57 protein-coding genes and 1 pseudogene (1 of these 58 running past the window's edge) are annotated in these 56,868 nt (G+C 74.6%); 14 read left to right on the top strand and 44 right to left on the bottom strand.

Translation table 11 applies throughout. From position 1 onward, the window contains the following. Positions 1–138 precede the first annotated feature (138 nt). The 7 genes from F1641_RS03110 to F1641_RS03080 form a co-directional block, all read right to left on the bottom strand. Positions 139–540 carry a hypothetical protein gene (locus F1641_RS03110; RefSeq protein ID WP_194902968.1) on the bottom strand — a complete coding sequence of 134 codons (402 nt, stop codon included), beginning with the start codon at positions 538–540 and terminating at the stop codon, positions 139–141. Between the two features lie 422 nt (positions 541–962). Next, positions 963–1,865, bottom strand: coding sequence for a nucleoside hydrolase (locus F1641_RS03105; protein ID WP_194902967.1), 903 nt, complete (start codon positions 1,863–1,865; stop codon positions 963–965). A 26-nt stretch (positions 1,866–1,891) separates the two neighbouring features. After that, positions 1,892–2,932: a nucleoside hydrolase gene (locus F1641_RS03100; protein WP_206690413.1), complete on the bottom strand. Its 1,041-nt coding sequence runs from the start codon at positions 2,930–2,932 to the stop codon at positions 1,892–1,894. A gap of 28 nt (positions 2,933–2,960) precedes the next feature. Further along, positions 2,961–3,869: a carbohydrate ABC transporter permease gene (locus F1641_RS03095; RefSeq protein WP_194902966.1), complete on the bottom strand. Its 909-nt coding sequence runs from the start codon at positions 3,867–3,869 to the stop codon at positions 2,961–2,963. Beyond that, positions 3,869–4,798 (bottom strand): carbohydrate ABC transporter permease, encoded by a 930-nt coding sequence (locus tag F1641_RS03090; protein ID WP_194902965.1) that lies wholly within the window; start codon positions 4,796–4,798, stop codon positions 3,869–3,871. Before F1641_RS03090 ends, F1641_RS03095 begins: the two co-directional genes overlap by 1 nt. A gap of 84 nt (positions 4,799–4,882) precedes the next feature. Further along, on the bottom strand, positions 4,883–5,992 hold the full coding sequence (locus F1641_RS03085; RefSeq protein WP_206690412.1) for an ABC transporter substrate-binding protein: 1,110 nt from the start codon (positions 5,990–5,992) through the stop codon (positions 4,883–4,885). A 376-nt stretch (positions 5,993–6,368) separates the two neighbouring features. After that, positions 6,369–7,097, bottom strand: coding sequence for a FadR/GntR family transcriptional regulator (locus tag F1641_RS03080; protein WP_194902963.1), 729 nt, complete (start codon positions 7,095–7,097; stop codon positions 6,369–6,371). A 157-nt stretch (positions 7,098–7,254) separates the two neighbouring features. Between F1641_RS03080 and F1641_RS03075 the strand changes: the two genes are divergently transcribed. The 7 genes from F1641_RS03075 (at position 7,255) to F1641_RS03045 (ending at position 14,969) form a co-directional block, all read left to right on the top strand. Beyond that, complete coding sequence (locus F1641_RS03075; RefSeq protein WP_194902962.1) at positions 7,255–7,725, top strand: ribose-5-phosphate isomerase; 471 nt, start codon at positions 7,255–7,257, stop codon at positions 7,723–7,725. Then, positions 7,725–8,504 carry a triose-phosphate isomerase family protein gene (locus F1641_RS03070; protein ID WP_194902961.1) on the top strand — a complete coding sequence of 260 codons (780 nt, stop codon included), beginning with the start codon at positions 7,725–7,727 and terminating at the stop codon, positions 8,502–8,504. Before F1641_RS03075 ends, F1641_RS03070 begins: the two co-directional genes overlap by 1 nt. Then, positions 8,501–9,343 carry a sugar phosphate isomerase/epimerase gene (locus tag F1641_RS03065; protein ID WP_194902960.1) on the top strand — a complete coding sequence of 281 codons (843 nt, stop codon included), beginning with the start codon at positions 8,501–8,503 and terminating at the stop codon, positions 9,341–9,343. Before F1641_RS03070 ends, F1641_RS03065 begins: the two co-directional genes overlap by 4 nt. 95 nt (positions 9,344–9,438) lie before the next feature. After that, positions 9,439–10,329, top strand: a complete 891-nt coding sequence (locus F1641_RS03060) for a phosphogluconate dehydrogenase C-terminal domain-containing protein (protein ID WP_194902959.1) — start codon at positions 9,439–9,441, stop codon at positions 10,327–10,329. A 3-nt stretch (positions 10,330–10,332) separates the two neighbouring features. Beyond that, positions 10,333–11,118 (top strand): SDR family NAD(P)-dependent oxidoreductase, encoded by a 786-nt coding sequence (locus tag F1641_RS03055; RefSeq protein WP_194902958.1) that lies wholly within the window; start codon positions 10,333–10,335, stop codon positions 11,116–11,118. 47 nt (positions 11,119–11,165) lie between these two features. Continuing rightward, on the top strand, positions 11,166–13,082 hold the full coding sequence (locus F1641_RS03050; RefSeq protein WP_194902957.1) for a hypothetical protein: 1,917 nt from the start codon (positions 11,166–11,168) through the stop codon (positions 13,080–13,082). 138 nt (positions 13,083–13,220) lie between these two features. Next, positions 13,221–14,969 carry a dihydroxyacetone kinase family protein gene (locus F1641_RS03045; RefSeq protein ID WP_194902956.1) on the top strand — a complete coding sequence of 583 codons (1,749 nt, stop codon included), beginning with the start codon at positions 13,221–13,223 and terminating at the stop codon, positions 14,967–14,969. A 70-nt stretch (positions 14,970–15,039) separates the two neighbouring features. Here F1641_RS03045 and F1641_RS03040 read toward each other — a convergent pair whose 3' ends face one another. From F1641_RS03040 to F1641_RS03025, 4 genes are all read right to left on the bottom strand, one after another. Then, on the bottom strand, positions 15,040–15,288 hold the full coding sequence (locus F1641_RS03040) for a hypothetical protein (protein WP_194902955.1): 249 nt from the start codon (positions 15,286–15,288) through the stop codon (positions 15,040–15,042). Positions 15,289–15,540: 252 nt separating this feature from the next. Next, positions 15,541–16,158 carry a hypothetical protein gene (locus tag F1641_RS03035; RefSeq protein ID WP_194902954.1) on the bottom strand — a complete coding sequence of 206 codons (618 nt, stop codon included), beginning with the start codon at positions 16,156–16,158 and terminating at the stop codon, positions 15,541–15,543. Between the two features lies 1 nt (position 16,159). Then, positions 16,160–16,900, bottom strand: coding sequence for a hypothetical protein (locus F1641_RS03030; RefSeq protein ID WP_194902953.1), 741 nt, complete (start codon positions 16,898–16,900; stop codon positions 16,160–16,162). A 111-nt stretch (positions 16,901–17,011) separates the two neighbouring features. Further along, positions 17,012–17,812, bottom strand: a complete 801-nt coding sequence (locus F1641_RS03025) for an SDR family oxidoreductase (protein ID WP_194902952.1) — start codon at positions 17,810–17,812, stop codon at positions 17,012–17,014. A gap of 110 nt (positions 17,813–17,922) precedes the next feature. Between F1641_RS03025 and F1641_RS03020 the strand changes: the two genes are divergently transcribed. Next, on the top strand, positions 17,923–18,432 hold the full coding sequence (locus tag F1641_RS03020) for a MarR family winged helix-turn-helix transcriptional regulator (RefSeq protein ID WP_206690411.1): 510 nt from the start codon (positions 17,923–17,925) through the stop codon (positions 18,430–18,432). Between the two features lie 15 nt (positions 18,433–18,447). Here the strand turns inward: F1641_RS03020 and F1641_RS03015 are convergent, their stop codons facing one another. Beyond that, positions 18,448–19,155, bottom strand: a complete 708-nt coding sequence (locus F1641_RS03015; RefSeq protein WP_194902951.1) for an alpha/beta hydrolase — start codon at positions 19,153–19,155, stop codon at positions 18,448–18,450. A gap of 103 nt (positions 19,156–19,258) precedes the next feature. Here F1641_RS03015 and F1641_RS03010 point away from each other — a divergent pair, with 103 nt between their 5' ends. Continuing rightward, positions 19,259–19,831: a TetR/AcrR family transcriptional regulator gene (locus tag F1641_RS03010; RefSeq protein ID WP_194902950.1), complete on the top strand. Its 573-nt coding sequence runs from the start codon at positions 19,259–19,261 to the stop codon at positions 19,829–19,831. 34 nt (positions 19,832–19,865) lie between these two features. Here the strand turns inward: F1641_RS03010 and F1641_RS03005 are convergent, their stop codons facing one another. Then, complete coding sequence (locus F1641_RS03005) at positions 19,866–20,732, bottom strand: oxidoreductase (protein ID WP_194902949.1); 867 nt, start codon at positions 20,730–20,732, stop codon at positions 19,866–19,868. Between the two features lie 80 nt (positions 20,733–20,812). Then, positions 20,813–21,877 (bottom strand): ATP-binding protein, encoded by a 1,065-nt coding sequence (locus F1641_RS03000; protein WP_194902948.1) that lies wholly within the window; start codon positions 21,875–21,877, stop codon positions 20,813–20,815. Between the two features lie 203 nt (positions 21,878–22,080). Between F1641_RS03000 and F1641_RS02995 the strand changes: the two genes are divergently transcribed. Next, positions 22,081–23,364, top strand: a complete 1,284-nt coding sequence (locus F1641_RS02995) for a PP2C family protein-serine/threonine phosphatase (RefSeq protein ID WP_194902947.1) — start codon at positions 22,081–22,083, stop codon at positions 23,362–23,364. Positions 23,365–23,388: 24 nt separating this feature from the next. Here the strand turns inward: F1641_RS02995 and F1641_RS22390 are convergent, their stop codons facing one another. The 9 genes from F1641_RS22390 to F1641_RS02950 all read right to left on the bottom strand — a co-directional run bounded on the left by F1641_RS22390 (position 23,389) and on the right by F1641_RS02950 (position 31,584). Continuing rightward, entirely contained in the window at positions 23,389–24,960 is a 1,572-nt protein-coding gene (locus F1641_RS22390; RefSeq protein WP_309225341.1) for a GAF domain-containing protein, read from the bottom strand. A gap of 189 nt (positions 24,961–25,149) precedes the next feature. After that, a complete protein-coding gene (locus F1641_RS02985) occupies positions 25,150–25,674 on the bottom strand; it encodes a hypothetical protein (protein WP_194902945.1) in 525 nt (174 codons plus the stop codon). Positions 25,675–25,718: 44 nt separating this feature from the next. Next, on the bottom strand, positions 25,719–27,041 hold the full coding sequence (locus F1641_RS02980; protein ID WP_194902944.1) for a DUF58 domain-containing protein: 1,323 nt from the start codon (positions 27,039–27,041) through the stop codon (positions 25,719–25,721). Next, positions 27,038–28,045: a MoxR family ATPase gene (locus F1641_RS02975; RefSeq protein ID WP_206690410.1), complete on the bottom strand. Its 1,008-nt coding sequence runs from the start codon at positions 28,043–28,045 to the stop codon at positions 27,038–27,040. Before F1641_RS02975 ends, F1641_RS02980 begins: the two co-directional genes overlap by 4 nt. Beyond that, a complete protein-coding gene (locus tag F1641_RS02970) occupies positions 28,042–28,650 on the bottom strand; it encodes a hypothetical protein (RefSeq protein ID WP_194902943.1) in 609 nt (202 codons plus the stop codon). The genes F1641_RS02975 and F1641_RS02970 overlap by 4 nt, the downstream gene beginning before the upstream one ends. Then, the gene (locus F1641_RS02965; RefSeq protein ID WP_194902942.1) at positions 28,640–29,365 is read right to left on the bottom strand and encodes a DUF4129 domain-containing protein; all 726 of its coding nucleotides are present in this window, start codon (positions 29,363–29,365) and stop codon (positions 28,640–28,642) included. Before F1641_RS02965 ends, F1641_RS02970 begins: the two co-directional genes overlap by 11 nt. Before the next feature lie 134 nt (positions 29,366–29,499). Then, positions 29,500–30,060 (bottom strand): dihydrofolate reductase, encoded by a 561-nt coding sequence (locus tag F1641_RS02960; RefSeq protein WP_309225340.1) that lies wholly within the window; start codon positions 30,058–30,060, stop codon positions 29,500–29,502. Beyond that, on the bottom strand, positions 30,057–30,884 hold the full coding sequence (locus F1641_RS02955; protein ID WP_375541454.1) for a thymidylate synthase: 828 nt from the start codon (positions 30,882–30,884) through the stop codon (positions 30,057–30,059). The genes F1641_RS02960 and F1641_RS02955 overlap by 4 nt, the downstream gene beginning before the upstream one ends. Beyond that, positions 30,877–31,584: an HAD-IA family hydrolase gene (locus F1641_RS02950; RefSeq protein ID WP_309225339.1), complete on the bottom strand. Its 708-nt coding sequence runs from the start codon at positions 31,582–31,584 to the stop codon at positions 30,877–30,879. Before F1641_RS02950 ends, F1641_RS02955 begins: the two co-directional genes overlap by 8 nt. 54 nt (positions 31,585–31,638) lie before the next feature. On the opposite strand from F1641_RS02950, the gene F1641_RS02945 reads away from it, so the two are divergent. Beyond that, positions 31,639–32,928, top strand: a complete 1,290-nt coding sequence (locus tag F1641_RS02945) for a heparan-alpha-glucosaminide N-acetyltransferase domain-containing protein (RefSeq protein ID WP_194902941.1) — start codon at positions 31,639–31,641, stop codon at positions 32,926–32,928. Here the strand turns inward: F1641_RS02945 and F1641_RS02940 are convergent. Then, positions 32,918–33,664, bottom strand: a complete 747-nt coding sequence (locus F1641_RS02940) for a hypothetical protein (RefSeq protein ID WP_194902940.1) — start codon at positions 33,662–33,664, stop codon at positions 32,918–32,920. The genes F1641_RS02945 and F1641_RS02940 overlap by 11 nt on opposite strands. Then, on the bottom strand, positions 33,654–34,187 hold the full coding sequence (locus tag F1641_RS02935) for a sigma-70 family RNA polymerase sigma factor (protein WP_194902939.1): 534 nt from the start codon (positions 34,185–34,187) through the stop codon (positions 33,654–33,656). Before F1641_RS02935 ends, F1641_RS02940 begins: the two co-directional genes overlap by 11 nt. Positions 34,188–34,360: 173 nt before the next feature. Between F1641_RS02935 and F1641_RS02930 the strand changes: the two genes are divergently transcribed. Continuing rightward, entirely contained in the window at positions 34,361–35,230 is an 870-nt protein-coding gene (locus F1641_RS02930) for a DUF4394 domain-containing protein (protein ID WP_194902938.1), read from the top strand. Between the two features lie 198 nt (positions 35,231–35,428). Here the strand turns inward: F1641_RS02930 and F1641_RS02925 are convergent, their stop codons facing one another. From F1641_RS02925 to F1641_RS02900, 6 genes and pseudogenes are all read right to left on the bottom strand, one after another. Then, complete coding sequence (locus tag F1641_RS02925) at positions 35,429–35,830, bottom strand: hypothetical protein (protein ID WP_375541458.1); 402 nt, start codon at positions 35,828–35,830, stop codon at positions 35,429–35,431. A 62-nt stretch (positions 35,831–35,892) separates the two neighbouring features. Beyond that, a pseudogene (gene dapB, locus F1641_RS23660) lies at positions 35,893–36,605 on the bottom strand (4-hydroxy-tetrahydrodipicolinate reductase). Between the two features lie 62 nt (positions 36,606–36,667). Further along, a complete protein-coding gene (locus tag F1641_RS02915; protein ID WP_194902936.1) occupies positions 36,668–38,059 on the bottom strand; it encodes a pitrilysin family protein in 1,392 nt (463 codons plus the stop codon). Positions 38,060–38,074: 15 nt separating this feature from the next. After that, positions 38,075–40,300, bottom strand: a complete 2,226-nt coding sequence (locus F1641_RS02910; RefSeq protein ID WP_194902935.1) for a polyribonucleotide nucleotidyltransferase — start codon at positions 40,298–40,300, stop codon at positions 38,075–38,077. A 283-nt stretch (positions 40,301–40,583) separates the two neighbouring features. After that, positions 40,584–40,853: a 30S ribosomal protein S15 gene (rpsO, locus tag F1641_RS02905; RefSeq protein ID WP_194902934.1), complete on the bottom strand. Its 270-nt coding sequence runs from the start codon at positions 40,851–40,853 to the stop codon at positions 40,584–40,586. A 150-nt stretch (positions 40,854–41,003) separates the two neighbouring features. Continuing rightward, positions 41,004–42,056: a bifunctional riboflavin kinase/FAD synthetase gene (locus F1641_RS02900; protein WP_309225338.1), complete on the bottom strand. Its 1,053-nt coding sequence runs from the start codon at positions 42,054–42,056 to the stop codon at positions 41,004–41,006. Between the two features lie 38 nt (positions 42,057–42,094). Here F1641_RS02900 and F1641_RS02895 point away from each other — a divergent pair, with 38 nt between their 5' ends. Further along, a complete protein-coding gene (locus F1641_RS02895) occupies positions 42,095–42,280 on the top strand; it encodes a hypothetical protein (protein ID WP_194902933.1) in 186 nt (61 codons plus the stop codon). Between the two features lie 94 nt (positions 42,281–42,374). On the opposite strand, the gene F1641_RS02890 is transcribed toward F1641_RS02895, so the two are convergent. The 10 genes from F1641_RS02890 to rimP all read right to left on the bottom strand — a co-directional run bounded on the left by F1641_RS02890 (position 42,375) and on the right by rimP (position 52,690). Further along, positions 42,375–42,770: a DUF779 domain-containing protein gene (locus tag F1641_RS02890; RefSeq protein WP_194902932.1), complete on the bottom strand. Its 396-nt coding sequence runs from the start codon at positions 42,768–42,770 to the stop codon at positions 42,375–42,377. Further along, a complete protein-coding gene (adh, locus tag F1641_RS02885; RefSeq protein ID WP_194903332.1) occupies positions 42,770–44,287 on the bottom strand; it encodes an aldehyde dehydrogenase in 1,518 nt (505 codons plus the stop codon). The genes F1641_RS02890 and adh overlap by 1 nt, the downstream gene beginning before the upstream one ends. Before the next feature lie 131 nt (positions 44,288–44,418). Further along, positions 44,419–45,627: a transcriptional regulator gene (locus tag F1641_RS02880; protein ID WP_194902931.1), complete on the bottom strand. Its 1,209-nt coding sequence runs from the start codon at positions 45,625–45,627 to the stop codon at positions 44,419–44,421. Positions 45,628–45,675: 48 nt separating this feature from the next. Continuing rightward, positions 45,676–46,644 (bottom strand): tRNA pseudouridine(55) synthase TruB, encoded by a 969-nt coding sequence (truB, locus tag F1641_RS02875; RefSeq protein WP_309225336.1) that lies wholly within the window; start codon positions 46,642–46,644, stop codon positions 45,676–45,678. A 93-nt stretch (positions 46,645–46,737) separates the two neighbouring features. Continuing rightward, positions 46,738–47,205, bottom strand: coding sequence for a 30S ribosome-binding factor RbfA (gene rbfA / locus F1641_RS02870; RefSeq protein ID WP_194902930.1), 468 nt, complete (start codon positions 47,203–47,205; stop codon positions 46,738–46,740). A gap of 43 nt (positions 47,206–47,248) precedes the next feature. Continuing rightward, entirely contained in the window at positions 47,249–47,539 is a 291-nt protein-coding gene (locus tag F1641_RS02865) for a DUF503 domain-containing protein (RefSeq protein ID WP_194902929.1), read from the bottom strand. 107 nt (positions 47,540–47,646) lie between these two features. After that, positions 47,647–50,595 (bottom strand): translation initiation factor IF-2, encoded by a 2,949-nt coding sequence (infB, locus tag F1641_RS22825; RefSeq protein WP_194902928.1) that lies wholly within the window; start codon positions 50,593–50,595, stop codon positions 47,647–47,649. A 43-nt stretch (positions 50,596–50,638) separates the two neighbouring features. Then, on the bottom strand, positions 50,639–51,073 hold the full coding sequence (locus F1641_RS02855; protein WP_194903330.1) for a YlxR family protein: 435 nt from the start codon (positions 51,071–51,073) through the stop codon (positions 50,639–50,641). 1 nt (position 51,074) lies between these two features. Continuing rightward, positions 51,075–52,139 (bottom strand): transcription termination factor NusA, encoded by a 1,065-nt coding sequence (nusA, locus tag F1641_RS02850; protein WP_194902927.1) that lies wholly within the window; start codon positions 52,137–52,139, stop codon positions 51,075–51,077. Beyond that, positions 52,139–52,690 carry a ribosome maturation factor RimP gene (gene rimP, locus F1641_RS02845; RefSeq protein WP_194902926.1) on the bottom strand — a complete coding sequence of 184 codons (552 nt, stop codon included), beginning with the start codon at positions 52,688–52,690 and terminating at the stop codon, positions 52,139–52,141. The genes nusA and rimP overlap by 1 nt, the downstream gene beginning before the upstream one ends. Before the next feature lie 151 nt (positions 52,691–52,841). On the opposite strand from rimP, the gene F1641_RS22820 reads away from it, so the two are divergent. Then, on the top strand, positions 52,842–53,945 hold the full coding sequence (locus F1641_RS22820) for a DUF4439 domain-containing protein (protein WP_194902925.1): 1,104 nt from the start codon (positions 52,842–52,844) through the stop codon (positions 53,943–53,945). A 16-nt stretch (positions 53,946–53,961) separates the two neighbouring features. On the opposite strand, the gene F1641_RS02835 is transcribed toward F1641_RS22820, so the two are convergent. The 3 genes from F1641_RS02835 to F1641_RS02825 form a co-directional block, all read right to left on the bottom strand. Next, on the bottom strand, positions 53,962–54,741 hold the full coding sequence (locus tag F1641_RS02835; RefSeq protein ID WP_194903329.1) for a TSUP family transporter: 780 nt from the start codon (positions 54,739–54,741) through the stop codon (positions 53,962–53,964). An 18-nt stretch (positions 54,742–54,759) separates the two neighbouring features. Further along, the gene (locus F1641_RS02830) at positions 54,760–56,544 is read right to left on the bottom strand and encodes a proline--tRNA ligase (protein ID WP_194902924.1); all 1,785 of its coding nucleotides are present in this window, start codon (positions 56,542–56,544) and stop codon (positions 54,760–54,762) included. Positions 56,545–56,616: 72 nt separating this feature from the next. Next, on the bottom strand, positions 56,617–56,868 hold the end of the coding sequence (locus F1641_RS02825) for a hypothetical protein (protein WP_194902923.1). 639 nt of this gene lie beyond the right edge of the window; the window shows 252 of its 891 coding nt (coding positions 640–891); its start codon lies off the right edge, out of view; the stop codon is at positions 56,617–56,619.

Below are 56,868 nucleotides of genomic sequence, written 5' to 3'. Positions count from 1 at the left end.
GCCACCTTGAGCGTTGCCCAGAAGCTGTCTGCGGTGTGGGACGTCCTGCAGCGCGTGGAGGGTGAAGGGTGGGGCATGAAGTCGGAGCCAGGCAGGGGCGGACTCATCTGACAAGCCCCGCCCTCGCGAAGGGAAGGGCTAGTCAAGGAGCCCCAGCCCTTCGGCAAATGGGCTGGCTAGCTGCACCCACCCAGCAAGGCCCACCCCGTACAGCTCCTGCGTGTGCTCACCGACGTCATCAGGCGTCCAGCCCCAGGACGACTCGATGCGGAAGGGCCAAGATCTAGTCCACCGGATCTGCTGCGGGCCGCTCCTCTGGCCCGGGGAGTCGTTGATGATGCCGACGAGATCATCCCGACTCACGTCAGCCCGGACCTGCGGGAACACGGGGGCGTACGGCCACGCCTTCCAGGCATGACGGAGGGCGAACTCAAGGTCCCCCTTGGACGGGTTGAACTCTTGGATGCCGAGGGCGAGCAGCCCCGCCCCTAGCCCTTCCCCCACCACGGCGCGCTGCACGGTCTTGGACATCGTCGTCATGGCGGCCAGCATGGATCGCCGGACTGACAGCGCGAAGCGGCGCCAGACGCTGACCGGTCGGGGATCCCCTGTGACGCAGGAGCGAGGCTGACCGTCCGTTGCACGCCCATCGGCGGGCAACCGATCGTGCAACCGCTTCATGGCCGACCCAGTTCACGCCGATGTGACCGCTGAGACGGCGCGAAGCGAACCCCTCGAACGCCACTCGGTCCGCACCTGGTCCGCAAAAAGTTCAAAAGCGACCGTCACCACTCAACGCTTGCCAACGGCAAACGTGCAGTTCAGAGGCACTTTCGGCCAGATTGGCCCTGCTCAGAACTGAGCACCACTTGTTCCGCCGCAAGTCAGGCTGGACATCGCCGAGAAGGTCGCGCTGGCGAGGTCTGCTCAGAGGATCGCTAGCCCAGTGATCATGTCAGCACTCAGTCGTGGCGCAGGGCGCCCTCGCGCCCGAACAGGCGGATCTTGGCGAACATGTCCTCCAGCAGGTACCGCACGTCCACGGTCTCGAAGACGCGGACGGGGTGCCCGGAGCCCGGCAGGTAGCCACCCTCGACGCCGAAGCTCGGCGCGGGCACGGTGCGGAAGACCCCGCCGCGGGGGTTCAGCACCAGGGAGATGGCCGGGGAGTCACCCAAGGAGCGCGACTCAGTGGGCTCACCGTGGTGGGCGGCGTTCCACTCGACCATCTGGTCGATGAGGTAGTCGGCCAGCTCGCTGCTTCCCCCGATCCGCTCGCGCAGCTCGGCGTACCCGACGGACACCATCGAGTAGATGCTCGCGGGCACCTGCCAGATCGTGATCCCGGAGCCGAACACGACGTTCGCCGCGGTGATGTCGTTGCGGAGGTTGAACTCGGGGTGGGGGTAGTTCCAGTCGACGCCGTACCCCATGCCCCCGATCCACACCACGACGACGTCGCGGTCGACGATCTCGGGGTCGAGGAGGATCGCCGAGGCCATGTCGGTCAGCGGCCCGAGGAAGGTGACGAACAGCGGGTCGCCCTCCGAGGCGAGCTTGCTCTCCTCGACGATGAGGCGCGCCCCGGGTGAGTCCGCCGGCGTCGTCGCGTCGACCAGTGCCCGCGGGGCGCCGTCGGCGACCGTCACGCTGCCGGTGAGGTCCATCAGCCGCAGGAGGAGGTCGACCTCCTCACGGGACTCCTCCATGCTGCGGTCGCTGCGCTCCGCGCCGAAGTGCGCGGGCACGATGCCGCGCACGTCGAGGGTCGGTGAGAGCAGCGCGTGGACGATCGCGTACTGGTCGTCCGCCTCGTTCTTCGCGTCGGTGTTCACGATGATGCGGCGGCGGGTGGGGGCGTTCACGGCGGGTCCTCGTTCCGGTCTGGGGATCAGTGCTGGGCCGCGGCGCGCTGCCAGCGCGCGAAGGCGGCGATCTTGCCGAACATGTCCTCGAACATCAGGCGGACGTCGACCTGCGTGTACACGCGGATGGTGCGGCCCGTCTCGCGCAGGTGGGTCTCGCCGCGCTCGTCGACCACGGGTGCGGCGCGCAGCACGTAGGCGCTGGACGCGGGGTCGGGCTGGAAGTGCGACTGGAGAGCTGTGAAGAGGACGAGCGGGGAGTCACCAAGGGCGTAGGTCTCCGGGTACCCGCCGGTGTGGCCCAGCGCGAAGCGGTTGACCAGGCGCAGCGCGTCGTAGAGGAGTCTTCCGACCGGGCCGTGCGGGAGCACGCGCTCGCGCAGCTCGATGTCCGAGACGAGGCACTGGCGGTAGACGTCGCGAGGCACCTGCCACAGCGGGAGGGTCGAGTCGTTGAACACCACCCGGGCGGCATTGATGTCGATCTTCAGGTTGTACTCGGGGCTCTCGACGCCTGGCGGGGGCAGCGCGACGCCGGCGTGCTCGGGCCCGCCGATCCAGACCAGCACCATGCGGTCGGCGATCGCGGGCTCGATCAGGTAGGCCGAGGCGACGTCGGTGAGACCCCCGCCCGCGCAGTAGTACAGCGGGCGGTCGTCGTCACGCATCGCCTCGGCGATGATCGCCCGGGCTGCCGGAGAGTCCTGCGGGGTGGCGGTGTCGACGAGGGCGTCGTCGGCGCCGAGCACCACGCGGCTGCCGCCGTCGACGGTGTCGTCGGAAGCGTCGAGCCCCATGACGTCGAGCACCTCGTGCACTCGCGCCAGGGCGTTCGCGGCGCTGCCCGGTCCGGGGTCGAAGGGGTCACCGGGGGCGAGGTGGGAGGCCACGACGAGCCGCACGTCCACCGCGGGTGAGAGCAGGTGGTGCACCAGCTGGTACAGGTCGTCGGGGTCGCCGGAGAAGTCGTTGTCGGCGATGACCCTGACCCGCGGCGGGGCCAGAGGGGGCTCGCCGGGCAGCCAGCGGTGGTCACCGATCGTCCAGGTGGCGCGGGTCGACGTCATGGGTCCGGGCTCCAGGGAGGTGAGGGGTTCAGCCCTTGACGGCACCGGAGAACGCCCCGGCGACGAAGTAGCGCTGGAAGAGCAGGTAGACGATGAGCACGGGGACGGCCGACATGATGATGAAGGCGTTCAGCGGCCCGTACTCGGTGGCTCGCTGGCCACTGAAGCTCAGCACGGCCAGCGGCACCGTCCAGTTGTCCTGGCTCTGCAGCAGCGTCGCGGCGATGGCGTACTCGTTCCACGTCGCCACGAAGTCCAGGATGAACAGCGCGGCGAGGGCCGGCTTGGCCAGCGGCAGGCAGATCTGCCAGAAGATGCGGAAGGTCGATGCACCGTCCAGGCGTGCGGACTCCTCCAGCTCGTCCGGGATGGCGCGGAAGAAGCCGTAGAGCATGAAGATCTGGTACGGAACGCCGAAGGCGAGGTAGGGCAGCATCAGCCCCAGCTTGGTGTCGAGCAGGTCGAGGCTCAGCATCGTGGTGAAGAGCGGGCCGAGCCCCACCTGGATCGGAACCATGGAGCCGGCGACGAGCACGGCGAGCACCAGCTTGGAGAAGCGGAAGCGCAGCCGTGCCAGGGCGTAGGCGGCTGCCGCAGCCAGGAGCAGGCCGATGGGCACCTTGATGATGGCCACGACCAGGCTGTTGGCGCCCGTGACCCACAGGTCGCCGGTCTCCACGGCGTCGGCGTAGTTGACCCACTGCCACACGCTCGGCAGGTGCCACGTCGGGGCGGTGTTGACGTCGGCGTTCGTCTTCACCGAGGTGAGGAACATGAAGACGAAGGGCAGCGCCCAGATGAGCGCCGAGATGGCGAGGGAGATCCACAGGCCGATGCCGACGTAGTCGCGACGCGGCCTGTTGGCAGGGGGCGCCGGCACGGCGGCGACCTGACCGCCGCTGGCGGAGGGGTTCGCGAGGATGGTGGCGCCGCTCATCAGTGCTCCTCAGCCTTCAGGGTGCGGACCAGGTAGGGGACGACCAGGCACAGCGAGACCACCAGCAGCACGGTGGCGACCGCCCCGCCCTGGCCGAAGTCGTGGTTGGTGATGGACTGCTGGTAGGACCACAGCGCGAGCACCTGCGTGCTCTGCGCGGGGCCGCCGCCGGTCATGCCGACGACGAGGTCGTAGACCTTCAGGGAGTTGATGATCGTCAGGATGGTGACGACCGCAGTCGTCGGGCGCAGCGCGGGGACCGTCACGGCCTTGAAGACCTGCCAGCGGTTCGCGCCGTCGACCCGAGCCGCGTCGACGAGCTCGGCGGGCACCTGCTGCAGGCCGGCGAGGAAGAGCACGAGGCTGAAGCCGACGCCCTGCCAGACGCTGGCGACGAAGACCGAGTAGAGGGCGATCTGCGGGTTGCCCAGCCACTCCTGCTGCAGCGAAGCCAGGCCGACGGCCTCGAGGAGCTGGTTCAAGGACCCGACGTTGGGGTTGTAGATCCAGCGCCACATCGCGGCCACGGTGATGGAGGCGAAGACGGCCGGGATGTAGAAGACCGAACGGAAGAGGTTGCGTCCGACCATCCGTCGGTTCAGGGCCAGAGCCAGCAGCAGCCCCAGGAGCATGGGGATGAGCAGGGACAGCACGACCCAGATGACGGAGTTCGTCAGCGCCCTGTAGAAGACGGGGTCGTTGGTGAAGGTGCGCACGTAGTTGTCCAGGCCGACGAAGACGGGCTCGTCGTTGCGGAATCCCGTCCACTCGAAGAAGGACAACCGCACCGCGTCCACCATCGGGTAGACCAGGAACCCCAGGTACAGGACCACTGCGGGGAGCAGGTAGGGCAGGGCCTGCAGGAGGCGCCGATCGGACCGGCGACGCGGTGGCGCCTGCTGAGCAGGCGGGTGGTGGACGGCGGTCATGGCACCTCTCCCGAGGACTGAGGTCATGCGGTCGGACGTCTCGCGAGGACCCCGGACGCCTCAGCGCCCGGGGTCCTCAGCGGTTCAGGCGTTGGAGTCGACGAAGGCCTGGAACTCCGCGCCGGCATCGGCCGGAGCCAGCCCACCGGTCAGGACCGAGTTCATGACGCGCCAGTACTCCGTGGTCTGGTCCAGCGTCAGGTTCTGGTCGTTGTTGAGGTAGAAGCCGCTGGCGGCGTCGTACAGGGGAGGCCACAGCTCGTGCAGGGGGTTGCCGGTGGCGGTGGGCACCTCGGTGTTGACCGAGATGGGCGAGAACGCCCCGACGACCTTGTTCTGCTCCTCGGTGGAGGTGACGAAGTCCAGGAACTTCGCCGCGTCCTCGGGCTTGTCGCTGGCGGCGTTGATGTAGAAGCCCTCACCGAAGCCGTACAGGCGCTCGGTGCCGGTGGGGAACTTGAAGACCCCGATGTTCGCCGGGTCCATGCCGTTGTCGACGGTGAGGGAGTCGAACCAGGTGCCCTCGTAGGCCATCGCGGCGTCACCGGTGTAGAAGAGCTGCTGCGCCTCGGCGTCCGCGACGCCCTGGAAGCCGTCGTTGAAGTACTCGTCGCCCCAGGTCTTGAGCTGGGTGAAGGACTCGTCCACGCACGGGGTGTCCCAGCTGGTCTCGGTGGTGACGAGCTGGTCGAAGGTGTCCGAGCCGCAGTTGGTCTCGATGAGGGAGTCCAGCAGGCGCATGACGTGCCAGTTGACGGTGCCGCCGAAGGTGATCGGGGTGATCCCGGCCGCGGCCAGCTTGGCCGCCGCGGCCTCGAACTCCTCGTACGTCGTGGGCTCAGCGGTGATGCCGGCCTGGGCGAAGAGTTCCTTGTTGTAGTAGATGGCCTCGGCCTGCTGGGTGAAGGGCACGCCGTGGTAGCCGCCGTAGCGGGTGATGTTGCTCAGGGTCGCCTCGCCGAAGCGGTCGGCCCAGCCGTACTGCTCGTACTCGGCGGTGAGGTCCTTGCTCAGACCCGCCTCGACGAGCTCGCCTCCGAGCCCGGGGCCCTCCCAGTACCAGTAGATGTCGGGACCGGCGTCGGTACCGGCGACCTGGCGCAGCGCGTCCTTGTGGGCGTCGGTGGAGCGCTCCTCGATGTTGACCGTGACCCCCTCGTTGGCGGCCTCGAAGTCGCTGACGAGGGTGTCCATGGCCTCCTTCTGGGCCCCCTCCAAGGTGAGCATCCAAACGGTCAGCTCGTCATCACCGCCACCTCCGGCGCTGCCGCCGCAAGCCGCCAGGGTTCCGATCACGCCGGCCGCGGCCACTGCAGCGAGCATCCTCTTCGCGCGCAAGTCTGCCTCCGTGGAGATCTGTGCGGTGCGGACCGCCGTGGTCCGCCCCCGTGCTGCACCGCTGCGGCTTCGATGCCGTCGGCGACTCGGTCGTCATGACCAGTGCTGCAACTATGGCCAACCGGTTGACCAATTGCAAGCCCCTCGTCGACGCCGGGAGGACTCGATCGGGTCACGGCGGAACGGAAGGGTGCCCGTCTAGCGCTGGATCGACCCCAGTGGCGACACCGGGTCACCCAGCGCTGAGTCGTCGTGTCGCGGTGGCCATGTGGACCGCCATGGCGGCAGCGGCCGCGTTCTCGTCGCCCGCTCGGACCGCCTCGTGGATGGCTTCGTGCTCCTCGCAGGCGGTGCGCGCCGCCTCCTCGGTGCTCACCGCGCGGTCGGCGTAGACCTGCAGCAGCGAGCGGACCACCGAGAGCAGGTCCATGACGAGGTCGTTCCCGGCGGTCTCGGCGAGGGCGTCGTGGAAGTCGCGGTCGGCCTTGGCGAAGGCGCGTAGGTCCTGCTCACCACGCCGCATGCGCACCAGCGCCGCCTCCTGACGCGCCAGGCCCGCCTGACCTCCGCGACCTGCGGCGAGGCGAGCGCTGTAGATCTCCAGGCCGGCGCGCAGCTCGAGGAGCTCGCTCGTGCTCTGGCGCCCGATGAGGAGGCCCCAGCGCAACGTCTGCGGCAGGAGCTCGCTGGCCGTTCCCCGCAGGTACGTGCCTGACCCGGGGCGCACGTCGACGATGCCGAGGATCTCTAGGGCCGCCAGGGCCTCGCGGACCGCCGAGCGCCCGACGCCGAGCGTGGTGGCCAGCTGGCGCTCCGGAGGCAGGCGGGTGCCCGGCTGCACGGAGCCGCCGAGGAACAGGTCGAGCAGCCGACGGGCCACCTCCGAGGCCGGCGTGCCAGAGGGGACGGCCCCCAGGGAGGCGGAGATGATGGCCGACTGGTCGTCGCTGAAGGCGGGCACGAGGCGACCCTAGGACCGACACCGGCTTCGGTGCTGGCGGTCGCCATCTCCCCTCAGTCTTGCAATTGGTCAACCGGTTTGCCAAAGTAGTTGCGGAGCCCGAGATGGCCCAGCGGCCCGCACCGAAGCGTGGACCGCAGACGACCGGAGGAGACCCGTGGCTGACGCCCTGCGCCTGGTCATCGGCAGCGATGACGCCGGCTTCGACTACAAGGAGGCCCTGAAGGCTGATCTGGCCACCCACCCCCTGGTCGCCTCCGTGGTCGACGTCGGCGTGGACGCTGAGGGCCACGCCCCCTACCCCACCGTGGCCATCGAGGCCGCCCAGCGCGTCGCCGACGGCCAGGCCGACCGGGCCCTGCTGTTCTGCGGCACCGGCCTGGGGGTGGCCATCGCGGCCAACAAGGTCACCGGCATCCGCGCCGTCACCGCCCACGACAGCTTCTCGGTCGAGCGCAGCGTGCTGTCCAACGACGCCCAGGTCCTCACCATGGGCCAGCGCGTCATCGGCCTGGAGCTGGCCCGCCGCCTCGTCCGGGAATGGCTGACCTACCGCTTCGACACCTCCTCCGCCTCCGCGGAGAAGGTCGCCGAGATCAGCCGCTACGAACAGCGGACGCCCGCCTGATGTCCGCTCCCCCGGCGGTCGGGATGAGCCTGAAGATGTACTTCAGCCATGCCCGCGCCCAGGCGTGGTTCACCGCCGTCGCCGAGGGCCTGCGCACCCGAGCGGCTGTCATGGACGGCGCCGTGGAGGTCTTCGTGGTGCCCACCTACCTGCAGATCCCCGCAGCCCTGGCGATCTTCGCCGGCACTCCGGTGCGCATCGGTGCTCAGGACCTGGCCACGGAGGACTCAGGGCCCTACACCGGCGAGGTCAGCGCCGCCGAGCTCGCCGAGGTCGGAGTCAGCCTGGCCGAGGTCGGCCACGCCGAGCGGCGTCGTCTGTTCGGGGAGGACGACGTGGTCGTGGCTGCCAAGACCGCCGCGGCACTGCGCAACGGGGTCCGCCCGCTGCTCTGCATCGGTGAGCGGCAACACCCTGCGGCCGAGGTGGCTGATCAGGCCGCCGAGGCCACCGCGGCCCAGCTGCTCTCGGCGCTGCAGGACGCTCCCGCCGGCCCTCTGACCCTCGCCTACGAGCCGGTCTGGGCGATCGGCGCCCCGCAGCCGGCTCCTCTGGAGCACGTGAGCACCGTCGCGCGTCACCTGACCCAGGTGCTCGCCGGCATGCCCGAGCGCGCCGGGTCCTCCGTCATCTACGGCGGCTCGGCCGGCCCCGGCCTGCTCACCGACCTGGGCAGCACCGTCGACGGGATCTTCCTGGGCCGCTTCGCCCACGACCCCGCCGCCTTCCTCGCCGTGGTCGACGAGGCAGCCGTGCTGGCCGAGCGGGTGGCCGCATGATCGGCCTGAGCAGCTACAGCTTCTTCTGGGAGCACTCCGAGCGCGCCGTCGAGCCGCTGACGCTGCGCGGCGCCTTCGAGGCGACCGCTGCGATGGGCGTGGGGCTGTTCCAGATCTGCGACCACGCCCCGCTGGAAGCCATGAGCGAGCGCGGGCTCGCTGAGGCCGCCGCCGCCGCCTGCGACCTCGGGCTCGTCATCCAGGTCGGCACCAAGGGCCTGGCGCCGGACCACCTGCGCCGCTACCTGCACCTGGCCGAAGTCTTCGATGCGCGACTGGTGCGCAGCATGCTCACCAGCACGAGCTCCTCCCCCACCCTGGTCCAGGCCGGTGCCTGGCTGGAGGAGGTGCTGCCCGCCTTCGAGGCCGCAGACGTGACCTTGGCGGTGGAGACCTACGAGCAGGTCGCCACCGCTGACCTGGTCGACCTGGTCACCGCCGCCGGCAGCGACCACCTCGGGATCTGCCTGGACCCCGCCAACGTCGTCGCTCGCCTGGAGCACCCGCGCGCGTGCGTCGAGACCGCCGCGCCGCACGTGGTCAACGTGCACGTCAAGGACTTCGCCTTCGCCCGCCAGGACGGCTGGGTCGGGTTCACCTACTCCGGGGCCCGCATGGGCACCGGACTGCACGACTACGACCACCTGCTCGCCACCGTGCGACCCCGCCAGCGCGGGATCGACGAGGTGGTCGAGCACTGGCTGCCCTGGCAGGGCGACGCCGTGACCACGGTGCGCACCGAGCGGGAGTGGACCCGAGCGACCGTCGAGCACCTGCGCACCAGCGGCGCCGACGCCGACAGCACTGCATCCCCGACACCTCTGTCCGCACCCGCCTGACCTGCTGCCTCCCGAGAGCCAGCTCGCCCCAGCCGTGACCAGCACACGCCAGTCCAGTCCTCCCTGCACCGCCTGACACCCTCTGAGAGGTACCGATGACCACGACCGTCAACGCCCCCGCGACGCAGCAGTCCGCCACCTCCGCGACCATCGCCGTCGTCGGCGCCGGCGGCAAGATGGGCATGCGCGTCTCCAACAACCTCGTCAAGACCGACCATCGCGTCTTCTACGTGGAGAACTCCCCCGCCGGCCAGCAGCGCTCCCGCGAGGCCGGCCGCGAGCTCACCGATGCCGCCACCGCCGTCGCCCAGGCCGACATCGTCGTGCTCGCGGTCCCCGACCTCGCGCTCGGCGCGGTCACCGCCGACCTGGTCCCCCAGATGAAGCCCGGCGGCATCGTCCTCACCCTCGACCCCGCCGCCGCCTACGCCGGGCTCCTCACCACCCGCGACGACGTCGTGCAGGCCGTGGCCCACCCCTGCCACCCCTCGATCTTCCTGCAGCGGACCACGCCGGAGGAGTACGCCGACACCTTCGGCGGGATCGCCGCCCCCCAGGACGCCGTCGCCGCGGTGGAGTCCGACGACCCCGCCGTCGTCGCGATCGTCGAGGCCACCGTGCGCGCCATCTACGCCCCCGTCATCGACGTGCACTTCGTGACCATCAAGCAGCTGGCCCAGCTCGAGCCGACCCTGGTCGAGACCGTCGCCTGCATGATCGGCGCGCTGCTGAAGGAGGCCCTGGACGAGGCGGTCAACACCATGGGCGTGCCCGAGGCCGCGGCCCGCAGCATGCTGCTCGGGCACACGCAGGTGGCGCTCGCCAACGGCCTGCGCGGGGACAACCCCTTCTCCGACGCCTGCCTGATCGCGATGGACTACGGCAAGGAGAGCATCGTCAAGGACGACTGGAAGAAGATCTTCCGCGACGACGAGCTCGACGCCAACCTGGCCCGCATGCTCCACCTCGACCACATCGAGCGCTGAGCGGTGAGCACCTCCTCCCCTCCCTCCTCACGGCGCCTGGCGGGCAAGACGACCCTGGTCACCGGCGCTGCCACCGGTATCGGTCAGGCCGTCGCCAAGCGGTTCGCCGCCGAAGGCGCCCGGGTCGTCATCGCCGACCGAGACGCGGCAGCCGCTGAACGCGCGACCACGCAGATCGGCCCCTCGGCGCGCGCCGCGGTCATGGACATCTCCGACGAGCCCTCGGTCGAGGCCGCCTTCGCCGAGCTCACCGAGGCAGGCTGGTCCCCCGACGTCGTCGTCGCCAACGCCGGCATCCAGCTCTTCGGGCAGGACGCCAAGGCCGGCGACCTCGACCTGGAGGTCTGGCGCCGCACGATCGACGTCAACCTCACCGGGACCTTCCTGACGGTGAAGCACGCGGTGCGCTCGATGCTGGCGGCCACCCCCACCGGCGGGTCGATCATCCTCACCGGCAGCCCCACCGGGCTGAACGGCGAGGGCGCTGACTTCACCGCCTACAGCGCCTCCAAGGCCGGCATCCACGGGCTGACCCGCACGGTGGCCGCTGCCTACGCCGGCAGCGGGATCCGTGTGAACACCGTGGTGCCCGCCTACACCGAGACGTCGCTGGTGAGCACCATCAGCGACGACCCGGAGGCACGCGCCTCGATCATCGGGCGCATCCCGCTCGGCCGCGCGGGCGCCCCGCGCGACGTCGAGGGCGTCATGGTCTTCCTCGCCAGCGACGACGCGGAGTTCGCCACCGGCGCGCTGTTCGCCGTCGACGGCGGCATGACCACCCTCTGACCAGTCCAGCACCGGTCCCCACCAGGTAGAGCGAGCAGGAGCAGGGCGTGGTCGAGGCGACGGGCACCGACGTGGCGTGGCGGGAGCCCGGCACGAGCCACCAGCAGGGTGAGTGGTCCTGGCAGCTGCGCGGCGACGAGATCGCCGACATCAGCTACCAGGGCCAGCACCTGCTGCGCAGCGTGCGCGCCGTCAGCCGCGACGAGGACTGGGGCACCCGCGACCTGCGCCTGGGCGCGGTGCGGCCCAGTCCGACCGGTGTGCAGATGAAGGTCACCGTCCACGACGAGGAGGGGTCTGCGCTGTTGGTGGGGACGGTCACCGTCGAGGCGGTCCACGCCCGGCTGACCATCACGGCCGCGCTGCAGGCGCAGGCCGAGGTGTGGACCAACCGAACCGGGCTGGTGGTGCTTCACCCGCCCCACCTGGCCGGGTCCGCCCTCGGAGTGACCCACCCAGACGGGGACGTGGAGACCACGGCGTTCCCGCGGGCCATCAGCCCCCACCAGCCGGCGCTGGAGATCGCAGGACTGACCTGGACCGACGGTCCGCCTGATGAGCAGGTCGACGTCGACGTCCGCTTCACCGGTGACGTCTTCGAGATGGAGGACCAGCGCAACTGGACCGACGCCTCGTTCAAGACCTACAGCCGGCCCCTGTCGCTGCCCTTCCCCTACCGGGTCGCGGTAGGGGAAGCGGTGCACCAGCAGGTGCAGGTCAGCGTGCGGGCCCCGGCCAGGACCACGGGGGCCAGCACCGCCGCTGGCACAGAGGCCACCGCCTGGGTCCCCGCCGCTGCGGCGACGGCCGCCACGAGCGGTGCGGACCGAGCCCGCCGCCAGCGCGACACCCTCCGCCTGGGCGCGGCCGGTGCCTTCCCCGCCATCGCCCTGGGGGCCGCTACCGCCCCGGACCCCTCCCCCGCCGACACCCTCGCCGTCGCCGACGCAGCCCCGGTCGGGTCGGCGGTGCTGGTGGAGCTGGAGCTGGGCACCCCCTGGTGGCGGGCTGCGCTGGCCCGACCCCTCGGCATCCGGGTCCCGCTCGACGTCCGCGTGGTGCTGGACCACGCAGACGGCCAGCACCTGGCAGCGCTGGACGCGCTCACCCGCGAGCTGGCCGCACTGCAGGACGGTCAGGTGGTGCGCATCGCCGCCTTCGACGAGACCACCCACGTCACTGGCGGGCCGACTGCCGCGGTCCTGCGGGCCGCGCTGAGCGGTGCGGGCCTGCAGGTTCCCGTGGTGGGCGGTGCTCGCTCGCACTTCACCGAGCTCAACCGCGAGCAGGCGCACCTGGCGGCCGGCCTTGACGGCATCGTCTTCGCCGCCACCCCGCTGTTCCACGCGACCGGCACCGAGCAGCTCATCGAGTCCCTGGCGGTGCAGCGCACCGTCGCCGAGCAGGCAGTGGTCATCTCTGGCGGTCTGCCGGTGCACGTCGGGCCGGTGACGCTGCGGCCGCGGTTCAACAACGTCGCGACGACCAGCACCTCCAGCTCCGCCACACCTGCCGCGGACGCGGGTGACGCCGACGGAGCCCCCACCGGCCTGCCCGAGGGGTACGGCGCCCACCAGCACGGGCGGGACGACGCCCGCCAGAGCGCCCCGCAGCTGGCCGCCTGGACCATCGCCTCAGCGGCGGCGCTGGCCGTACCCGGCGTGACGAGCCTGACGTACTTCGAGCAGTGGGGACCCCGCGGGATCCGCACCGCGGACGGCGCGGAGCTCCCGGTCGCCGCAGCGCTGCGCGCCCTGGCCGGTCTGACCGGTGGTGAGCGGCTGGTCGGTGCCAGCCCCGACGGGCTGGTGTGGGCCATCGGAGCCACCAGCAGGCGAGCGACCACCGTGCTGGCCGCCAACCTCGACACCCGAGCGCGGCGCCTGGAGGTCGAGACCCCGCGCGGGGCACTCATCACGGGCCTGGAGGCCGGGGACTGGTCCAGCAGCGCCCTGACCGGGTGAGCCGCTCCTCGGCCCACCTGCCCCTCTCACACCACCAGCTCTGCCGGTCTCACCTGCAGTCCCCACCGCGCCGCCGCGGCACCCGGACCGACCCCTCCGACCAGAGCCCACGATGCACCTGACGACCAGGAGACCCTCATGGCCCGCCTGACCAACGATCCCTCCCACTTCGCCGATGAGGTCACCGAGGGCTTCGTCGCCGCCCACGCAGACCGGGTGCGCCGCGTGCCCGGCGGCGTGGTGCGCACCCAGCCGCTGGCGCGGGGCAGGGTCGCGGTGGTCATCGGCGGTGGCTCGGGGCACTACCCGGCCTTCGCCGGCCTGGTCGGGCCCGGCCTCGCGGCGGGCGCCGTGATGGGCAACGTCTTCGCATCCCCCTCCGCCCAGCAGGTCCGCTCGGTCGCCCGCGCCGCCGACCGCGGTGCCGGAGTGCTGCTGGGGTACGGCAACTACGCCGGGGACGTCCTGCACTTCACCGAGGGCGCTGAGCGCCTGGAGGCCGACGGTGTGCAGGTGCTCTCCCTGGCCGTCACCGACGACATCTCCAGCGCCCCCGCCCAGCGCGCCGGTGATCGGCGCGGCGTCGCGGGTGACGTCATCGTCTTCAAGATCGCGGGGGCCGCGGCTGAGGCCGGTCTGGACCTGGCTGGTGTGCACCGCGTCGCAGCCGCCGCTAACGACCGCACCCGCACCTTCGGGGTGGCGCTGTCCGGGTGCACCCTGCCCGGCGCTGAGCAACCGCTGTTCACCGTGCCGGCGGGCCGGATGGGGCTGGGCATGGGCATCCACGGCGAGCCCTCGGTCGGGGAGAGCGACGTCCCCACTGCCGACGGCCTGGCCGACCTGCTCGTGGAGCGAGTGCTGACTGAGCTGCCCACCGACGTCGACGCGCCCAGCGGCCAGCGCGCCGCCGTGCTGCTGAACGGGCTGGGCGGGATCGGCCACGAGGAGCTGTTCCTGCTCTACCGCCGGGTCGCGCAGCGCCTGGCCGAGGCGGACGTCACCGTGGTCGACCCCGAGGTGGGGGCTCTGGTGACGAGCTTCGACATGCAGGGGGTCTCTCTGACGTTGACGTGGCTGGACGAGGAGCTGGAGGGTTACTGGTGCGCGCCGGCGGACTCCCCTGCCTTCCGCCGCGGGAGGCTGTCCGCGGCGCGGTCCGGCGGCGTCGACGACTCCTCCCAGGATGGGGACTCGCTCACGGTCGACCTGGAAGGCGAGGCGGCCAGCGCCCTGCCTGCGGCCAGCGCGGGCTCGCGGGCACTGGCTGAGGTGGTGGCCGGGGTGCTGGCTCGGGTCAGCGACCTGATCGACGCCCACGCCGAGGAGCTGGGACGCATCGACGCTGTCGCCGGTGATGGCGACCACGGCATCGGCATGCAGCGCGGTACCAGGGCCGCTGCCGCGGCGGCCGCGGAGGTCGCTGGGCGCGGCGCTGGCGCGGGCACGCTGCTGCAGGTGGCAGGGGAGGCGTGGGCGGACAAGGCCGGTGGCACCTCGGGGGCGTTGTGGGGGGCAATGCTGCGCGAAGTCGGCAGGACCTTCGGTGACCAGGACGTTCCCGACGCCCAGGTGTCCGCCGACGGTGCTGCGGCGGCTGCGGCGGCGGTGCACCGCCGCGGCGGTGCGGTGGTGGGTGACAAGACGATGGTCGACGCCCTGGCACCGTTCGTGGAGACGCTGCAGGGGGCGGTCGCTGATGGGTCTGCGCTGCCTGATGCGCTGGCCCAGGCTGCTCGAGCTGCCCAGAGGGGCGCGGATGGCACCGCGGACCTGCTGCCGGTGCGGGGACGCGCCAAGACCCACGGGGAGCGGGCAGTCGGCACCCGCGATGCCGGTGCGGTCTCACTGGCGCTGATCGCGGGTCTGGTTGCGACCTGGGCGTGAGGATGGCCAGCGACCAGCCGTCAAGACGGCGACCGCCCGGTTAGCGAGTGCCACCTTGGACGGCTGAGCATCACGAGACGGCGCCGACGGCGGTGTGAAGGTGTCGATGAGGCAGGCCACTGCCGTAGCGGACAGCGCCCCCCTGCGCCACCAGCGAGGCGGCGCCGTGGGCGAAGGCCCAGCTAGCCAGGTTCACGGGTCCCGGCGGGGCGTCGGCGCCCTCGTCGCGAGTCAGCCGGGTGAGGGCGCGCAGCGAGGTAGCGCGGGCCGCCTCGAGGTCGAGGCCGTCGGCGGCGAGCTCGGCGGGCCGGAACTCCAACTCGTCGAGGGTCGCGTTCTCCCTCGCGGAACGCGCTGAGCGCCGCCCGAGGCGGGCCAGCCCCTCCGGACCGGTAGCGGCCACCGGGGAGTCCGTCGCGGCGGCCAGCTCGCGAGAGCCGTGGGCCGCCACCGCGGCGAGCAGCCGTGACCGGTTGCTGGAGGCGTACGCCGGCGCCGCGTGGGAGATCTCTGCCCGTCGGCCCGCCCGGCCACCGGACGTCCCTCGATGTCGTCCGCACGACGACGTCCGTCACGGGAGCTGGGTCGAGGGGGCTGCCGCTGCCGCGAGAGCGGCGAGCTCCTCGAGCCCGTCGACCGCCAGGTCGTTGTCCGGGCTGACCGGGTGCAGGCCACCGGTGGCGTCGACCTGCCACGCGGCCTGATCCTCGTTCATCTGCCCGTACGGGTGGCCCTCGTGCTCGCTGAGCGCCAGCACGTAGTCGGTCCCGGGGCCGGTCGGCAGCGGGCGGTCGGTGCACGTGCCCTGGCCCACCTCGATCTCGTCGCCGACGGCCAGGTCGCCCTTGAACACCTGCGTGACCCGCACGGTGATGGCGGTCGCGGGGATCCCGGGGATCTGGTCGTCCGTGAGCGGGTCCGGCCGGATCTCGTGGTCGCGCGATGGACCGGTGGCGGTCACCCGCAGCACGGCGTCGGCCCTCGACACCAGCTCGGCGGCGTCGGCCAACCAGTAGTACTCAGCGACGCAGAAGGCCTCGACGACGGGGATCTCCGGCACCGACGTGTCCGCCGGCGAGGGCCCGGTCGCCGCCACGACGGTCCGTCCGCAGCCGGAGAGCGCGACGACGGCGAGCACCGCCGTCGTCACCAGCAGCGCTCGGGGGCGGCGCAGCACGGGAGCTCCCACCTCAGCCGCCGTCGGCGGTGGGGACCCCGCCCTCGACGTAGACCACCGCGGTGCGAGCGGGTCGACCGTCGACGTCCACCACACCCGGGGTCTCGACAACAGCCGGAGCGCCGCCCACCACGTCGGCGAACCCCACCCCGGGCCAGGGCTGGAGGTTGACGGTCACCGTGTCGGTGTCCCGGTCGTAGTGGGAGCTCGACGCCTGGACAGGACCGTCCATCGAGGCCCTGAAGGGGTCGGAGGCAGAGGCGACGATCGCGGAGACGTCGTCGGAGGAGTACCTCGCACGGGTGTCGACCGTGACCCACGGCAGGCCCTCGGCCTCGATGAGGGCGAGCACCTCGGGGTCGGCGCCCTTGAGGTGCACGGTCACCGTGTAGGGCAGACCGGGGCCGACCTCGGAGTAGGCGTGGACATCGCGGTGCTCGTACAGGACGTTACCCATCGGGACGCTCGCCTCGCGGGCGGCGCTGTAGGCCAGCGCCTCCTCGTCGGTGGCGCCGGGGTGGAACTCGCGGACCGCGGCGATGCCGATCTCCCGGAGTTCCTCCGGCGTCGACTCGTGCACCTCGTAGGGACCGGGCGGGATCGTCGGCCGCTCGCTCGGCGCCTCGACCGATCGGACGGGCGATGACGACGGCGCCGCACCCGTCGGCGTCGCCGCTCCCCCGCAGGCCGTGAGTGCGAGGGTCCCCACCAGCACCAGCGCCCCCAGCGCTGCGCTACTCCGACGACGGGTCATGCGGGTCCCTCTCGCTCCGGCGTTCTCGTCCTCACGACGCGATGACCGACCGCGCTGTTGCAGGGAACGCTGGACCGGGGTCGGGCCGGTACCACCGTCGCCCGGGGGCGGTCAGAGCACCTGGACCAGCGTGCCGCCGTCGGCGCGCAGGGCGCTGCCGTTGGTGGCCGAGGCCAGGGGGCTCGCCAGGTAGGTCACCAGCGACGCCAGCTCGGCGGGGTCGAGGAAGCGCTGCACCAGCGAGGTGGCGTTGCGCTGGGCGATCAGGGCCTTGACGTCCTCCTCGGACGCTCCCTGGGCCTCCGCGATGCTCCGCACCGCCGACGCGACGCCGTCGGAGTACGTCGGGCCCCCGATGACGGAGTTCACCGTCACCCCGGTGCCGCGGGTGAGCTTGGCCAGGCCGTTGCCGAGCGCCAGCTGCGCCGCCTTGGTGACGCCGTAGTGGAGCATGTCGGCCGGCACGTCGACGCCGGACTCGCTGCTGACCAGCACGACCCGCCCCCACCCGCGCTCGAGCATGCCCGGCAGGAGCGCGCGGGACAGGCGGACGGCGCTCATGACGTTCACGTCGTGGAAGAGCTGCCAGTCCTCGTCGGTGACCTCCTCGAACGGCTTCACCTCGAACAGGCCGACGTTGTTGACCAGGACGTCGACGTCGCCGCCCGCCTGCACGGACTCCACCAGGCGCTGCACGCCGGCGGCGTCGGCGACGTCGCCGGCGACCCCGGACACCTGCGCACCCGTGACCTCCGCGCGCAGGCGGCCCACCGCCTCATCGACCGCTTCCCGGCTCCGGCCGTGCAGCACGACCACCACCCCCTCGGCAGCCAGAGCACGTGCCACCGCGAAGCCGATGCCCCGGGTCGATCCGCTGACGAAGGCGCGCTTGCCGTCCAGCTGCAGGTCCACTGCTCCCACTCCCCACCGATGACTTGCTTGGACAAGTGACGCTAGCACTCACGTGCTCAGGCAAGTCACCTAGGCTCGTTGCGTGCACCGACGACCCCGGACCACCGCCCGTGGGTGAGGCAGCCCACAACTCGCACCCGTCCCGCCCGCCGCACCTCCAGGGCGAGGAACTGACCACCTGGTCGGGCCTGGCGACCGTGCTGGAGTGGCTGCCCGCTCTCCTGGACGCCCAGCTGCGCCGCGACGCCGACCTCACGCACTTCGAGTACGGCGTGCTCTTCGCTCTCGCGAAGGCCCCCGAGCGCCGCTTGCGGATGAGCGTCCTGGCCGGCTACGCCAACAGCAGCCTGACCCGGCTCTCCCGCGCCGTCACGCGCCTGGAGGGCCGCGGGTACGCCGAGCGCGCCGTGGACGACGACGACGGTCGCTACACCCTGGCGCAGCTCACCGACGCCGGGTCTGCGGCCTTCGAGGCCGCCACGCCGGGACACACCGCCTTGGTGCGCCAGCTGGTGCTGGACGCCCTGACCGAGGAGCAGCGCAGCCAGCTCCGAGAGATCAGCGAGAGCATCCTCGCGGCCGCAGGTCCTGGCACCCCCTGGCCCGGCACCGGACGGTGACGACGCCGCGTCCCGTCAGCGCCGGCCGAGGACCAGGTCTGCGACGGCGCGCGGCTGGGAGATGAAGGGGTGGTGCCCGGCGGCGACGTCGACGACGCGATCCGCGCGCTCCGCGAAGCGCCGCTGCGCATCAGCGGGCGTGCCGCGGTCCTGGGTGCACACCAGGTAGGTGGTCGCCACCTCCTGCCACCCGGCCGCCTGCACCGGGTGACCCAGCACCGCGAGGCTCTGGCGCGCCAACCGGCCGGCGGCGTGGGGCGCCGCCTCGGGGCAGTCGTGCAAGAAGGTGGGGAGCAGCTGCTCGGGCCTCACGCCGAACGTCCCCGAGGCCGCGTCGACGTCCAGGAACGGCGCGGGCTCGGGTCCCCCGAAGCTCGACAGGGACTCGCCCGGCAGCGGCAGGTAGCTCGAGACCAGCACCAGGTGGGCCACCGACGCCATCCCGGCGACGGCCTCGGCCGCCACGATCCCGCCGTAGCTGTGGGCGACGACGACCACGCCGTCCTGGTCGTCACCACCTCCACGAGCGAGCTCCTCGCGCAGCGCCGCGACGTCGTCCGGCAGACCGGGGCCGACCCCGTCGACCGGCGCGCCGGTCTCGCCGCAGCTCGGCAGCAGCACCGCTGCGCTCCGCACCCCGCTAGCGGCCAGCAGGTCGCCGGTCGACTCCCACCACCAGGCGCCGTCCCGCACGCACGCGCCGTGGACGAAGACCACCCTCACGTCGACCTCCACACCCCTCGGGAACCCGGTGCGGGCCCGCCGTGCGGCGGACCCTCCCAACGACGCTAGACGTACCGTCGATTACGCGAAAACATGCGGCGGCGTGGGACGCACCAAGCAGCCGGAGATCCGCGAGCGCCTCCTGCACGCCTGCACCGACCACGTCCTCGCGCACGGCGTCCCCGACCGGTTGGCCCCGCTGGCCGCGGCAGCGGGCACCTCGCCGCGGATGCTGCTGTACCACTTCACCACCAAGGACGCCCTGCTCCGCGAGGTGCTGCGCGAGGCCCGCGCTCGTCAGCGGCGCGACTTCGGGGAGCTGCTGCGCCCCCGGCCGGACGAGCCCTACCCGGCGACCCTGCGCCGGGCGTGGACGGAGATGACCGACGGGCCGGCGCGCCGGTACGTGGCCGTCTTCAACCCCCTGCGCGAGGACGCCGACCAGCGCCTGTGGCCCGGGTTCCGGGTCGAGGCCACGACCGACTGGCTGGAGCCGCTGCGCGAGGGGCTGGCCGCGGTGGGGCGTCCAGAGCTGGCGACCGTGGTGCTCGCCGTCATCCGGGGGCTCCTCGTCGACCTCGAGGCCACCGGTGACCGCCACCGCACCGAGCAGGCGTGGCAGCACTTCGTCGACCTCCTGGGTGCTGGCCCCGTCACCGCGACGGTGCCCCGGTGACGGTCGTCAGCGCGCCGCGGGCTGGCACCGCGGGTCAGCGTCCTCGCTCGAGCTCGGCGAGGTCCTCCTCGGTGAGCTGCAGGTCTGCGACGGCCAGGTTCTCCTCCAGGTGCGCCGTGCTGGAGGTGCCCGGGATCAGCAGCACGTTGGGCCGGTGCGCCAGCAGCCACGCGAGACCCACCTGGGCCGGGGTGGCGCCGGTGCGGGCGGCCACCGCCTGCACCGCGGGGTCGTCGACCACCTTCGGCGTGCCGGGGAAGGCCGACCCCAGCGGGAAGTACGGCACGTACGCGATGCCGTGCTCGACGCACAGGTCCAGGACGTCGGCGTCGCTCTGGTCCACCAGGCTGAAGGCGTTCTGGACGCAGACGACGCCGGCCTGGTCGATCGCCTGCTGCACCTGGGCGGGGGTGGCGGTGGAGATGCCGACGCCAGCGATCTTGCCCTCCTCCCGCAGGGCGACCATCTCGGCCAGCTGGTCCTCCAGGGCCACCTGCTGGTCCTCGCCGTGCCCGCCGCCGTCGTGCAGGCGCAGGTTCACCGCGCCGAGCTGCTCGACCCCGAGCGAGCGCAGGTTGTCCTCCACCCCTGAGCGGAGCTGGTCGGGTCGCTGGCCCGGGAGCCAGGCACCCGCCTCGTCGCGGAAGGCGCCGACCTTGGAGACGAGCACGAGGTCGTCGGGGTAGGGGTGCAGCGCAGCGTGGATGAGCTCGTTGGAGACGTCGGGCCCGTAGAACTGGGCGGTGTCGATGTGGTCGACCCCGAGCTCGACGGCCCGGCGCAGGACGGCGATGGCGGCGTCGCGGTCGCGCGGCGGGCCCATGACGCCCGGGCCGGGCAGCTGCATGGCGCCGTACCCGACGCGGTGCACGGACAGGTCGCCGAGGGGGAAGGTGGCCACCACCGCACGCTAGCCACGGACACCGCCTTGCGCCGCTGCAGCCGAGGGCTCCCGGGGTGCTCCGCGACCGCGACCACCGGTCAGGTGCCTGCAGCTGCGATGACCTCGCCGAGGTAGGCGCGCCGCACCGAGCGGTGGCGCAGCAGGTCACGGGCGCCGGCGCTGAGGAGCGTCCCCTGCTCGGCGAGCTCCTCCGCTGCTTCCACCGCCGCCATGTACTCGATGGCGGCGGCCTGCGTCCCCGCCGGCAGCACGAGACGCAGCTCCACCGCGGTCTCCCCCGAGGCCACCGCCAGGGCCACCTGCTGGCGGACCTGACGGCGCACGGCGTCGAACGCCCGCGCGGCGGTGTCCAGGCGGCGAGCCAGGTCCAGGTCGTCTGCGGGTCCGTCCGCGACGAGGGAGGACGCCGCCCGGTGCCGGGGGTCCAGCAGCACCAGCTGCAGCTCGCGCAGCACGTCGTCCATGCCCTCCTTGGCGGCCAGCAGACCTGCTGCGTCGAGGGCCGGCAGGACCACCTCGAGCACATCGCCCGCGCCGCGCCGCGCCGGCTCAGGAGCCACCGCGCGGCGCTCGGCACCGCTGTCCGCGAACGGGACGGCCGGTGCGACCACGGCCGGGGTCGGTCCGCTGTCGCTCCACGCGGCCAGCAGCTCCTCCACGCCGAGCTCCGCACCGCCGTCGGCGGCGGAGCGCCCCTCGCCCGGGCCCGAGTGGCCGGTCGCCAGGTCCAGCTCGAACCAGACGCCCTTGCGGGCGCTGGAGCTCGGACCCGCACCCCAGCGCGAGGCCAGGGTCTGCACGAGGGCCAGTCCCCGGCCGCTCATCGCCGTCGCGCTCGGAGCGGTCACCGTGGGCAGCGCGACAGCATCATCACGCACGGTGACCCTGGCTCCGGATCCGCCGTGCAGCTCGGAGACGGCGACGTCGAAGTCCGTGCGGGCGTGCAGGACGGCGTTGGCGGCCAGCTCGCACACCAGCAGGCCGGCGTCGTCGGCGAGGGGCTCCATGGACGTCCCCGTCAGGCACTCCTGCACGAAGCGGCGCGCTGCGCGGACCGACACCGTCGTCGGCGGAAAGCTCTGCAGGCCCAGCAGCTCCCGCACCACCGGCAGGCTGCCCGTGGGCGCACCCCAGTCCTCCACCGCGTGACCTCCCCCCGACGAGCTCCGCCGCTGCTCACGACGGGCCGCTCGCGCGAGAGCCCCCGCGCATGACCGACAGTAACCGCGCTGGGCTCGCCGGTGCGTCCCGGCGGGCTCGGTCGAAGCCTCCCCCCGCCTGGTGCCCTCGGGCATCCTGTTCCCCGTGACGACGCGCGCAAGACCACAGCCCCGGTGAGGGCCCGATGATCAGCGCCGAGGGCGACCACCCGCTGCGGCCGGCTCCCCGGTGGGCGTGGATGGGGGCTGCCGCGTGCGCGGCCCTGGTGGCCCTCGACCTCGGTCCGGGGAGCCTGAACGGCGACCGCGTCGCCTCCAACGTCGCCGGCACCCTGGCGCTCGCGCCGACCCTGACCGGCATCGGCGGCTCCCGCCGCCACGTCGTCGCCGTCGGAGTGCTCGCCACCGCGCTGGCGGTGCTCCTCTGCCTGGTCGACGGCGTGCCCCTCGTCACGGGGCTCGTGCGCTGCGGGGTGGTCGCCGTCGCCACCGCGGTGGTCGCGGTGGTCGCCGGAGCGCGCCAGCGGCAGCTGGCCCAGCTGCAGGACCGCCGCCAGGCCGCCCGCACGCTCCAGGCGGCGATGCTGACCGAGCTGCCCCAGCCGGACCACCTGCAGCTGGCGTCGCGGTACCTGCCCGCGAGCAGCGGCGACCAGGTCGGTGGCGACTGGTACGACGCCCTGGTCGACGCGGGGGGCTCCACCGTCCTGGTCATCGGTGACGTCGTCGGCCACGACATCCGCGCCGCCGCCACCATGGGGCAGGTCCGCGCCGTGCTGCGCACCTGCGCGGTGCAGGGCGACCAGCTGCCCTCCCAAGTCCTGACCTCCACCGAGCGGAGCCTGGAGCACCTGGGGCTCGACGTGCTCGCCAGCGCCACCGTCGTGCGCATCGACCAGAGCCCGGCCGAGGCCGAGCGCGGGCTGCGGCGCATCACCTGGTCCTCCGCGGGGCACCCGCCGCCGATCCTGGTCGTCCCCGGTCCCGGCGCCCCCGGCTCGGCCGGGCGCGCGCCGGCGGTGCAGGCCAGGGTGCTGCGCCACGGGGGTGACTGCGACGTCGCCGCGGCCGCGGGCCCGCCGGGACACGGCAGCGCCGACGTCCTCCTCGGCGTGGGCTCCCAGACGGGACGCGTCGACCACTCGTGCCAGGTGCCGCCGGGGGCGACGCTGCTGCTCTACACCGACGGTCTCGTCGAGCGCCGCGACGCCGACCTCGACGCGGGCACCGAGGCCCTGTGCCGGGTGCTGGAGGCCGAGGCGTCGCGCGAGCTGGAGGACCTGCTCGACGTGGGGCTGCGCCAGCTGGTCGGTGCTGGGCACGGTGACGACGTCGCGGTCCTGGCGGTGCGAGCCCACCGCGAGGACGGGCCCCGACCGCCCGAGGCGGGCCCGCCCCACGGCGCCGGTCCCGTCGACGCGGACGAGCTGCCTCCGGTCCCCGACGTCCCGACGCTCAGCGCCCGCTGACGGACGGGACGCCGGCCGCCGCGCTCAGCCCAGGACCGCCCGCGTGGTGGCGGCCTGCTGGGTGAGCACCCCCGCGATGGCCGTCTGCGTGGCGTTGATCTCATCGACCACACCCGTGATCGACGTCAGCCGCTCGATCACCGAGGCGACCTGGGCCTGGATCGCCCGCACCCGCTCGTCGACCTCCGTCGTCGCCCGCGCCGTGCCGCCGGCGAGCTCCTTCACCTCTGAGGCCACCACCGCGAACCCCTTCCCCGCTTCGCCGGCGCGCGCGGCCTCGATGGCCGCGTTCAGCGCCAGCAGGTTGGTCTGGGCGGCGATGGCGGAGATGGTGGAGACCACCTTGGAGATCTCCTCGCTGGACGCCCCCAGACCGGCCACCTCGGTGTTGGCCTGCTCCGTCAGCTGGTGCCCGCGCTCGGCGACCGCCGAGGCCCCCTGCACGTTGCGCTCCACCTCCGCGATCGAGGTCATCAGCTCGGTGCCGGCCGCGGTCAGGCGCTCCTGGGCGGAGATGCGCGCGAGGGCCTGGCCCAGCAGGAAGGCGGTGTTGGCGAGGGCGCTGCGGCGGCTGGTCGACAGCGACAGGGTGCGGGTGGCGAAGAAGTCCATCGTCCCGACCACCTCCCCGCCCACCACGACCGGGAGGCAGACCCCCGACCGCACCCCGGCGCGCTGGGCTGCGGGGGCGCGGACGCAGTCGGTGACCTGCGCCAGGTCCTCCACGAACACCACGTCGCGGCTGGCCCACGCCCGCCCCGCCACCCCGACGCCGCGGGCGAAGCTCGCGCTGGCGGTGACGCGGCGGAACTCGTCGTTGACCGAGCCGACCTTCTGGTCGAAGCGCAGCACCGGCGCCGGGGACGCGGCGGCGTCGAGGGCCCAGAAGGAGCCGTAGTCCCAGTCGAACTCGGCGCGGACGGTGCTCAGCGCCGCGCGCACCGCCGCGCCCGCGTCCTCGGCGCCGGCCAGCTCGCGCAGCACGGTGTTAACGGCCTCGACGTCCTGGGCCGCCCGCCGCTGGCGGTGCTGCTCGCGCGACCGCTCGAGGGCCTGGGAGACCAGCACCCCCACCGAGCGCAGCGCGCCGAGGCGGCCCTCGCACGGCGTCAGCGTCGAGGTGGTGAAGAAGTCCATCGTGGCCACCACCTCGCCGCCCTCGAGGATCGGGAAGCAGATGCCGCTCCTGACCCCGGCGCGCTGGGCGGCGGGGGCGCGCACGCAGTCCGCGACCTCGCCGACGTCGGGGACGAAGACCAGCTCGCGGGAGGCCCAGGCGCGCCCGGACAGCCCCACGCCGGGGCGGAAGGACGCCGCGAGGGTCACCCGGCGGAACTCCTCCCCGGCGTCGCCGGTCTCCTGGGCGAAGTGCAGCGCCGCCTCCGAGCCACTGCCGCGGACCTGCCAGTAGGAGCCGTAGGCCCACCCGAAGTGCGCGCGCACGGCCTCCAGCGCCGCCCCGACGGCGGCCTCGGGGGTGCTGGCCCGGGACAGTGCCTGGACCACGGCCACGACGGCCCGCAGGTCGGCCTCCGCCTCCACCACCGTCCTGGTGGGGGTCGCGGGGGCGGTGCGGCGGGAGGCTCTGGTGAACACGGTGGCCCTTCGGTGGTGCGGTGCGCGCAGGTGCGACGCGCAGGGCACGCGCGGGTGCACCCGTCGCTGTGCCCACGACGGGGCACCGCGGACGGCGCACCGCTCGTGCGGCACCAGGTGCATCGACCGCTCCGCGGAGACCTGTAGCACCTGGGCGGCGGGCAGGCCGCCCACCCGCTGGGCGCCGGGTCAGCGCGGCGGGCGCCGCAGGAGGGGGCCGATCAGCGCCAGCGCAGCGACCAGCAGCACCACCGCTCCCACCACCCCCGCGAACGGCACCACGACGCCACCCAGCCCGCCGTCCTGACCCGAGGCCGGGACCAGCACCGCGACCGCCAGCAGCTGGGCGCCCACCTGGACCAGCCCGTACCGCCCCAGGGGCCACCCGAGCGCCGCGAGCTGCACCCGAGCGCCCCGCGGGAGGGTACGCACGAGCGCGGTCAGCACGACCAGCAGGTGCACGCCGGCGAGCAGCGCGAAGAACCGCGGCTGCACCGGCGCCAGCGGCTGCAGGGCCTGCAGCGCAGCGAGCACCAGGACCAGCCCGACGACGAGCGCGGGGGCGGGCCACAGCGCCACCAGCACCGCCACGACGACGGTGAGGAGCCACGGCACCGGCAAGGACGCGCCGACCAGGCCCGCCGCCAGCAGGCCGGCCACCGCGGACAGGACCCCGACCGGCACCGCCGGTCCGACCCGGGGCCACTCGGGCACCGCGGTCGCCGGGGCGGGGGCGGAACCCCTCCACCTCGGCAGCCTCACCGCTGCCGCCGGCGCGACAGCGCCCGCAGCTGCGCCCGCCGTCCTGACGCGCCGGAGGCGCCCGCCCAGCTGACGACCTCCACCCCGACCGCGCGCAGGTCGTCGAGGCGGTCCTCGCGCTCGGCCGCCACGACGCGGTGCGCGAGCCGCTGCTGCGCCGTGCTCCCGCCGAGCCGGGGCGCGGGGAGCACGTCGACGGCCACCACGCGGTGCCCCCGGCTGCGCCAGGTCCGCGCGGCCCTCCCGGCGACGTCGTCGAGGAAGGTCGACAGCACGTACACGAGCGCCGACGGTGGCACCGGAGGTAGGCGCCGCACCCCGGCCAGCTGCCCGGCGGCGCGGGTGGTGGCCACGGCGGCGAGCACCCGGCGCAGGTGCCGGTCACCGGAGCCGACGGTCGTGGCGCTTCCGTGTGCGCCGAGGTCGCAGAACGCCACCCGGTCGCCGCGGCGCACGGTCCCGGCGGCGATGGCGCTGGCGGCCTGGCGGGCCAGGTGCAGCGAGCTGACGCCCCGCAGCCCGGCGCGGTTGCTGGCCCACTGCGCCACCACCTCACCGACGTCGTCGCGGCTGTCGACCACGAGGACGGCGACGGCGTCCGACGTCGCCAGCGTGCGTCGCACGTAGAGGTCGGTGACCTCGCCCGCCACCCGCGAGCGCCGCGCGGTGGCCCGCCAGTCGATGCGTCGCAGCCGGTCCCCGGGGGTGAAGGGGCCGACGTCGCGGAAGTCGCCGCCCTGGCCGGGGCGGGAGGAGTCGTGCACGCCGCTCAGGCCCCGCAGCCCGGGTGGCAGCGGGAGGTCGCGCGACGGGCTCGACGCCGGGGCGAGCACGCGCTCCGCCGTCACGGGGCCCAGCGGGCCGGCCACGAGACCGCCGTCGGGGGCGACCAGCCCGAGCGAGGCGCGCACGACCTCCTGCGGTCCGGAGACGCCCAGCAGCGCGACGCGGCCGGTGAGGACGGTCGTGGAGGGGGCCACCGCGAGGGTCCGCGAGCGCCCGCCCACCAGCGACAGGTGCACGAGGGAGACCTCGGTGCCCGGGGGTGCGCACGTGGTGACGCGGTAGTCGACGCTGCGGCTCCCCGGGCCGGCTGCGACGTCGGCCGCTGCGCCCGAGGAACTGTCCACCGCGACGTCGACCGACGCCTCCCCGGCTGCGGCGCGCTGCCAGCCGAGGGCCGCGGTGACCAGCAGCGGAGCCCCGAGCAGGGCGACGTCGGGACGTCCCAGCACCAGCCCGGCGGCCGCGAGCACCACGCCCAGGGCGACGGCGACCGCAGGTGCGGCCGTCCACGTCCAGGTGGGCTGCTGCCTCATGCCTGCGGGCCGGCGGCGCCCGCAGCACCGGCGCTGGCGGGTCCCGGCACGGAGGCGACCGCGGCGCGGACCACCTCGGCGGTCTCGATCCCGGCGGCCCACGCGTCGGTGGTGAGCACCAGGCGGTGGGCCAGCACGGGGCTCGCGGCGCGCTTGACGTCCTCCGGCTCCACGTAGGCCCGCCCCGCCAGCACCGCGAGGGCCCGGGCGACCAGCAGCAGCGCCTGCGACCCGCGGGGGCTGGCACCGACCTGCACCGAGGGGTGGTCGCGGGTGGCGGCGGCGAGGTCGACGCAGTAGCCGGCGACGTCGGGGTCGACGTGCACGGCCTCGACGGCGGCCTGCATCGCGAGCACCTGCGCAGCGTCGACGACGGGCTCGACGTGCGCGGCCTCCTGGCGCCGGGCGACCCGGTTGAGCAGGATCTGCCGCTCCTGGGCGCGGTCGGGGTAGCCGACGGCGAGGCGGACCATGAACCTGTCGAGCTGGGCCTCGGGCAGGGCGTAGGTGCCCTCGTGCTCGACGGGGTTCGAGGTGGCGACCACGCGGAAGGGCTGCGGGAGCGGGTGGCTGCGGCCCTCCACGGTGACCTGGCCCTCGGCCATCGCCTCGAGCAGCGCCGACTGCGTCTTGGGCGGGGTGCGGTTGATCTCGTCGGCGAGCAGCAGGCTGGTGAACACCGGCCCGGGCTGGAACTCGAAGGCGCGTCCGGCCGGGTCGTAGACGAACGAGCCGGTGATGTCGGCGGGCAGCAGGTCGGGCGTGCACTGCAGCCGCCGGAAGTCCAGGCCCAGCGCTCCGGCGAGGCTGCGGGCGGCGAGGGTCTTGCCCAGCCCGGGCACGTCCTCGAAGAGCACGTGCCCGCCCGCCAGCAGCGACGCCAGCGCCAGCTCCAGGGCGCCGTCCATGCCGACGACCACCCGCCCGACGCGGTCCAGCACCTCGCGGGCCAGGCGGGCGACGTCGTCGACCCCCAGCTCCTGCTGCGCCACCTGCTCGCTCACGCGTCTCCCCCAGCTCGGTCGATCGGTGGTCGTGTCGACGGCGCGGGAGCCGCTCCGCTGCCGAGCGCCTCCACGCGGGCCAGGCAGTGGGCCACCGCCCGCACCCGCGGTGTCGGCGAGGAGCGCGACAGCAGCACCGCGACCGCGGCCCGCCCCAGCAGCTCCTCCGCGACGGCGCGGCCACCCGGGGCGTCGAGGTCGACGCCTCGGCGCCGCAGCCGGGAGCGCCCCAGCGCCTGCACGCGCACCAGGCCCGCCTGCCCCATGCCGCTCTGGCGGGCGGTGAACGCCACCGACAGCCCCACCAGGTCGCTGCGGCCCCCGGGCTCGGACGGCGGCAGCTCGAACCGCCACCGGTGCTCCGGGGTCCCCGGGAGCGACGCGACCAGCACACCGGCGACCAGCAGCGCCAGCGAGCTCGTCACCACCTCGGCGGCGGTCCAGCCCGCGAAGACCAGAGCCAGAGTGACGGCGGCCACGGCCCACACCACCACCTGGAGCCGGGCGCGCCGCGGCGGCTGCAGCAGCGGCGCCAGCGGTGACAGCGCAGCCCACGCCGTCGTCCTGGCCGACGTCTGGTGGCGGCGCGGAGCCTCAGCGCTCATGCGCCCGCTCGGGTGCTCGCCCAGGGCCGGTCGAGGCGGCGTCCCAGGACCCTGCCAGCGCGCGCAGGGCGGCGCGGGCGCGCTCGGCGTCGTCGTCGCGGCGACCGCCGGCACCGCCGAAGCGGGCCCGCGAGTACAGCGCGCGCAGCACGTCGACGGCGGCGCGGTCGGCGGGCACCCGGGCCAGGAGGCGCGTCGTGAACTCCGTCGGCGTCTCGGCCGGGGTGCGGGCCACCCCGGCGTCCTCGGCGGTCTCCTCCAGCCCCAGCCAAGCGCGCACGACGGCGTCGTCGAGGTCGCGGGGGTCGTCCAGCAGCTCCAGCGACCTGGCGATGCCCCGGCGGACGACGGGCGCGGCCAGGGCCCCGTCGACGTCTCCCGCGGTCTCGTCGAGCGCCTCCAGCGCCTCGGCGCGGCTCGCGCGGCGCTGCCAGAGGCGTCGGAGCCAGACCACCACGAGCACCACCACCGCGAGCACGGCCAGGGCCCCGGCCACCGCGAGCGCCGGTCCCAGCCAGGAGGGAAGGTCCTGCGGCGGCGCCTCGGGCAGCACCTCCAGGGGAGGTGGCGTCTGCGTCGGGGTGGGCGTGGGCATGACGACGTCGGGCGGTGCCGAGCGGCGGCCCGAGGGCGTGGTCAGGCCCTCCGCAGCGGCGGCGAGGACGACGAGCACCGCGGCGACGGCGCAGCCCACCGCCAGCCGGTCGACCCGCACAGGACCCCCTGACCGCTGCTCCGCGGCTGCCGCGGCACCGGCCCCCCGCGTCTGGAGGCCCTGCTCGCCGTGGCGGCCAGACAAGCACGTCCCCGCCCCGCGAGCCACACGCCCCGCGGCCGCCGGGGCGCCGCTCAGCTCCGGCGGTACCAGGTGATGCGGTACGGCATGCCGGTCCGCGAGGTGGCCCAGCCCTGCTCGGGCTCGCTGCGCTCGACGGTCCAGCGCTCCGGGTCGAGCGGGGGGACGACGGACGCGGTGGCCGGGTCGACCCCGGCGTCGACGTCGACGTCGGTGACGACGGCGACGTCGAGCGTCCCCTCCGCCAGCGCCTGCGCGTACACCTGGGCCCCGCCGATCACCCACACCTCGCCGTCGGCGCCCTCCCCCGGCTCCGCGGCCAGGGCGACGGCCTCGGCCAGCGTCGCGGCGCGCACCGCGCCGGGCGCCGACCACGAGCCGTCGCGGGTCAGGACGACGCAGCGGCGCCCCGGCAGGGGGCGCCACCGCTCGGGCAGGGAGTCCCAGGTGGCGCGGCCCATGACCACGCCGTGGCCCTTCGTGGTGCGCTGGAAGTGGGCGAGGTCCTCGGGGACGTCCCACGGCACGGTGCTGCCGTCACCGATGACGCGGCCGCGGGCCTGCGCCCAGACCGCCCCCACCAGCCCGCGGGCGCTGCTCCCAGCGGCGGTCACACGGCCACCGGCGCCTTGATGGCCGGGTGGTGCTGGTAGCCGACCACCTCGACGTCCTCGAAGGCGTGCGCGAGCAGCGGCGCCGGGCGGAGCCGCAGCTCGGGGAAGGGGAACGGCTCGCGGGAGAGCTGCTCGCGCACCTGGTCGACGTGGTTGTCGTAGACGTGGCAGTCGCCGCCGGTCCAGACGAAGTCGCCCACCTCCAGGCCCACCTCGGCGGCCACGAGGTGCGTCAGCAGCGCGTAGCTGGCGATGTTGAACGGCACGCCGAGGAACATGTCGGCGCTGCGCTGGTACAGCTGGCAGGAGAGGCGCCCGTCGGCCACGTAGAACTGGAACAGGGCGTGGCACGGCGCGAGGGCCATCTTGTCGAGCTCCGCCACGTTCCAGGCGGAGACGACCATGCGGCGGGAGTCCGGGTCGCGGCGCAGGGTCTCGACCACCTGCGCGAGCTGGTCGACGGTGCCGCCGTCGGGCGTGGGCCAGGAGCGCCACTGCACCCCGTAGACGGGGCCGAGGTCGCCGTCGGGCCCGGCCCACTCGTCCCAGATGGTCACGCCGCGCTCCTGCAGCCAGCGGGCGTTGCCCTCTCCGCGCAGGAACCACAGCAGCTCGAGCACGATCGAGCGCAGGTGCACCTTCTTGGTGGTGACCAGCGGGAACCCGGCGGACAGGTCGTAGCGCAGCTGAGCGCCGAAGACGCTGCGGGTGCCGGTGCCGGTGCGGTCGGACTTGACCGCGCCGGTGTCCAGGACGCGGCGCAGCAGGTCCTCGTACTGCGTGTCCACCGCTGCGCCCGTCTGCGGGGTCGCGGGCTCAGCCACGGGGGGCCACCCGCACGCCGTCGTCGCCCACGGTCAGCTCCACCGCACCGAGGTTCGCGACCACGGCGTCGGGCTGGGCCGCGACCAGGTCGGGCACGCGGTTGGTGGTGGCCATCGCGAGCACCGCGCACCCGGCGGCGCGGCCCGCGGCGATGCCGGCGGGGGCGTCCTCGACCACCAGGCAGCGCGACGGGTCGACGCCGAGCCGCTCGGCGGCCAGCAGGTACGGCGCGGGGTCGGGCTTGCCGCGGGGGGTGTCGCTGGCGGTCACGACGACGGCGGGCGCGGGCACCCCGGTGGCGTCGATGCGGACGCGGGCCAGGTCGCGCGAGCACGACGTCGCGATGGCCGCGCGGCCGGCGGGGAGCGCGCCCAGCGCCTCGCGGGCACCGGGCAGCACCACGATGCCGTCGGTGTCGGCGATCTCCAGCTCGTCGATGTGCGCCAGGGCGGACGCGCGGCGCTCGGCCGGGAGCAGCCGCTCCACGATGCCCGCCGAGGGGATGCCGTGCATGCCCGCCAGCAGCGCCGGGTCGACGCCCTCGTCCTCGGCCCAGCGGAACCACGACCGGACCACCACGGGGCCGGAGTCGATCAGGGTGCCGTCCATGTCGAACAGGACCGCGTCGAAGCGCCGCTGCGCGAGCTCGTCGAGGCCGAGGGGAAGGCCCTCGGGCACGGGCAGGGGGTCGAGTTCCACGCCCGGGAGCCTAGGCGAGAGCACCGACGCCCCACGTCGGCGATGCTGGGGCGGGTGAGCTCGACCCCGGCGCCCGTCCCGGCAGCCGCCCCGTCTCCCCCGTCGGCCACCGGCCGCACCCGGCTGCTCGGCGTCGACGCCGCCCGCGGCCTCGCCCTGCTGGGGATGATGGGCACCCACCTCGTCTCCAGCACCGCCGACGACGGCGGGGTCAGCTGGGTCTACGAGGTCTTCAGCGGCCGGGCCTCGGCGCTGTTCGCCGTCCTCGCCGGCGTCGGGCTGGCCCTGGCCACCGGCCGCACCCGCCCCCCGCGGGGGCGCGACCTGCGGGCCGCGCGCGCCGGGGTGCTGGCCCGCGCCGGCGTCATCGCCGCCGTCGGCCTGGCCGTGGGCCTCGCGCCCGGCAACATCTACGTGATCCTCGTCTACTACGGCCTCCTCTTCGCCGTCGGCTCGCTCTTCGTCGGCCTGGGCGCACGCACCCTCGCCGTCCTCGCCGCGACCTGGCTGGTGCTGTCACCCGTGGCGAGCCACCTCCTGCGGCAGCTCCTGGTCGGCCCGCCGGGCGCCCCCTCGTACGACGTCCCCTCCCCCGCCTCGCTCCTCGACCCCGTGGGCCTGCTCACCGGCCTCGCCCTCACCGGCGTCTACCCGGTGCTCACCTGGACCGGCTACCTGCTGCTGGGCCTCGCGGTGGGCCGGATGCCGCTCGACCGCGCCCGGACGGCGGTGGGCCTGCTCGTCACCGGGGTCGTGCTGGCGGTGGCGGCCCCGCTCGCCTCGGCGGCGGCCCTGGGCGCCGCCGGCGGCACGCGCGTGCTGGCGGAGTCGGTCCCGGCGTCGTGGGGCCTGACCGACCTCGACCGCGCGCTCGCGGTGTTCCTGCCCGGGTCGACCCCGACGACGTCGTGGGCGTGGCTCCTGGTCGACACCCCGCACTCGGCCACGCCGTTCGACCTGCTGGCCACCTCCGGCAGCGCCCTCGCCGCGCTCGGGCTGGCGCTGCTCGTGGCCTCGGCCGGGCCGGTGGTGCGCCTCACCGCCGGGGAGCCCCGCCCCCTGGGCACCCTCCTGCTCGTGCCGCTGGCCGCGGCGGGGTCGGCCACGCTGACGCTCTACACGCTGCACGTGCTGACCGCCGGGACCACGTCCGCGGTGGCCGGCCAGGAGGGCGCCTGGGTGCTCCACGCCGCCGCGGCCGTCGTCATCGGGCTGGCGCTGCGCGAGGCCGGCTCGCGCGGACCGCTGGAGCACCTGGCGTTCCGCGCCAGCGCCGCCGCCCGCCGCTGGGCCGCGGGCGGCTCGGCGGCTCCGGGGACCCCCGGGCCCCGCGTCAGGCGGTGACGGGCGGCAGGTCGCTCGTGATCACCGCAGCGCCGGAGGCGTCGAGCACCTCGAGGCGGTCGGCGTCCTGCCGCAGCACGGCGGCGTTCATGGTGCAGTCGACGGTCTCCCCGGTGCCGATGAAGGTGCCCGCCACCACGGCGGTGCCGGCCTCGTCGACCACCACCACCTGGTAGGTCTGACCGGCCGCCAGGCCGCTCATGTCGAGGACGGTCTCGGTGCCCCAGGTGTGGGCCACGACCGCGGCGGTGGCGGTCACCGCGCTCGACGTCGTCGCCACGGGCACGTCCTCGACGGCGCCCAGCGTCCCGGGGGGTCCCTCCGCGGCGTGGTCGGCGGGCTGCTCGGCGGTCTGGCGGTCGTCGAGGGCGCCGCGCAGCAGCGAGCCGCCCAGGCCCCCGACCAGCAGCAGCCCGCAGGCCGCGAGCGCGAACGCCGCGACCCGGCCCCGGGAGCGCTCGGGGCGACGCTGCAGCGGGACGACGACGGGCCCCTCCCCGACCGCGGCCACGCGGGCCGCCAGCTCGGGGCTCGTGGTCTCCTCCCACGGCGCGCCCGAGGCGCGCAGGGGCTCGAGCTGGGCGACGACGGCGCGCAGCTCGGCCAGCTCGGCGGCCGCGACCGGGCTGCGGCGCAGCAGGGCGTCGAGCTCCGCGCGCTCGCGCTCGTCCAGGGCGGGGCCGGCGGCGGCCGCCGCCAGCAGGCCCCTCTCGTCGTCGGTGAGGTCACCGTCCACCGCGCTCTCCCCCCTCCTCGCTGCCCGGTCCGGCTGACAGGTCCTTGCGCAGCACCCTCAGCGCCGCGAACATCCTCGTGCGCAGCGTGGCCGCCGCGACCCCGGTCTCCTGGGATACGTCGGCGTAGTCCCTCCCGTTCAGGTGGACCTCGACCACCACCTGCCGCTGCTCCGGCGTCAGCCGGGCCAGGGCCTGCGCGAGGCGCATCCGCTCGACCACGGCGCCGTGCTCGTCGCGGGGGTCGACCACCTCGGGGGGTGCGTCGCCCGCGGTCACCCCGGGGCGTCGCGCCCGCGCCCGGGCGGCGTCGACGACCACGTTGCGGGCGATGGCGAACAGCCAGGTGCGCACCGAGCCGCGGTCGGGGTCGTGGCGGTCCGACGCCCTCCAGGCGCGGACGAAGACCTCCTGCACGCAGTCCTCGGCGAGCGCGCGGTCGCGCAGCGACGCGGCGGCGAAGGCGACCAGCGACGCCCCGTGCTCGGCGTAGGCCGCGCGGACGTCGAAGGCGCTGCGCCCCACGCCGTCCCCCTCCTCCGCCGGTGCCGGTCACCGGGCCGGACGGCTCCGTCCGGGTCGGCGCTGGAAAAAGTACAGATCGGTGGCGAACGGCGCGAACACGGACGTTCCGGGCGGCGTAACACCCTCCGAGCGCCCCTCCACCCCGGAGGGGACGACGCACCAGGAGGAACCCGATGCGCCACACCCGCACCCTCGCCGCCACCGCCGCCGGCGTGCTCGCCCTGTCCGCCCTCGGGGTCGGCGCCGCCCAGGCGACCGACCACAAGGGCGGCGGCGGGCACGGGAAGGGCCAGGCCGTCGTCGGCCTCGCCGACCAGGGGAAGGCCGTGGTCTGGCTGACCGTCGGCAAGGGCGTCCGCGCCGACCAGGCCAAGGGCGTCTCCGGCCTGCAGGGCGACGGCAGGCTCGTCGGCATCGACCACCGCGTGCAGGACGGGAAGCTGTACGGCGTCGGTGACCAGGGGGGCGTCTACACCCTCGACGCGCGCAGCGGCGCCGCCAGCAAGGTCGCCCAGCTGACGGTCGGGCTCGAGGGCCAGGCCTTCGGCGTCGACTTCAACCCGGCCGCCAACGCGCTGCGCATCGTCAGCGACACCGGCCAGAACCTGCGCCACCCGTTCGCGAACCCGGGCGCCGCGACCGTGGCCGACACGCCCCTGAACTCCCCGACGGCCACCCCGCCGGTCCAGGGCACCAAGGGCGTGACCGGCGCGGCGTACACCAACAACGACACCAACGACAGCACCGGCACCGTGCTGTACGACATCTCCACCGCCAGCGACCAGCTGCTCCTCCAGTCGCCCGCCAACTCCGGCGCGCTGGTCCCGGTGGGCGGCCTCGGGGTGGACGCCGAGGGTGACGCCGGCTTCGACATCCTCAGCGAGCTGCGCGACGGCAAGGCCGTCGGCGCCAGGGCGTGGGCGTCGCTGACCGTGGGCGGCAAGCAGGGCCTCTACGAGATCAACCTCGTCAACGGCTCCGCCTCCAAGGTCGGCGACCTGCCCTCCGGCGTCACCGACATCGCCATCCCGCTGGGGCGCTGACCCACCGACCGGACGGCTCCTCGCGGGCCACGCAGACGCAGGGCCGCCGCGCACCGGAGGGGGGTGCGCGGCGGCCCTGCCGCGTCTCCCTCCACCCCACCGTGATCATGGGATCTGTGCACGGTCCGACCGCGCACAGATCCCATGATCACGGCGCGTCGGGCGCACGAGTCCCGTGGTCACGGCGGGGGTGGTGGGTCAGGCGGCGCGGTGGAGGGCGGCGGCCCGGCGCATCGCCGAACGGGCTCGCTTGCGGTCACCGGCCACGTCGTAGGCGCAGGCCAGCCGGAACCAGGAGCCGTAGTCGTCCGGGGCGGCCTCCGCCTCGGCGCGGTACTTCTCGAACGCCGCGTCGGCGGCCGACCTGTCGATGCGGCCGGCCTCGTTGCGGGGCAGGTCGTCGGGGGGCAGCCGGTCGGCGGCGGCCAGCTCGCGCGCCATCGCCTCCGTCCGCACCCCGAAGGCCAGCTCGCGCCCCACGGCCCAGATGACGACCACCGGCAGCAGCAGGACGCCGACGCCGAGGGCCTTGTTCACCCACCCGTCGGCGGTGAGGAGCACCCAGCCCCGCTGCCCGAGCAGCACCAGGTACAGCGCCATGGCCGCCAGGAGCAGGCCGATGACGGCCTTGGTCTTCACGAGCTCATCACCGGGTCAGCCGCTCAGACGCCGAGCAGGTGCTCGAGGCCGACGGTCAGCCCCGGCCGGCCGGCCACCTCGCGCACCGCGAGCAGCAGCCCGGGGGCGTAGGCGGTGCGGTCGGTGGCCTCGTGGCGAAGCGTGAGCACCTCGCCGTGGTTGCCGAGCCAGACCTCCTGGGCGGCCATGACGCCGGCCATCCGCAGGCTGTGCACGGGCACGCCGCCGACGTCCGCGCCGCGCGCCCCGTCGAGGGACGACGACGTCGCGTCGGGAGCCGCCGCGACCCCGGCCTCCGCGCGGGCGGCGGCGATGAGCTCGGCCGTGCGGACCGCGGTGCCGCTGGGGGCGTCGACCTTGGCGGGGTGGTGGGCCTCGACCACCTCGACGGAGGTGAACCAGCGCGCCGCCTGCTCGGCGAAGCGCGTCATGAGCACCGCGCCGATGGCGAAGTTGGGCACCACGACCACGCCGGTGCCCTCGGGGCCTGGTCCAGCTGCTCGCGCAGGCGCCCCAGGGCGGCCTCGTCCCAGCCGCTCGTGCCGACGACGACGTGCACCCCCGCGGCCACGAGGCCGGCGACGACGCCCGGGGACGCCGACGGCACCGACAGGTCGACCGCCACCTGCGCCCCGGACTCGCGGGCGAGGGCGGCCGGGTCGTCCGCGCGGCCGGCGCGGGCCACGAGCTCGACGTCGTCAGCCCCCTCCAGGGCGGCGCAGGCCATCTGGCCCATCTTCCCGCCGGCACCGACGACGACGACGCGCAGCGGGTCCTGCGCTGCCGCGCTCGGGCTGCTCACGGGGCCACCTCCAGGGGGTCGGTGTCGAACGGCCCCACGACCGTGAGGTGGTGGGGTGCGGCCCACAGCTCGGCGGCCAGCTCCTGCACCTGGTCGGCGGTGACCGACCGGGTGCGGGCCAGCACGGTCTCCAGCGAGGCGTACTCGCCGTGCACCAGCTCGGCCCGCCCCAGGCGCGACATCCGGGAGCCGGAGTCCTCCAGGGCGAGGACGGTGCTGCCGCTGACCTGCCCGACGGCGCGCTCCAGCTCGCCGGGGCGCAGGCCCTGCTCGGCCAGGCCGCGCCACTCGGCGGCCAGCAGCTCGACCACCTCGGGCACCTTCGACGGCGAGCAGCCGGCGTACACCCCGAACAGGCCGGCGTCGGCGTAGCCGGAGGCGAAGGAGTAGACCGAGTACGCCAGGCCCCGCTCCTCGCGGACCTCCTGGAAGAGCCGACTGCTCATACCGCCGCCGAGGACGGCGTTCAGCACCGCCAGGACGAAGCGGCGGGGGTCGCCGGAGCACAGGCCCGCGCCGCCGAGGAGCACGTTGGCCTGCTCGGTGGGGCGGTCGACGGTGAGGACGCTGCTGCCCGGCAGGGACGCGGCCAGCGCCGTGACCGACCCGGTGCCCGCCCCGGCGCCGGCCGGGCCCCCGAGGGGGCGCCGCGGCAGCGGGGACGCCGACCGCTCGCCCCACCCGGCCCGCGCGAGCGCGTCGGCGACCATGCCGCACACGGCGTCGTGGTCGACGCCGCCCGCGGCGGTCACCACCAGGCCGGGAGCGGTGTAGTGCTGCTGGTAGTGCTCCCAGACCGCGTCGCGGGGCACGTCGAGGATGCTCTGCGCGGTGCCGCCGATGGGGCGGCCCAGCGGGCTGGTGGCGCCGAAGACCTGCTCGGTGAAGCGCTCGTGGGCGACGTCGACGGGGTCGTCGTCGTTCATCGCGAGCTCCTCCAGGATCACCTGGCGCTCGCCCTCGAGGTCGTCGGGGTCGAGGGTCGCGGAGGTGACCATGTCGGCGACGACGTCGACCGCCAGCGGCAGGTCGGTGTCGATGACGCGCGCGTAGTAGGTCGTGTGCTCCTTGCCGGTGGCGGCGTTCGACTCGCCGCCCACGGCGTCGAAGGCCGCGGCGATGTCGAGCGCGCTGCGCCGGGCGGTGCCCTTGAACAGCAGGTGCTCGAGGAAGTGCGTGGAGCCGAGGTGGCCGTCGGCCTCGTCGCGGGAGCCGACGCCGACCCACGCGCCGAGCGTGGCCGAGCGCAGGCCCGGCACGGACTCGGTGAGCACCCGAACGCCTCCGGCCAGGACGGTGCGCTGCACGAGGGGTCCCTCGTGAGCGCCGTCCTGGCCGGAGATCGTCTGGGTCCCGGTCGCCTCGAGGGGCAGCGGGACTGCAGTCATGTCAGGCGTTCAGCCTCAGATCGCCGCTGCCGGCGCGTCGTCGGCGTCGGCGCCAGCGGGCGCCTCGTCGATGACCGCGCTCAGGCTGAGCTTGCCGCGGGGGTCGATCTCGGTGATCTCCACCTGGATCTTCTGGCCCACGGACACGACGTCGTCGACGTTCTCGATCCGCTTGCCGCCGGCCAGGCCGCGCATCTTGGAGATGTGCAGCAGGCCGTCCTTGCCCGGCGTCAGCGAGATGAAGGCGCCGAACGCGGTCGTCTTGACGACGGTGCCGACGTAGCGCTCCCCCACCTCGGGCATCTGCGGGTTCGCGATCGCGTTGATGGCGCTGCGCGCCGCCTCCGCGCTCGGGCCGTCGGTCGCTCCGATGTAGACGGTGCCGTCGTCCTCGATGGAGATGTCGGCGCCGGTGTCGTCCTGGATCTGGTTGATCATCTTGCCCTTGGGGCCGATGACCTCGCCGATCTTGTCGACGGGGACCTTCACCGCGATGACGCGCGGGGCGGTGTCGGCCATCTCGTCGGGGGCGTCGATGGCCTCGGCCATGACGGACAGGATGTGCAGGCGCGCGTCGCGGGCCTGGGTCAGCGCGCCGGCCAGCACCGAGGCGGGGATGCCCTGGAGCTTGGTGTCGAGCTGGATGGCCGTCACGAACTCGGCGGTGCCGGCGACCTTGAAGTCCATGTCACCGAACGCGTCCTCGGCGCCCAGGATGTCGGTCAGCGCCGCGTAGCGGGTCTCACCGTCGACGTCCGCGGAGACGAGGCCCATGGCGATGCCGGCGACGGGGGCGCGCAGCGGCACACCCGCGTTCAGCAGCGACATGGTCGAGGCGCAGACCGAGCCCATGGAGGTCGAGCCGTTGGAGCTCAGGGCCTCGGAGACCTGGCGGATCGCGTAGGGGAAGTCCTCGCGGGCCGGCAGCACGGGCATGAGGGCGCGCTCGGCGAGGGCGCCGTGGCCGATCTCGCGGCGCTTCGGGGAGCCGACGCGGCCGGTCTCGCCGGTGGAGAACGGCGGGAAGTTGTAGTTGTGCATGTAGCGCTTGCGCGTCACCGGCGAGAGGGTGTCGAGCTGCTGCTCCATGCGGAGCATGTTCAGCGTGGTGACGCCCAGGATCTGGGTCTCGCCGCGCTCGAACAGCGCCGAGCCGTGCACGCGGGGCAGCACGTCGACCTCGGCGGCGAGCTGGCGGATGTCGCGCAGGCCGCGGCCGTCGATGCGGACGCCGTCGCGCAGGATCTGCTGGCGCACGAGCGACTTGTTCAGCGAGCGGAAGGCCGCGGAGACCTCCTTCTCACGCCCCTCGAACTGGCTGGCCAGCGACTCCTGGACCTTCGCCTTGGCGGCGTCGGTCGCGGACTCGCGCTCCTGCTTGTCGGCGATCGCGAGGGCAGCGGTCAGCTCGGCGGTGCCGGCGGCCGTGACGGCCTCGAGCACGTCGTCCTGGTAGTCCAGGAAGCGCGGGAAGGTCAGGGCCGGCTTCTGCGCGGAGGCGGCCAGCTCGGCCTGGGCGCGGCACAGCTCGGCGATGAAGGGCTTGGCGGCCTCGAGGCCCTCGGCCACGACCTCCTCGGTCGGCGCCTTCGCGCCGCCGGCGATCTTGTCGATCGCCGACTCGGTGGCCTCGGCCTCGACCATCATGATCGCGACGTCGTCGCCGACCACGCGGCCGGCCACGACCATGTCGAACACGGACCGCTCGGACTCGGAGAAGCGCGGGAAGGCGACCCACTGGCCGTCGATCAGGCTGACGCGGACGCCGCCGACCGGGCCGGAGAAGGGCAGGCCCGACAGCTGGGTCGAGGCCGACGCGGCGTTGATGGCCAGCACGTCGTACTGGTCGTCGGGGTGCAGCGCCAGGACGGAGACGACGACCTGGACCTCGTTGCGCAGGCCGCTCACGAAGGAGGGGCGCAGCGGCCGGTCGATCAGGCGGCAGGTGAGGATCGCGTCGGTGCCGGGGCGGCCCTCGCGGCGGAAGAACGAGCCGGGGATCTTGCCGATGGCGTACATGCGCTCTTCGACGTCGACCGTCAGCGGGAAGAAGTCGAAGCCGTCGCGCGGGTGCTTCCCGGCGGTGGTGGCGCTCAGCAGCATGGTCTCGTCGTCGAGGTAGGCGGCGACGGAGCCGGCGGCCTGCTTGGCCAGGCGGCCGGTCTCGAAGCGGACGGTGCGCTTGCCGTAGCTGCCGTTGTCGAGGACGGCGGTGGTGGCGGTGATCTCGGGACCCTCCACGGGTTCCCTCCTTCGTGTCGGTCGGTGGCGAGCTCGCGGGCCGCGAGCGGGCGGGCCGGCCATCGATCGAAGCCTCCGGGCCTGCCCGCTCCCTGGGGGCGGGCGTCCCGGCGGCCACTGTCGAGGACCGGTGCGCATCGCTCGCGCCGGGCTCTGGTGGCTCCCCGGGGCGGCCGGTCGGCCGACCCGGGGGGTGGTGCTGGTCTGTCGGTGGTGCTGGGCGGGTCCCGCGGGGTGCAGGACCGCAGCGACCCCCGGCGCAGGCGCCGGGGGTCGCTCGTGGTCAGCGGCGGATGCCGAGGCGCTCGATGATCGAGCGGTAGCGGTTGATGTCCGTCTTGGTCAGGTACTGGAGCAGGCGGCGGCGCTGGCCGACGAGCAGGAGCAGACCACGACGGCTGTGGTGGTCGTGCTTGTGCTCCTTGAAGTGCTCGGTCAGGTCCTTGATGCGCTGGGTGAGCAGCGCGATCTGCACCTCGGGAGAGCCGGTGTCGCCCTCACCCGTTCCGTACTCGGAGATGATGCGCTGCTTGGTGGCGGCGTCGAGCGGCATGGTCGTGCTCCCTGGGAGTCTCGTTGCGCGGCGCTCCGGGGCTGGTCCACCCGGGCTCTTCGGTCCGCGGCCGTTCTGACGGCCCTCCCATGTTACAGGGGCGTGACCCGGGCTCTCCCCCGCCCGGTCCCGAGCGGACCAGCGACCTGCTCAGAGCACGGGCGGGTTCTCGTCGAGCACCCGGCGGCACCGCACGACGTCGGCGTCCATCTGCTCCACGAGCGCGTCCACGGAGTCGAACCTCAGCGTGGGCCGCAGCATCTCGACGACGTCGACGCCCACGCGCTCGCCGTACAGGTCGAGGTCCCGCGAGGCGTCGGCCCCGACGAGGGCGTGCGCCTCGAGACGCTGCTCCAGGCCGTCGAAGGTGGGGTTGGTGCCGATCGAGATGGCGGCGGGGAGCACGCAGCCGCCCGGCACGTCGCGGCCCTCCTCCTGCGCGTCCAGGCGCACCAGCCACCCGGCGTAGACGCCGTCGGCGGGCAGCAGCACCTCCACGCGACCGAGGTTGGCGGTCGGGTAGCCCAGCTCGCGGCCGCGGTGGTCGCCGTGGACCACCACGCCCTCGACCCGGTGCGGGCGCCCCAGCTGCTCGGCGGCGCCGGCGGCGTCACCGGCGTCGAGCAGCTCGCGCACCCACGACGACGACCAGCGCCGCTCGCCGTCGCCGCCGCCCTCGCCGTGCACGTCCTCCAGGGCGACGGTGTCGAAGCCCTGCTCGGCGCCCAGCGCGCGCAGGGTCTCCAGGGAGCCGGAGCCTGCCCGTCCGAAGCGCACGTCGCGGCCGGCGCAGACGGTCGCCGCCCCCAGGGCCCCGACGAGCACGTCGGTGACGAAGCGCTCCGGCGGCCACGCCGCCAGCTCCCGGGTGAAGGGCAGCACCAGCACCGCGTCGAGCCCGGTCCGCTCCAGCAGCTCGAGCTTGCGGCGCGTCGTCGTCAGCAGCGCCGGCGCCTGCTCGGGCCGCAGCACCGCCAGCGGGTGCGGGTCGAAGGTGACGGCCACCGCTCGGCCGCCGATCGCGCGGGCGCGGGCGACGACGGCGCGCAGCACGCTCTGGTGCCCGCGGTGCACGCCGTCGAAGTTGCCCAGCGCCACGACCGAGGGCCCGTAGCCCGCGGGGACCTCGTCGGTTCCGTACCAGCGCTCCACGCGGACAGTCTGGACGCCGCCGCGGGCGGCGGTGCCCACGGGGTGCGCCACGGGGTGCGCCGGACTCCCTGCAGGCCGATCATGGGGGGATGGCCGGACTCCTGAGCAAGCTCACCGACTTCGCCCGCAGCCCCAAGGGGCAGCGCGCCATCAGCACCGCGAGCCGCAAGGCGCAGCAGATGGCCCGGGACCCCAAGAACAGGTCCAAGATCGACGGTCTGCGCTCCAAGCTCGGCGGCCGCGGCGGCACCGGCGGGGGCACCACCCCCCGCTGACCCCTCGGCGCGGCGCCTGCGCCCGGTGACCCTGCAGAAGACCCGCACCGCGACCTGCGCCGTGCGGGTCTTCTGCGTGCTCGCGGCCCCGGGGTCAGCTGCTCCCCCGCACCGGCTCCGCGAGGGCGACCTCCTCCTCGGTGAGCAGCCGCGACCTGATGAGGAAGCGCACGCCCTCGGGGGCCTCGAGGCTGAAGCCCGCTCCCCTGCCGGGCACCACGTCGACCGTGAGGTGCGTGTGCCGCCAGTACTCGTACTGCGAGGCCGACATCCAGAACGGCGCCCCGGCCACCTGGCCGAGCAGCACGTCGGCCTCGGAGGTGATGAAGTCGCCGTCGGGGAAGCACATCGGCGACGAGCCGTCGCAGCAGCCCCCGGACTGGTGGAACATCACCGGCCCGTGCTGCTCGACGAGCTGCGCGACCAGGGCCGCCGCGGCGGGGGTGATGTCCACCCTCGCCGCGGCGACCGCCCCGGGGGCGGGCTCCATCAGAAGAAGCCGAGCTTGTCCGGCGAGTAGCTGACCAGCATGTTCTTGGTCTGCTGGTAGTGGTCGAGCATCATCTTGTGGTTCTCGCGGCCGATGCCCGACTGCTTGTACCCGCCGAACGCGGCGTGCGCGGGGTACGCGTGGTAGTTGTTCACCCACACCCGCCCCGCCTGGATGCCGCGCCCGAGCCGGTAGGCGGTGTTCGCGTCGCGGGTCCACACGCCGGCGCCGAGGCCGTAGAGCGTGTCGTTGGCGATGCGCAGCGCGTCGTCCTCGTCGGAGAAGCGCGTCACCGACACGACGGGGCCGAAGATCTCCTCCTGGAACACCCGCATCGAGTTGCTGCCCTCGAAGATCGTCGGCTCCACGTAGTAGCCGTCGGGCAGGCCCTCGACGGTCCGGCGGCCGCCGCCGGTGCGCACGGTCGCGCCCTCGTCGCGACCGATCTGCAGGTAGCTGAGGATCTTCTCCAGCTGGTCGTTGCTGGCCTGCGCGCCGATCATCGTGGCGGTGTCGAGCGGGTCGCCCGAGACGATCGCCTCCACGCGCTTCGTGGCGCGGTCCATGAACTCGTCGTAGATCGACTCGTGCACCAGCGCGCGCGACGGGCAGGTGCAGACCTCGCCCTGGTTGAGGGCGAACATCGCGAAGCCCTCGAGCGCCTTGTCGAGGAAGGCGTCGTCGGCCGCCATGACGTCGGGCATGAAGACGTTGGGGCCCTTGCCGCCCAGCTCGAGGGTCACCGGGATGAGGTTCTGCGAGGCGTACTGCATGATCAGCCGGCCCGTCGTCGTCTCGCCGGTGAAGGCGATCTTGGCGATCCGGTCCGACGACGCGAGGGGCTTGCCGGCCTCTGCGCCGAAGCCGTTGACCACGTTGAGCACGCCGTCGGGCAGCAGGTCGCCGATCAGCTCGACCAGCTTGAGGATCGACCACGGCGTCTGCTCGGCGGGCTTGAGGACGACGCAGTTGCCCGCCGCGAGCGCCGGCGCCAGCTTCCAGATCGCCATGAGGATCGGGAAGTTCCAGGGGATGATCTGCCCGACCACGCCCAGCGGCTCGTGGAAGTGGTACGCCACGGTCGAGTCGTCGATGGGCGAGATGCCGCCCTCCTGGGCGCGGATCGCCCCGGCGAAGTAGCGGAAGTGGTCGACGGCCAGCGGCAGGTCGGCGTTGAGGGTCTCGCGGACGGCCTTGCCGTTCTCCCAGCACTCCGCGACGGCGAGCTCCTCGAGGTGCTCCTCCATGCGGTCGGCGATCTTGTTGAGGGTGTTGGCGCGCTGGGCGGGGCTGGTGCGCCCCCAGGTCTGGGCGACGCCGTGGGCGGCCTCGAGCGCGAGGTCGACGTCGGCCTTCGTGCTGCGGGCCACCTGCGTGAACACCTGGCCGGTGATCGGCGAGGGGTTGTCGAAGTACCGGCCCTCGACCGGCGGCACCCACTTGCCGCCGATGTAGTTGTCGTAGCGCTCCTCGTAGCTGACGAGGGCGCCGTCGGTACCGGGCTGGGCGTAGGCCATGGAGGTCCTCCACTGCGTGCTGGGCACGCTCGACGTCGCTGTCGTGCTCCCCGGTCTGGGGGTGCCGCCGATGCTGCGGCGAGGAGGGTTGGTGACCGGTTGGTCGCTCGGCCGGGCCCCCGGCGGGCGGGTCAGCCGGCGGTGCGCAGCCGGGCGGCGAGCAGCGCGCGGGCCGGTGAGCCGGGCGGGGCGGCGGCGAGGGCGGCGGCGATGACCGCCTCGTCCCAGGGGCAGGTCCTGGCCCAGCGCAGGGCGGCCTCCGGGGCCGGGGCGGCGAGGAGGGCCTCCCGGACCGCGCAGGTGACGTAGTCGGCGGTCTGGCGCAGCGCCGGCGACTCGGTGCCGGCCAGCAGCTCGCCGCCGTACAGCTCGGCGGCGGCGCCCGGGTCGCCCTGGGCGACGGCGTCGAGCACGCCGTCGACGTCGGTGCGCACGGCCAGGTCCAGCCGGTACGGGCGCGATGACAGCGCCCCGCCCAGCGCCGCCCTGACGTGGCTCACCTCGGCCTTGAGCGTGGAGGTGGTCACCGGCTCGTCGCCGTACAGGGCCGCGTGCAGCTCCGCCAGGGACATGCCCTCGGGGTGCAGGGCCAGTAGCGCCAGCACCTCCAGCTGGCGGCGGCTCAGCCGCAGGGGGCGCCCTCCCAGGCGCGCCTCGGCGCCGCCGAGCAGCCGCAGCTCCAGCACGGGGCCGCCCGGGGGCCGGTGGGGCGCGGGGGGCGCCCCGGCGGCGACCTGCACGAGCTGGGCCAGGGCCGCCGCCGTCGCCGGCCCGAGGGGCTGGGCGCGGTCCCAGGTGGTCGACAGGTCGACCACCCCGAGCGCGCGGCCGCTGGCCTGGTCGTAGACGGGCGCCGCCCAGCACACCCACCCCTCGACGGCGTGGGCGAAGTGCTCCGCGGACCAGACCGTGGCGGGGGCGCCCGTGCGCAGCGCCAGGTCGAGGGCGTTGGTGCCGACGCTGGCCTCGTCCCAGCGGCCCCCGGGGGCGAACCCCACGGCCTCGGCGCGGCGGCGCATCACGCGGCCGGCGGAGGTCCACAGGATGCGGGCCGAGGCGTCGGTGACGGCCACCACGAGGTCGCCGTCGACGGCCGCGCGCTCCAGCTGCGGGCCCATCGCCTGCACGGCGCGCTGCAGCGGCGAGCCGCGCCACGTGCGGGCGACGTCGTCGGGGTCGGCCATGGGCGCGACGTCGAGGTCGGGCGCGACGCTCGCCGCCGAGCGCGCCCAGCTGGCCCGGATCTCCTCGCGGACGGCGGCAGCGGCGCTCCCCCGCGCGCGCCGGGCGGCGGCGATCTCGTCGCGGCGGCGCCTGGCGCCCACGGGCACAGCGGTCATCAGCGGCTCCGACCCCCTCCCCCCGGCACCGTCACCGGGGGATCCCCCTCAGGGTAGGTCGCGCGGCTCCGCCAGCACCAGGACCGGGCGGACCACCCCCTGGTCGAGGCGCACCAGCGCCACCAGCGGCCCCTCCTCGCCGGCGCGCACCGCCACCAGCTGCTCCCCGGCCCCGTCGGCGCCGTCCTCGGCGGCGGGCAGGTCGGCGGCGGACAGGCGCTGCCCCATCGCGAGGCGGCGCGCCGCGGCGTCGGAGGCGGCCACGAGCGGGAACTCCGCCCCGGCCGCCGTCGCCAGGTCGAGGCGGTGGGCGTCGACGCCGTCCTCGGCCAGCTGCTCGAGGGAGGCGGCGACGTCGTCGCGGTAGCCGCCGACGCGGGTGCGCCGCAGCGCCGTCAGCGAGCCGCCCACCCCCAGGGCCGCCCCGGCGTCGCGCGCCAGCGCCCGCACGTAGGTGCCCGAGCTGACGACGACGCGCACGTCGGCGTCCAGCGCCGCCACCCCGGGGGCGCGCTCGTCGCGGGCGGGACGCACGTCGAGCACCTCGAAGGCGCTGACGACGACGGGCCGCGCCTCCAGCACCACCTCCTGGCCGGCGCGGACCAGGGCGTGGGCGCGCTGCCCGTCGACCTTCTTGGCGCTGACGCTGCTGGGCACCTGGTCGAGCGCGCCGGTGAGGGCGGCCGCCGCGCGCTCGACGTGGGCGCGGGTCAGGTGGGAGGCGTCCGCGCGCGCCAGGACGTCGCCCTCGGCGTCGTCGGTGTGGGTCGCCACCCCGAACCGGACCGTGGCCAGGTACTCCTTCTCGGCGCCCACGAGGTGCGTCAGCAGGCGGGTGGCGCGCTCCACACCGACGAGCAGCACGCCGGTGGCCGCGGGGTCGAGCGTGCCGGCGTGACCCACCCGGCGGGTGCCCGCCAAACGCCGCAGGCGGGAGACGACGTCGTGGCTGGTCATCCCGGCGGGCTTGTCGATGACCAGGAGGCCGCTGGGGGCGCCGGAGGGACGGCGGCTCACGCCTCGCTCCCGGCGGGAGCGCAGCGGCGGGGCAGGGCTGACGGGTGCACCGCGACACCCTCCCAGCCCGCCACGTCGCAGGACGCTGTCGGGTCAGCCGACGGGGCGCTCCGAGCCGTCGGCCGCGTCGCCCTCGTCGTCCTCGACGGGCTTGCGGTACGGGTCCGCCTCGCCGGCGTAGGTCTTGCCGTCGGCCAGGGCGGCCACCTGCGCGTCACGCGCGGCGGTCTGCACGAGCACGTCGTCGAAGTGCGCGGAGGTCTCCGGCAGCGCGTCGGCGATGAACTCCAGCGTCGGGGTGAGCCGGATGCCCGTGCGGCGGCCGACCTCCGAGCGCAGCACCCCCTTGGCGCTGTTCAGGGCCGCGGCGGTGTCGGCGCGGTCGTCGTCGCTGCCGTACACGGTGTAGAAGACCGTGGCGTGCTGCAGGTCACCGGTCACGCGGGCGTCGGTGATGGTGATGAACCCGAGCCGCGGGTCCTTGATGCGCCGCTCGAGGGTCTCGGCGACGACGACCTTGATGCGGTCGGCGAGCTTGCGGGCGCGGGCCGGGTCGGCCACGGGGTCCTCCTGGTGGTTCGTGCCGCCCCCGTGCGGGAGCGGGTCAGTCGTCGTCGCTGTGGATCATCGTGTGGGCGGAGAGCAGCTGCACCTCCGGGTCGTCGGCGACGACCCGCTCGGCGGCGTCCAGCACGCGCTGCACGTGCGCGACGTCTCCGGCGACGACGCCGACGGACAGCTCGGCCCTGCGGTGCAGGTCCTGGTGACCGGTCTCCGCGGCGCTGACGTCGAGCTTCTTGAGCTGCGCCAGCAGCGGCCTGACGACGGCGCGCTTGTGCTTCAGCGAGTGGACGTCACCCAGGAGCAGGTCGACGACCAGGGCCCCCACGAACACGCTCGCTCACCTCCGCTGCACGCCGCTGGCCGGTGCGTCCGGCCCGGAGACCGCGGGCGCCCACCCCCGTGAGGGAGCGGACGCCCGCGGTCGTGGACGGTCGAGGGTCAGACGCGGGGCTTCTCCCGCATCTCGTACGTCTCGATGACGTCGCCCTCCTTGACGTCGTTGAAGCTGCCCAGGCCGATGCCGCACTCGAAGCCGTCGCGGACCTCGGTCGCGTCGTCCTTGAAGCGCCGCAGCGACTCGATGCCGAGGTCGTTGCCGACCACGACGCCGTCGCGGGTGAGGCGCGCCTTGGAGTTGCGGCGGATCGTGCCGGTGCGCACCAGGCAGCCGGCGATGTTGCCGAACTTGGAGGAGCGGAACACCTCGCGCACCTCGGCGGTGCCGAGCTGCACCTCCTCGTACTCCGGCTTGAGCAGGCCGCGCAGGGCGAGCTCGACGTCGTCGATGGCCTGGTAGATGACCGAGTAGTAGCGCATGTCGATGCCCTCGCGCTCGGCCAGCTCGGCGACCCGCTCGGCGGGGCGCACGTTGAAGCCGATGATGATGGCGTCGTCGACCGTGGCCAGGTTGACGTCGTTCTGGGTGATGGCACCCACGCCGCGGTGGATGATCCGCAGCTCGACGTCGTCGCTGATCTCGATCTTGAGCAGCGCGTCCTCGAGGGCCTCGACCGAGCCCGAGCCGTCACCCTTGAGGATGAGGTTGAGGGTCTCGACCTTGCCCGCCGCGAGGGCCTCGGTGAGGTCCTCCAGGCTGATGCGCTTGCGGCGCTTGGCCAGGCTGGCCGCGCGGGCGGCCGACTCGCGGCGCTCGGCGATCTGGCGGGCGGTGCGGTCGTCGGGGGCCACCAGGAAGGTGTCGCCGGCGCCGGGCACCGCGGTCAGACCGAGCACGAGGACCGGACGCGACGGCGTCGCCTCGTCGACCGGGTTGCCGTGCTCGTCGAGCATGGCGCGCACGCGGCCGTAGCCGTTGCCGGCCACGATCGCGTCACCGACGCGCAGGGTGCCGGACTGCACCAGCACCGTGGCGACGGGGCCGCGGCCCTTGTCGAGGTGGGCCTCGATGGCCACGCCGCGGGCGTCCTTGTCGGGGTTGGCCCGCATGTCGAGCGCCGCGTCGGCGGTCAGCAGGACGGCCTCGAGGAGGTCGTCGATGCCGGTCCGCTTCAGCGCGCTGATCGGCACGAACATGGTGTCGCCGCCGTACTGCTCGGCCACCAGGTTGTACTCGGTCAGCTGCTGCATGACCTTGTCGGGGTTCGCCCCCTCCTTGTCGATCTTGTTGACCGCCACCACGATCGGCACGCCTGCGGCCTGCGCGTGGTTGAGGGCCTCGATCGTCTGGGGCATCACGCCGTCGTCGGCCGCGACCACGAGGATCGCGATGTCCGTGACCTGAGCACCGCGGGCGCGCATGGCGGTGAACGCCTCGTGGCCCGGGGTGTCGATGAAGGTGATCGCGCGGTCGACGCCCTCGTGGTCGGTGTGCACCTGGTACGCACCGATCGCCTGGGTGATGCCGCCGGCCTCGCCCGCCACCACGTCGGTGGAGCGGATCGCGTCGAGCAGCTTCGTCTTTCCGTGGTCGACGTGGCCCATGACGGTGACCACCGGAGGACGCGCCTCCAGGTCGTCGTCGTCCTCGGCCTCGAGCTCGGCGTCGAGGTCGATGTCGAAGCCGGCGAGCAGCTCGCGCTCCTCGTCCTCCGGCGACACGATCTGCACGTCGTAGCCGAGCTCCGCGCCCAGGGTGCGGAAGGTGTCCTCGTCGAGCGACTGCGTGGCGGTGGCCATCTCACCGAGGTGGAACAGCACCGTCACCAGCGACGCGGGGTTCGCGTCGATGCGCTCGGCGAAGTCGGTCAGCGAGGCGCCGCGGCGCAGGCGGATGACGGTCGTGCCGTCACCGCGCCGGACCTGCACGCCGCCGACGCTCGGGGCCTGCATGGCCTCGAACTCCTGGCGCTTGGCGCGCTTCGACTTGCGCCCGCGCACTGGACGGCCGCCGGAGCGGCCGAAGGCGCCCTGCGTGCCGCCGCGACCGCGGCCGCCCTTGCCGAAGCCACCGCCGGCGGGGCCGCCGCCGGGGCGACCCGGAGCGCCGCCGCCACCGGGACCACCCGGACGGCCGGGGCCGCCGGGACGGCCCGGAGCACCGCCGCGGGCGGGGGCGCCGGGGCGGCCCACGCTCGAGCGGCCGGGCATCATGCCCGGGTTGGGGCGGGGGCCGCCGGGGCGCGGACCACCGGGACGGGGACCGCCCGGACGCTCACCCGCACCGGCAGCCGGAGCGCCGGGGGCGCTCGGAGCGCCGGGGGCTCCACCGGGAGCACCCGGGCCCTGCGGGCGGGGAGCACCGGCGCGCATGCCCTGGCTGGGCGCGAACGGGTTGTTGCCGGGGCGGGGGGCCCCGGGGCGGGGTGCGCCGCCGGGGCGCATGCCCTGGCTGGGCGCGAACGGGTTGTTGCCCGGGCGGGCAGCACCCGGACCGGCCGGACGCGCGCCACCGGGAGCACCGGGAGCACCCGGACGCGGAGCCGCAGCACCGGGGCGACCGGGGGTCGCCGACGGGGCGGACGGACCCGCGGGACGGGGGGCCGCGCCGCCGGGCGCCGGGCGCGAGGGGGCCGCGGCGGCAGCCGGGGCCTGAGCGGCGGCACGCTCGGGAGCGGCCGGCGCGGAGGGCGCCGACGGGCCCGGGCGAGCTGCGGCCGGAGCCGGAGCCGGGCTGGCCGACGGGGCCGACGGCGCGGGCGCCGGAGCGCTGGCCGCGGGGGCCTGCGGCGCCGGGGCGGGCGCGGACGGCACAGCGCGGGGGCCGGGACGGACGCCGCCGGGGGCGGCCGGCGACGGCGCCGGGCGCGACGGGGCGGCGGGGGCTGCGCTGCTGCCGCCGTACTCGGCCTTCAGCTTGCGCACGACAGGGGGCTCCAGCGTCGAGCTGGGGGACTTCACGAACTCGCCCATGTCCTGGAGCCTGGACATCAGCGCCTTGCTCTCTACTCCGAACTCCTTGGCGAGCTCGTATACCCGGACCTTGGCCACATCTCTCCTCGTCCGGTCCGGGCCAGACGGGCTCGGACCGTGGTCAGTGCTGGGGGGTGTTCATCGCTGGGAGCTCATCGGGTGCCCATGAGGGTGATGACCCGCTCTCGTTGCTCGTCGACGGTGGTGGACGGTGCGTCCCGGTGGTGCCCTGGCCGGCGGGGGCGCGGTGGTGCAGGTGCTCGCGGACGGCGGTCGCGTCGACCGGACCCTGCACGCGCAGGGCACGGGCGAACGCCCGCCGGCGCTCCGCGAGGTCCAGGCAGGCCCGGTCGGGGTGCAGCCAGGCACCACGTCCGGGCAACCGGGCGCCAGGGTCGGGGACGGCGACCACGGGGGCGCCCTCCACGGCCGCGACGACGCGCAGCAACCGCGACCGGTCACCCCGCTGGCGGCACCCCACGCAGGTCCGCTGCGGTCCCGTGGGAGCCGGTGGCGGAGCCGGTGGCTGCTGGGCGAGGAGCCCGGCGTCGTCCAGTCTACCGCTCCTGGCGTCGGACGGCTCCCGGCCGGCCCGGGGCGCGGTCGGCGGAGGCTCTCGCGGCGCCGTCACCACCGCCGGCGTCGGCGGTGTCCGGGACCTCGGCGTCGGAGCGGATGTCGATCCGCCACCCGGTCAGGCGGGCGGCGAGGCGGGCGTTCTGCCCCTCCTTGCCGATGGCCAGCGACAGCTGGAAGTCGGGCACGACCACGCGGGCGGCCCGCGCGGCGGCGTCGACGACCTCGACCGACACCACGCGCGCCGGCGACAGCGCGTTCGCCACGAACTGCGCGGGGTCGTCGTCCCAGTCGACGATGTCGATCTTCTCGCCGTGCAGCTCGGTCATGACGGCGCGCACGCGGGCGCCCATCGGGCCGATGCAGGCGCCCTTCGGGTTGACGCCCGACCGGGTGGCGCGGACGGCCACCTTGGAGCGGTGCCCGGCCTCGCGGGCCATCGCCATGATCTGGACCGTGCCGTCGGCGACCTCGGGCACCTCCAGCGCGAACAGCGAGCGCACCAGGTCGGGGTGGGTGCGCGAGACGGTCACCGAGGGCCCCTTGGGCGTGCGGCGCACCGACACCACGAAGGCGCGCAGGCGGGCGCCGTGGGTGTAGGTCTCCCCCGGCACCTGCTCGCTCGGCGGCATGACGGCCTCGAAGCCGCCGATGTCGAGGTGCACGAGGCGGCGGTCGTGGCCCTGCTGCACGACGCCGCTGATGACGTCGCCCTCCCGGCCGGCGAAGGCCCCGAGCACCTGCTCGTCCTCCGCGGCGCGCAGGCGCTGCAGGATCACCTGCCGGGCGGTCCCGGCGGCGACGCGGCCGAAGCCCTTGGGGGTGTCGTCGAACTCCCGCAGGACGTTGCCCTCGTCGTCGGTCTCCGCCGCCCACACCACGACGTGCCCGCTCTTGCGGTCGATCTCCACCCGCGCCCGCGGCTCGGCGCCCTCGGTGCGCTGGTAGGCCAGCAGCATCGCCTGCTCGATGGCCGTGACCAGGACGCCCAGCGGGATCTCCCGCTCGCGCTCCACGGCCCGCAGGACCGCCATGTCGATGTCCATCAGACCTCGTCCTCGTCCGTCGCGTCGTCGAGCTCGTCGCCCTCGTCGTCGCCCTCGTCACCCAGCTCGTCGTCGGCCTCGTCGGCGCCGGGGCGGGAGAACTCCACCTGCACCCGGCCCGTGCCCAGCTCGGCCCAGGCGGCCCGCAGGCGCTGGCCGTCCACGTCGAGCTCGACGCCCTCGTCGTCGACGACGACCACGCGGCCGGTCGTCGCGGCGCCGGCGACCGTCGTCGCCACCAGCCGGGTGCGGGCGCGCGACCAGTGGCGGCGCTCGGTCAGCGGCCGGGAGACGCCCGGGGAGCCCACCTCGAGCACGTAGGGCTGCGAGCCGAGCGCGTCGTCGACGGTGTCCATCGCGGCGCCCACGGCCCGCGAGACGGCGGCGAGCTGGTCGGAGGAGACCGAGCCGACGGCGTCGTCGGGGAGGTCGACGACCACCCGGACGACGGTGCGGGCGCCGGCGCGCGCCAGCTCGAGCTGCTCGAGGACGAGGCCGCTGCCGGTGACGGCGGGCTCGACCGCAGCGACGACGCGGTCGTGCGCGGACACCGGGGCTCCTGGGGTTCGGGGGCTTCGAGGGGGTGGTGCGGTGGTCGAGCGCCTCCGCGAGGGCGGGGGGCTGACCGGAGAACACTAGTCGCCGCGGCGGGGTGCTCCCGATCGCGGGCGGCGCCGTGCCGGGCGGTGGCAGGGTGGGCGGGTGCCGACCTCCCCCACCCGGCGGCTGGTGCTCGCGGCCCTCGCGGCGACCGCGACGGCGGGCGCCGCCGGCTGCTCGACCCCCTGGGGCGACCTGCGCGTCCAGCCCCTCGGCGGTGACCCTCCCCCGCCGGAGCCCGAGCCCGGGCCCGACGAGCTCGCCCGCCGGAGCGCGGTGAGCGGGGTGTCGGCAGCGCTCACCGCCCTGGACGGCTCCGCCCTCGACGACGCCGTGGCCGGCCCCCTGCGCTCGGCGCTGGGCGAGCAGCTGGTGGCGCTGGGCGAGACCGCGACCAGCAGCACCCCCGGCAGCACCCCCAGCAGCACCCCCAGCGCTCCCGCGAGCAGCGCGCCCGCCAGCAGCCCCACCCGCTCGGCGCCGGCATCGGCATCGGCGTCGGCGTCGGCGTCGAGCGGTGCGACCAGCAGCGCCGCCGCTGCGGTCGTGGCGGCGCTGACCTCGGCCGCGTCCGCCGCGCGCGAGCCCCTGGCCGACGTGGCCGGCGGCACCGCGCGGCTGCTGGCCTGCCTGGCCGCGGGCCTCGACGTCGCCGCCGGCTGGGCGTCCGGCGCCACCGCGAGCGGGTCGGCCGGTGCACCCAGCAGCACCACCGGCTCGACGTCCACGGGCTCCTCGACCTCCTCACCGAGCCCCACCGCTGCTGCCGGCTCCGGCGAGCAGGGCGCCCTGGCGGTGGCGCTGGCCGCCGAGGAGGCTGCTGAGTACGGCTACGGGGTGCTCGCCGTGCGGCTCTCCGGGGAGCTGCGCGCCTCGGCGCAGGCCGACCTCGCCGCCCACGCCCTCGCGGTCGAGGAGCTGCGCGAGCAGCTGCTGGCCCTGGGTGCCGCACCTCCCGAGCCGCCTCCGGCGTGGGCCCTGCCCGGGCCCGTGGCCGACGCCGCCGGGGCGGTCGCCCTGGCGGTCCAGCTCGAGGCCGCCGCGACGGCCGCCGCGGCCGACGTGGTCGCGGCGGCCGACCGGGAGCGGCGCGGCGCGGCCGCCGAGCGGGTGCTCGCCGCGGCCCAGCGCTGGCAGCGGTGGCGGTCGCAGCAGCCGGAGACCGCCGCCGCGCTGGTGGCGCTGCCCGGGCTGTCCGGCCGCTGACCCGCTGGCCGGGTCCTCAGCCGAGCAGCTGCTCGGCCACCTGCCAGCCCAGCCGCAGCACGAGGGCCCCGACCACCACCAGGAAGACGACGCGCACGAAGCCGCTGCCCCGCGCCACGGCCGTGCGCGCCCCGAGGTAGCCGCCCAGCACGTTCGCCGCGGCCATGGCCAGGCCGAGCTGCCACAGCACCGACCCGGCCAGGGCGAACACGACGAGCGCCCCCAGGTTGGTGGCCGCGTTGACCACCTTCGCCGCCGCGCTCGCGGGCAGGAAGGCGTACCCGAGGCCCACCAGCCCGGCGACCAGGAACGACCCGGTGCCCGGCCCCAGCGCGCCGTCGTAGAGCCCGATGAGCCCGCCGAGGGCGACGGCCGACAGCACGTGCCGGCGACCGTCGTACCGCAGCGCGGCGGACTCCGCGGGCGGGCGCTTCAGCAGCGTCCAGGCGGCGACCGCCAGCAGCGCCACCAGCACCACCGGCCGCAGCGCCCCCGCGGGCACCCAGTGGGCCAGCGCCGCTCCCCCGGCGGCCGCCGACCCAGCGGCCAGGGCCATGGGGACGGCGGTGCGCAGGTCGACGCGGACGCGCCGGGCGTAGGTGACCGCGCTCGTCGTCGTCCCGGCGAAGCCGGCGAGCTTGTTGGTGGCCAGCGCCTGCACCGGGGTGATCCCCGGCACGAGGAGCAGCGCGGGCAGCTGCACCAGCCCGCCGCCGCCCACCACGGCGTCGACCCAGCCCGCCGCGAGCGCGGCGAGCAGGAGCAGCGCGAAGACCTCCGGGGTCAGCCCCGGCAGGACGGCGTCCAGCGGGCGTCAGCCGCGCACGAGGGCGACCAGGTGCTGCGCCGCGTCGTCGACGGCGACGTCGGCGCGCTCGCCGGTGGCGCGGTCGCGGACCTCGACGACGCCCTCGGACAGCCGCTTGCCGAGCGTGACGATCGTGGGGACGCCCACCAGCTCGGCGTCCTTGAACTTCACGCCGGGGCTGACGCGGGGCCGGTCGTCGAGGAGGACGTCGAGGCCGGCGGCCACGAGGTCCGCCGCGAGCTTCTCGCCGGCAGCGACGACCTCGGCGTCCTTGCCCGCGACGACGACGTGCACGTCGACCGGGGCCACCGAGCGGGGCCACACCAGGCCGAGCTCGTCGTGGCCGGCCTCGGCGATGGCGGCCACGGCGCGGGAGACGCCCACGCCGTAGGAGCCCATGGTGACCGTGACGAGCTTGCCGTTCTCGTCGAGGACCTTGAGGTCGAGCGCCTCCGCGTACTTGCGGCCCAGCTGGAAGATGTGGCCCATCTCCATGCCGCGGGCGGTCTCGAGGGGGCCGGAGCCGTCGGGGGCCGGGTCGCCGTCGCGGACCTCGGCGACGTCGATCGTGCCGTCGGCGGTGAAGTCGCGGCCGGCCACGAGGCCGAAGACGTGCTTGCCGGGCTGGTCGGCGCCGGTGACCCAGGCGGTGCCGGGGGCCACGCGCGGGTCGACCAGGTAGCGGATGCCGGTGGTCGTCGCGGTCTCGCCCTCGCCGGTGGTGCGCAGGCCCAGGCCCCCCGGGCCGATGTACCCCTTGACCAGCTCGGGGTGCTGCGCGAACTGCGCCTCGTCGAAGGGCTCGACGGCGGCCGGCGAGACCGCGGCCTCGAGGCGCTTGGTGTCGACCTCGCGGTCGCCGGGCACGCCGACGGCCAGCGGCTCGGCGGTGCCGTCGGGGTGGCGCAGCAGCACGATGACGTTCTTCAGCGTGTCGGCCGCCTCCCACGGGCGGTCGTCGCGGGGGTGCAGGGCGTTGGAGACCGCCACCAGCGACTCGATGGTCGGGGTGTCGGGGGTGTCGAGGACGACGGCGGCGGGCGCGTCGTCCCAGCTGACGGGTTCGGGAGCCACCGTGGTGACGGCCTCGACGTTGGCCGCGTACCCGCCGGCGGAGCGGACGAAGGTGTCCTCGCCCTGGGGGCTGGGGTGGAGGAACTCCTCGCTGGCCGAGCCGCCCATGGCGCCGGAGACCGCGGAGACGATCACGTACTCCAGGCCGAGCCGGTCGAAGATGCGGACGTAGGCCTCGCGGTGGCGCTGGTAGGCCTTCTCGAGGCCGGCGTCGTCGACGTCGAAGGAGTAGCTGTCCTTCATGACGAACTCGCGGCCGCGCAGCAGCCCGGCGCGGGGGCGCGCCTCGTCGCGGAACTTCGTCTGCACCTGGTACAGGCTCAGCGGCAGGTCCTTGTACGACGAGCACTGGTCCTTCACGAGCAGGGTGAACATCTCCTCGTGGGTGGGCGCCAGGAGGAAGTCGGCACCGCGGCGGTCCTTGAGGCGCAGCAGGTTGGGGCCGTACTCCTCCCAGCGGCCGGTCGCCTCGTAGGGCTCCTTCGGCAGCAGCGCCGGGAAGTGCACCTCCTGCGCGCCGATCGCGTCCATCTCCTCGCGGACGATGCGCTCGACCTTCTTCAGCACCCGCAGGCCCAGCGGCAGCCAGGTGAACCCGCCGGGTGCGGCGCGGCGGATGAAGCCGGCGCGCACGAGCAGCTTGTGGCTGGCCAGCTCGGCGTCGGCCGGGTCCTCCCGCAGGGTGCGCAGGAGCAGGGTGGAGGTCCTCAGGAGCACGCCCCGACCTTAGTGCCGCCCCGCACCCCCTTTCCGGTGACGCCGGACGGGCAGAAGTGCCTGCGGCCCGGGTCACGCCGCGGTGGAGAAGGACCTCTGCACGTCGGCCGTCACGGCGCACCTGGCCGCGGTGGCCCGCAGCGTCCGCGAGACCCACGGCCTGTCGAACATCACCTGCTCCCATGCGAACCGCAGCACCGTCCAGCCCTCGGCCACGAGGTCGTCGTACCGGCGGCAGTCGCCCTGGAGCGCCCGGCGCCGCCCGTGCCACTCGAAGCTGTCGGCCTCGGCGACCAGGCGGAGCCGGCGGTGGAGCAGGTCGGG

It is taken from the genome of Quadrisphaera sp. INWT6 (assembly GCF_015390235.1).
Classification (GTDB): domain Bacteria; phylum Actinomycetota; class Actinomycetes; order Actinomycetales; family Quadrisphaeraceae; genus Quadrisphaera.
The sequence above is the reverse complement of the archived record's forward strand: the minus strand, read 5'-3'. Positions and strand labels throughout refer to the sequence as shown.

Excerpts from the sequence above, each read along its gene's own strand:
- F1641_RS03085 (WP_206690412.1), bottom strand. The coding sequence starts at position 5,992 with ATGGACACCCTCGTCAGCGACTTCGAGGCCGCCAACGAGGGGGTCACG.
- nusA (WP_194902927.1), bottom strand. The coding sequence starts at position 52,139 with ATGGACATCGACATGGCGGTCCTGCGGGCCGTGGAGCGCGAGCGGGAG.
- F1641_RS02995 (WP_194902947.1), top strand. The coding sequence starts at position 22,081 with ATGATCAGCGCCGAGGGCGACCACCCGCTGCGGCCGGCTCCCCGGTGG.
- F1641_RS03060 (WP_194902959.1), top strand. The coding sequence starts at position 9,439 with ATGACCACGACCGTCAACGCCCCCGCGACGCAGCAGTCCGCCACCTCC.
- F1641_RS03095 (WP_194902966.1), bottom strand. The coding sequence starts at position 3,869 with ATGAGCGGCGCCACCATCCTCGCGAACCCCTCCGCCAGCGGCGGTCAG.
- F1641_RS02970 (WP_194902943.1), bottom strand. The coding sequence starts at position 28,650 with ATGAGCGCTGAGGCTCCGCGCCGCCACCAGACGTCGGCCAGGACGACG.
- F1641_RS03070 (WP_194902961.1), top strand. The coding sequence starts at position 7,725 with ATGTCCGCTCCCCCGGCGGTCGGGATGAGCCTGAAGATGTACTTCAGC.
- F1641_RS03090 (WP_194902965.1), bottom strand. The coding sequence starts at position 4,798 with ATGACCGCCGTCCACCACCCGCCTGCTCAGCAGGCGCCACCGCGTCGC.
- F1641_RS03065 (WP_194902960.1), top strand. The coding sequence starts at position 8,501 with ATGATCGGCCTGAGCAGCTACAGCTTCTTCTGGGAGCACTCCGAGCGC.
- F1641_RS02925 (WP_375541458.1), bottom strand. The coding sequence starts at position 35,830 with ATGGCGCTGTACCTGGTGCTGCTCGGGCAGCGGGGCTGGGTGCTCCTC.
- F1641_RS02890 (WP_194902932.1), bottom strand. The coding sequence starts at position 42,770 with ATGGAGCCCGCCCCCGGGGCGGTCGCCGCGGCGAGGGTGGACATCACC.
- F1641_RS03045 (WP_194902956.1), top strand. The coding sequence starts at position 13,221 with ATGGCCCGCCTGACCAACGATCCCTCCCACTTCGCCGATGAGGTCACC.
- F1641_RS02895 (WP_194902933.1), top strand. The coding sequence starts at position 42,095 with ATGGCCGGACTCCTGAGCAAGCTCACCGACTTCGCCCGCAGCCCCAAG.
- F1641_RS02915 (WP_194902936.1), bottom strand. The coding sequence starts at position 38,059 with ATGACTGCAGTCCCGCTGCCCCTCGAGGCGACCGGGACCCAGACGATC.
- F1641_RS02930 (WP_194902938.1), top strand. The coding sequence starts at position 34,361 with ATGCGCCACACCCGCACCCTCGCCGCCACCGCCGCCGGCGTGCTCGCC.
- F1641_RS02980 (WP_194902944.1), bottom strand. The coding sequence starts at position 27,041 with ATGAGGCAGCAGCCCACCTGGACGTGGACGGCCGCACCTGCGGTCGCC.
- F1641_RS03100 (WP_206690413.1), bottom strand. The coding sequence starts at position 2,932 with ATGACGTCGACCCGCGCCACCTGGACGATCGGTGACCACCGCTGGCTG.
- F1641_RS03110 (WP_194902968.1), bottom strand. The coding sequence starts at position 540 with ATGACGACGATGTCCAAGACCGTGCAGCGCGCCGTGGTGGGGGAAGGG.
- rpsO (WP_194902934.1), bottom strand. The coding sequence starts at position 40,853 with ATGCCGCTCGACGCCGCCACCAAGCAGCGCATCATCTCCGAGTACGGA.
- F1641_RS02880 (WP_194902931.1), bottom strand. The coding sequence starts at position 45,627 with ATGACCGCTGTGCCCGTGGGCGCCAGGCGCCGCCGCGACGAGATCGCC.
- adh (WP_194903332.1), bottom strand. The coding sequence starts at position 44,287 with ATGGCCTACGCCCAGCCCGGTACCGACGGCGCCCTCGTCAGCTACGAG.
- F1641_RS03030 (WP_194902953.1), bottom strand. The coding sequence starts at position 16,900 with ATGACCCGTCGTCGGAGTAGCGCAGCGCTGGGGGCGCTGGTGCTGGTG.